Here is a 57671-nt window from a genome sequence, read left to right on the forward strand (position 1 = left end):
TAAATATTCGGGTTCCCATAACCATCCCCATCATTATCCCGATAATAAAGCGTGGTGCCGGGGGGACATTCATCGCCATCATCCGGTATACCAATCTGGGCTAACAATGTGTCCCCTATAAGACCTATAAGAAAAAAAACGGTAAGTGATATATATTTATTCATAACCTAGGGGGTTTATTCACCTTTATAATGATATTCATATTCCTCTACTAACTTACCTTCGTGGTCTTTGACCATTTCCAAACGGCCGAAATCATCATAGTGATAGGTTGTTGTCCTGCCACGGGGATCGGTCATAACGGTCATCCCTACCAAAGGTTCATATTCATAGGTTGTAATCATCGCATCTTTGAAAGCACTCTTGGAGCGGAGATTATTGATTGCTGATAAGTTGGCTTCATTAACATTTTTAAGTTCGCCAAGAACAGCCTGTAAAGCAGCTCCGGTCGTATTCTCTATCTTGGCTATGGGGTATTGTCCATGATAGCCCCATAGATAAAAGATATGCGGACCATCTGACTTTGAGACTTCTATAGGATTGCCATAATCATCATAAGAATGAAAGCTTAACATTTCAGGCATACTATCTAAAGAAGATTCTGCTTTATTCCATAAAACCCCACTTTTAAAGAGTTTTGAGTTAAATAATTCGAAAGTATTCAACTGATGCTCTATTAAAGCTTGATCAGAGAATTTTCGAATGTAAATAGGTTCTGCTATTCTATTGGTAGTCACCATAGTTGACATCCCCGTTTTCGTGTTAAGACTGAAAATGGTATCATAAGGATAATAATAATTTGAGCTTATAACTCCAGAAGATGTACTTTCAATTTCACGTTTTATTTGATTTTTTGAATTATATTCATATTCATTTGTTTTCTCTACGATCTCTCCCTCTTGATAAAGCTTTGTAGATTTAGTTTTTAATCGCTTCCTTCCAATTTCAATAATATAATTTTTGAAGTAATAAATTGGAATATTCCAATTTTCAGCCGCAAATTTTTCAACGAAATAATCAGGCCTATAACTATAACCTGAAGAACTAGATATATTAGTCAATTTCTCAACCATCATTCCTTCCAGGCTCTCCTCAATTATAGTCTCATATTTATAATTGACCCACTTTGCAATGTTATATAAAATGTTTCCATTATCGTCTAATCCATCATTCTTATAAACTGCTTCACTAATAAGTACTGGATTATCCCAATAATTATAATTATACATACAGCGTTGAATCAATTCACTATCTGTGTTAAATGTCCACAAATTCCCGCTGGGACTATTAAAAGATTTCATTGAAAATGAAGAGCCTGTTGATAAGTTCTTATGGTCATAATGATAAACAATCTTGCCATTATCTAATCCCGATGAATTCTCAATATATTTCGTAACATTACTATAAAATACAGGTTTTGAAGAGACAAAACTCATACTGGTATTATCTTCGGAAGAAATTTTCCGAAGTCTATAGCCAGTTTCCAATAAATGCTCTGTTGTATTTATGGTTAGGAAAAATTGTTGGCTATTGGGAGGTTTATATTTATAAAAATTGGTAAATTGGCCATTGTTATACTCAAAACGCTGAGTTTTCTTAACAACATCGTTATAATCTTTGTTAACAATTTTCTTTATACGTAAACCAGGACCAGTTTTAATCTGACCGGCTTCAAGAAATTTGTTTTTTTCATATTCAAATTCTGTTTTGCCTTTTGTGGGATAAGTGATGCTCTTTAATACACCATCTAAAACATAATCTGATGGGTTACGATTAGCGCCGTATCCATAATTGCGATAACTACCATAATCGGCGCCCATATTATTAGTTCTGGTATATATTGAATAGGTAGGTAACAAATGAATTTGATTTTGATTGTTTTTATATCCCCACCAATCTCTATTGGCTTTTCTATATGTTTTAACTACCTCTGAATTATAGTAATCAAATTTATATTCTTCTTGTACGATACCAGCTTCATCTTTAAATTTAATAGCATCTAGTTTTTTCATATATTCCGTACCAGGATAGTTAGGTAAATCTAAATTGGATCTTACGAATTCGATAGTTTTAATAATATTCCCAGAGTTATTTCTAATTTGGATGGCATTGATCATGTCAGTATTTGAACCCAATACAAAAACTAATTTTCCTTGTTTGAAATTAATTTCTTTGATCCTTGTAACATCATATTTAAACATCTGACTAAATAAAGGCTGGCTATTCCACATACTCTCATCTAAATAAGAGTTATATTTTTGATCCACAATGGTGTATTCTTCTATACTATTCACGAATTCTTTATAAACAGTATTGTAGGTGAAAGTGACTTCATCTAAATTATTCCATGATGAAATTTTAGATAATCTTAACGATGAAACGAAATTACTCTCAGGAGCCGATGGGTTTCCTTTGTAATATTCAACCTTTCCACTTCCTCCAAAAGTATATTTAATACCATCAGAATTAATTATTTCAATCATGTTTGTACCCTTTGCCCCAGATGATACTTTTCCTATTTTCAAAGGTTCTCCTTCTAGAAAAACAGGGTTAGAAGGAAAATTTTTAAACAAAAAATTACCTGATAATCCGGCAAAATTATAGCTGTAAACATCATATTGTTCGTCGTATAACGTACCTTGGAAATCATCATAAGAAGTTTTAAACAAGCTTGAAAGATAGTTGTAACGTTCTAAAGATGTACTACCAATTAAATCGTAATAAGATTTGCGGTTGCTAACAGGAACTCTTCCATACTTTGAATCGGCTTTCCCATAAATTGTTTTCCCAATAACCCCTCCAACGTTCAATATCCAATCCATTGCTATAGGACCGTTGTCCTGCAATACTTTTCTTCCGGAAGCATCATAACTAAGGGTTATGGGCACAGTTATATCTCCACTTTTAACATTAAAAAGAGGTATCTGAATAGCAGGAACTCCAGTCGAATGGTTAATTGTAAACTCTTGTGCATGGAAAAGTGAAGCAACTTCAGGTGAAGGTCCAATAACTTGCGGCAATTCAATATCCTTTTGAGAATACGAGGTAAACGCCGATAAAATAAATACTAAGGTAATTAATCGATATTTATTTGACATGTTGATAGTATAATTACAGCAAAGTTATATTTTATCATTCGATTTATGGTATACAAAAACATTACCTTTAGTAAGGTTTCGAGTAGACTTTTAAAAAACTTAAGAATAAGAAGTGGTGTTAAAAAAAGCGAGACCAAAACTTTTTTCTTTAAATTCTATACACCCCGAGCCTGGCCGGCCATTAGGTTTGTAGATTAATTAATTTAAAATATGTATAATAGATAGCTCAACTTTCCAAAAGCATAAATATCGTTTCAATAGGAGCACTACAAAAAGGCATAGAAGTAGTAGCAAGATGTATGTAACGCCTAATTAAAATTATGATGCTTTGATCTTAGCCGTGAATATTTGGCTAAATTTTTGAACATAACGCTCCCATTTATTACACCATCTTATTAATAAATATCTAATATCAAAGCACCAGTATTTGATCTTCTTCAATTTGAAACAAAATAAAACGCCTAATCTCAGGATTAGGCGTTTTATATGTTAAAATATTATCTTTCGAAAATTAAATCGTGGCAGAGGCAGTTTCCATCTTACGATCTACTTTTTTTACCAGTCCCTGTAATACTTTTCCCGGACCAACTTCAGTAAAACTTTTGGCACCATCTTTAATCATGTTTTGTACAGATTGTGTCCATTTTACGGGTGCAGTTAATTGAAATACCAGATTTTTCTGAATTTCTGTAGGGTCGGTTACCGCCGTGGTACTTACATTCTGATATATAGGACAAGAAGGAGTTTTAAAAGTTGTAGCTTCAATCGCGGCAGCTAATTCTTTTCTTGCAGGTTCCATAAGTGGGGAATGAAAGGCCCCTCCAACCGGAAGAAGTAAGGCTCGTTTGGCTCCTTTTTCTTTTAAAGTTTCACAAGCTTTTTCAACCGCAGCAATTTCACCGGAAATCACTAATTGCCCGGGGCAGTTGTAATTTGCAGCGACTACGATGCCTTCTGTATCGGCGCAAACAGCCTCAACTAATTCATCTTCTAATCCTAAAACCGCAGCCATGGTAGATGGAGTCATTTCACAGGCTTTTTGCATGGCTAAAGCACGTTGTGAAACTAACTTTAGAGCATCTTCAAATTCCAACGTATCATTGGCTACTAATGCCGAAAATTCTCCTAATGAATGCCCTGCAACCATATCTGGCTTAAAGTCTGCTCCCAGTACTTTACTTAAAATGACGCTGTGTAAAAATACGGCGGGCTGGGTAACTTTAGTTTGTTTTAGATCTTCAACCGATCCATTAAACATCGTATCGGTTATAGAGAAGCCTAAAATTTCGTTGGCTCTTTCAAAAAGTTCTTTTGCTTCAGCAGATTTCTCGTATAAATCTGCTCCCATTCCTGAAAATTGTGCTCCCTGTCCGGGAAAAACGTATGCTTTCATTTTCTAATTTTTATCCCTTGAAAAAGGGTTTAATAGCTGTTTCGATCATCATAAACTTAGCGCGAAACTCAAAATTATAAATTATCACATCAAATTTTCCGAAGAAAAAAAATGATGAAATTTTGGTAAAAATAGGAAGAATAAAAAAGACCTCACAACAAAAAATAGTGATGAGGTCTTTGATAAATACAATTTTTAAGTCTATAATTCTAATTTTCCTTTTTCTCCGATGTCTTTTTGTTTTCCGGTAATGGCAGATACGCCCATTTTAAATAAAGAAACATATTTATTAGATTTAGTGTCCCAGTAATACGCTTCCTCTGGATTTACCTTTATGGCACTTAGGTTTGGATCGTCTGTACCTTTAAACCAGGTGTCATCTACTCTACTGTATAAATCTTCCAGAATATCCTTTTCGGTTACAATCGCCGCTTTTCCGAAAATACTGATAAATTCAAAATCTTTAACGTCGCTATAGAGTAACTGAACATCGCTATCTTTTACGATATTGGTATTATGGTCACTATTTAACCCACTTAAAAACCAGATATTACCTTCGGTATCTATTTTTTTTGTAGTCATTGGTACGGCATCTACAGGTTTACTGCCAATGTTTGTCACGAACATGGCGGTTTTAATATCTTCGACAAGAGATTTTAATTTCTTTCTAGCTTCGCTATATTCTAAATTTTCTGTGCTCATAGTTTTTTTTAATTTGATATGAAGATACGATTCAACTTCAACCTTTGCCGCTAACAAACTGCTAAAAACAAATGTATTGCTGTTAAGAATTGTGAAATTAGATAAACTATCTTATAAGTCATTTATTAGAAAATTATCTTCTATTTCTATGCATTCTTGCCGATAGCTATGGGGGACGGAACGGGAGTATTTAATCTCGATTATCAAGTAAAGCGTGCGATAATATTTTGGCAGGAGCCTAAATAGCCAGTGCCAAATAGGTTAAGATGGACCAGTAAATAATAGAGTTGCCATATAGGTACGCGATCTTCAAAGCCTTTTTCTACAGGAAATTCTTCAAAATACGTATTGAATAATTCTTCGGAAAATCCGCCAAAAAGTTTCATCATCGAAAGATCCATTTCTCGCGGAGCGTAAGCTACCGCAGGATCAATAAGGCAGGGGTGACCGCTAGCATTCACCAAGTAATTGCCATTCCATAAATCTCCATGAATTAAAGCCGGTTTTTCCTGCGGAATAAGATGGGATAATACGGAACAGAATTTTTTAGTGTCCCCTAAACTATAGCCCTGCTCTTTGGCTGATTTAAATTGAGGTTGAAGACGTTCTTCAATATAAAAATCTACAATGTTGTCGTGTTCGTTATTATACTGAGGTAAACTACCAATATAATTATCTTCTGGGAAGCCGAATGTTGATTGCGAGTTTTTATGTAAACCAGCCATCTGTTTCCCAAAAACAGTCCAGAAATCTGATGATTTCGTTCCTGTTTCCCGATATTCCATTAAAAGACAGGAATAGTTCGCTTCCGTATACACAGCGATCATTTGGGGAACATCAATAGCTTCTGCTTTTTTTAAGGCTTTCATGCCGGCCATTTCGGCATCAAACATTCCCGGGAATTCAGTAGTGCTATTAATTTTTACCACTTTTTTACCTTCAGTAGTGTTCAGTAAAAAAACATCATTAATATCACCGCCAGATAATTCGCTGATATTGTTGATTTTTAAACTGTTTTTTTCTTCAATTATTTTAAAAAGTGGTTGGTACGCTTTATTTACGCTCATAAGTAAGGTAACTAAAAGAGTATTTATGCTTTTCGTCTTTTTCATGAAAAACCTCTTCAGTTAGCTTCCATTCTTCTTCATTGATTTCAGGAAAAAAAGTATCGGCATCGTCAAAGTTTTCATGAACACGGGTAAGTTCAATTTTATCGGTTCTGTCTAGTCCCATTTTATAGATCTCACCACCGCCAATTATAAAGGGATTTTCATCTAAATCCTGTGCGATCTTTAAGGCAAGGGATAAACTTTTCACGACATAAACCCCTTTGCCGGGATCGTAATTCTCGTTTCGGGTAATCACAAAATGAGTGCGGTTGGGCAATAATCCATCAAAACTTTCAAAGGTTTTACGCCCCATAATAATAGGGTGGTGGCTGGTTAACTTTTTAAAACGTTTAAAGTCGTCTGGCAGTCGCCATAAAAGGTCGTTATCTTTTCCTAAAGCATTATTTTCGGCCGCAGCCGCGATCATGGTTACCATAAATTAGTGATTGTAGTTTTGGTCTGATTTATCTGGAGAAATGGGCTTGAATTTGTCGTGAGTGTCTTTATTTTCAGGAAAGTTTTTTTGATTTTCTTTCTCTGGCAGCGGATGGTCTTGTTCTACCTGCTGCTGTAATTTTGCAATTTTCTCTTTTTGTTTGGCGACTAGTTTTTCAATTTGTTTAGCCTGCCATTCTTTTCCCATAAAGGTGTTGACCAAAAGCACATTGAAAAAATGAATTAAAAAGATAAAACCCCAAATAAGGACGATCCAAACAAACCAGTCGTAGCCTAAAGGTTTGTAAGTCTCTTTAAAACCAATAAGCACATTTAGAATAATAGCTAAAATCGAAGCGCCAAGAAATACAATAAAATGCTGAAATAGTCTTTTTTTCTGGAGTGTTCTTTTTCTGGCATTCTCGTACAACTCCCGTTGTTCGGCATCCATTTTCGAAGTATTTTTCTTTTTAGAGAACATAAATAAAGGTACTTTAGTGCTTTTAACAAATTTACATTTTTTAGAACTGAATTCTTTAAGGCTTATGAGTAATTTAAGAAAAGGCTTTCCCGTTTTAGAACGATATACTTACCTAAACACCGCGGCTTCCGGTTTATTACATGAAAAAGTTTTAGAATTCAGGCAAGAGCATGATCTGGATTTTTTGATCTCTGGGAGTGTTCTAAAAGAAAATCAGGGTAAACTTTTAGCGAAAGTACGGGAAGAAGTTGGCGAAACTTTTAATTGTGCGCCAAACCGGGTAGGGCTGGTGCCTAACTTTTCGTATGGCTTTAATACGTTTTTAGAGGGTATCGAAAAACCTAAAAAAGTATTGTTACTAAAGAATGATTATCCATCGATTAACTGGCCGGTAGCATCCAGGGATTTTGAAATTTGCTATGCCGAGATCAATGAGTTTTTAGAGGAAAATATTGTTGAAGTTTTAAAAAAGGAACAGCCTCATTTTTTTGCGTTTAGTATCGTTCAATATATCAACGGAATTAAACTAAGTGCCGCTTTTCTCACCCAGCTAAAAAAGGACTTTCCAGAAGTTATTTTTGTTGCCGATGGGACGCAGTTTTTGGGAACTGAAGCATTTGATTTTGATGCGAGTGGGATAGACGTCGTTATTTCGAGTACCTATAAATGGTTAAATGCCGGCTACGGAAATGGATTTATGCTGTTCAATAAAGATATGGAAGGTAAAGTATTTCCAAAACACTTAGGTTTTGGATCGTTGCAGGGAAAGTATAAAGCACATGAAGATAATTTTCTTGGAAAATTTGAGCCCGGCCATCAGGATACGCTTAACTATGGAAGTTTAGGTGAAGCCCTAAAATTGATAAAACAGTTTGGGATTTCAACCATTGAAAGTCAGGTAAATGTATTAAAATCACAAGCGAAGCAGATTTTTACTGAAATGAATTTATTGGAAGAAGCTGTTGCAAAAAGAGGCGATCATTCCTCGATTTTCAATATTAAAGGCGACGATAAATTATATCACTATTTACGGGAAAAGGATATCATTGTTTCCCAACGTGGAGAAGGATTGCGGGTAAGTTTCCACTATTTTAACACGGAAGAGGAATTGGAAGTTCTGGTAAAGGCTTTAGAAAATCATAAAGGCTAAGCCTCATCTCAACTACCGAAAATCCAATATGGCAAGATTCCAAAAAGCAATTCTCACTCCTTAATCTCTACGCCGTTTTTAAAGGCGACATGATTTTGGATAGGTTTTGCAGCATGGCTGGCTTGTGGATAGTACCATGCAGCATCTTCGGTTTTCTCACCCTCAACTTCTATAGTGAAATAGGAAGCTAATCCCTTCCATGCGCAGCGTGTTTGCTTTTTACTATTTTTAAAGTATTCTTTTTTAATACTTTCCATGGGAAAATAATGATTGTTTTCTACCGTTTTTGTTTCAGTACTTTCCGCAATAACCGTATTTTTCCAAATTGCTTTCATAATTTAGATTTATCAGGATTGTTGGTTTATAGGAAGTTTAGCATTTCCGTCAGATTTAAATAAAAAATAACTCCTAAAGTTATTTTCGGTTTCCTGTTCGCTATAGGTTTTAACTAACTCCCATCCTAAACTATCCATGTAATTTAAAGCTTGTACGATCGAATTGAAAGTTCTTTTACTTCCATCTTTATTTCTTATATAAGAATTTTTTAGCAAGGCTTGCTCTTGGCCGTAATCAATCTGGATTTCGATATATTTCGATAAAAATTTCCCAGATGGAATAATTAAACAGTATTTTATAGGAATATCCAAACTATCTCTAGCAGGGCTATTAAATTCTTCTACAGAAGTATTTTGAGAAGTCGCTGCTTGAGTAAACAAAAACAATAAAAGACAAATTGCTGAAAATCTCATATATTTATTTTTGTTCATTTTCGATAAAAACCTGAGGTGTTTTATTAGGAAGCTGAATCAAAATTCCGAAGCGATGATCTTTAAGTTTCGCTAAAACAACTTTAGATTTTCCGGTAGTATATACAAACCCCGTCCAGGCGCTGTTAAAAGCATTGTCTGAATGTTCAATACTCATTTTAGCAGAAAATGAATACGTTTTTTGATCAATTGAAATGCTATTGTCTTCAGTGTTTAGACTAAAATCGGGATGTGCTGTTGTAGTCGACCCAAATTCGATGCTTTTTGAAGTCTTTTTTATATCGTAAGCAAAATTTCCTTTCAGCTTAACAATTTTGAGATACTCATTTTGATTAAACGCGATGTCACTTTTTATTTTGGTCTTTTCTGAAAGGTATTTTATTACATTACCGTCTTGGATATCAACAAATGTCAGTTTTGGGTCAAAATCAGTATTTGTAGCAGATTGTTCAATCGATTCTATCTCAGAAATGCTGATTTTCCCCTGCGGAATGAATTCCTGCAAGCTTGTATTTTCTGAAATTTCAGAGTAATTCTGCACCGGGATAAATGCGAAACTTAAAAGAATCGCTGAAAAGAGGAAAAGTAGCTTTTTCATGGTGTAAGACTGTTTAATTAAAGATCTAAAAATCTTTCCTTCTAAATATATAATTTTTATAGCAGTTTTCCGAATCGCTGAATTCTTCGGTTACTTTAAGTCCGGCTTCTTTTGCCAGCCATTGTACAATATGATCGTCGTATTTCTGGGAAATTTCAGTATGAATAGTTTCCCAGGCATCAAAATGAATATTCAGGCCAAGTTTATTGATTTTTACCTGCTGTTCTTTTTTACTTACCAGATAACTGCTTGCTGTTCCGCTTTCAGGATTGTAGGTTTCCCAGTGTTTAAAATCATCAGTGTTAAAGTCGGCATCCAATTCGCTATTCATTCGCACCAAAAGATTTTTGTTGAAAGCTTCGGTAATGCCGTGCGGGTCGTTATAGGCATCAAGAATTTGTTGCGGACTTTTTTTCTGATCAAAGCCCATAAATAGCATATCTTCTTCACTCATCGCCTGGCAGATATTCTTTAAAAAATCGATAGCTTTTTCGTGCAAAAGATTACCAATATTAGAACCTAAGACCATAATCACCTTTTTACGGGAATTATAATCGGCAAGTTTTTCCAGGGTTTTAAAATAGGTGCCCTGCTGGGTTTTGATCTTTACACCGGGAATTTCAGTTTTTAGCGCTTCTTCCAATTCATCTAAAACATGCTGACTAATATCGACGGGCAGGTAATTAAAATCATAATTTTTTGCGACAAGATGCTTGAGTAAAACTTTTGTCTTTTTACCGTCACCGGCACCCAGTTCAATTAAATCGAATCCTTTTTCACTATTAAATGAATCTGCTATAGAAGCGGTGTGCTTTTTAAGGATACCAAGTTCACAATTGGTTAAATAATACTCTGGCATATTCATAATTTGCTGAAAAAGCTTATCGCCTTTTTCATCATAGATATATTTTGAAAGCAGGTATTTTGGAAAATTGGTTAGTCCTTTGGCAACATCTTCTTCAAAAGCGGTTTCGTATTTCGTGGTCGTTGGTGTGAATTTCATAATGTAAGTTGAGGATTATTTTGCAAGGCGTATTCCTGTGAATTGCCAGCGTAATGGGGCATGGAAAAAATTTCTATACGTGGGTCTGGTATGTTTGTTAGCAGTAGCTACAGAGCATCCTCTTAGCACTTTCTGGTTCACCATAAATTTGCCATTATATTCGCCTAAAGCGCCTGGCACTTTGGTGTAACCAGGATAAGGAGAATAAGCACTTTCTGTCCATTCCCAACGTGATCCCCAATTGAATTTGCTGTTAGCAACTTCCCATTCCTGTTCGGTTGGTAAGCGTAACCCTTTCCATTGGGCAAAAGCAAAAGCTTCGTAATAACTAATATGACTTAGCGGCGCATCGGGAATTAGTTTTTGTAAGCCCTGTAAAGTGAATTGATGCCATTCGCCATCGATGTTATGCCAGTAGGATGGTGCTGAAATCTGATTGGTATTTACCCAATCCCATCCTTCGGCATGCCAAAGGAGCACGTCCTCATAACATCCGGCGTCGATAAATTCGATATACTCTTTATTGGTTACCAGTTTATTTGAAATTTGGTAGTCGGTTAAGTAAACTGTGTGTCTGCCAAGTTCGTTATCATAACAAAAATCATTGCTGTTATGCCCAATTTCATAATTTCCTTTCGTTACAGAGATCCATTCCTGCGGAATGTCCTGAATCGGATTTTCTTTAAACTGGTCATTATATTTTGGGAAAAGCGGGTTGTTTCCTAAAATATATTTGATATCGGTATATAGTAATTCCTGATGTTGTTTTTCGTGATGGCAACCAATCTCAATTACTTCCAGGATTTTGCTACTTAAATCTTCAGATTCGATAAAATCTTTTAAGGCTTTAGAAACATAATTTCGATATTTATAAACCCATGCCACGGTTGGGCGCGAAAGATTTCCGCGATCGGTACGTATTACTTTTTCGCCTACGCTTTCGTAGTAACTATTAAAAACATAAGCCGAGTGATCATCAAAAAGCTGATAACCGCTTTTGTAAGGTTTTAGGACAAATTCTTCAAAAAACCAGGTGGTATGTCCCAGGTGCCATTTAGGTGGAGAAACATCTACAATAGGTTGAACCACGTAATCTTCTATTTCTAAAAAAGAACAAATAAGTTCAGATTGCGCCCGGGTTTCATTAAAGAAATCTAATAATTCAGATTGTAAAAGCATAAAATGAGGTCTGCGGTTAGTGCGTATCTCTCAAATTTACAATTTTTTAGAGGCGATAAGTTTTCGCTTGCGTTAATCCCAAGTTAAAAAAGGAATAGCGATAGTAGCGAGGTGAAAAACGTTATTTTGAGTTTAGACCGCTTCGCTTTTAGAATATAGAACTAAGAAATTTAGAAAAGAGAGAATAGAAAAATGCAATGTGAAAATGTGTTAATTCGATAATTTGAAAATAGAACCTCGAACTTATCAATGTTGAACTCTACCTGTAGCAGCGGCAGAGTGATGGTGACTAATGAGCAATGGTATCGCAGCCAGAGTGGAAATTGAAGCCAGAATTTAGAAGTGAGAAAAGAAATAGATAGAAGAGAGGTAATAATAATCAAAAATTGCTGAATGAATCTTTTTTGATTTCAGAATTTTGACCTTCAGGTTTTTAATTTCCTTTAACCTTTAATCAATTGCTGAAAGCTAAACGCTAATCACGTTAAAGCTGCACCGGTATCGTATATTTTATCGAGATAGATTTTCCCGCTCTTTTACCGGGGGTCATTTTAGGTAATTCCTTAAGCATTTTTTCTAATGCTACTTTTATTTTTGGTTCTTCGGTTTCGATAGTATCAATTTTAGCCACTCCTTCTTCATCAATATGCATTTTTATGGTGGCTTTTCCGCGCACAAAATCCCCGTTCTCTTTACGAGGGTATTTATAGGTGGTTTTTACAAGTTCCAGAAATTTTTTACTGAAGCAATCTTCATGGTCGGTAGCAGACTCACATCCGGGCCAGAGGGGAGCTATTTCTTTAACGGTAACAGTATTACCTTCAGTTTTTACATGCTCCTGGCCACAGCTTATAAAACTAACCAACAGACAAATACTAAGTAGTAGATTTTTCATAAAAACTGAAGATAATTTAGTTAAGTTTTAATTTAGAATTTAAATGGAACGGTAAATTCCCGTGCATCAGGTTCTCCCTGAAGTGTTCCTGGTTCCATTTTTGGCATTTTTTCGATCATTTTTTTAGCGGCTTCATTTACTAAAGGTTCGTCACCTTCAATATTTAAAACATTTACTTTGCCTTCTTCATCGACCTCAAATTTGATGGTCACTTCACCCCGAACATATTCGCCGGCGTCATTTTTCGGGTATTCGTAATTTTCTCTAACGTGTTCACTAAGTTTCTTGTTAAAGCAGGTTTTTACATTTTCGCTATCCTCACATCCCGGCCAAACTGGTGAAGTTTGTTGTGCGGCAACAGTGGTGATACTTCCAATGACAAAACTAGCTATAAGCAATAAGCTTCTCATAATAATTAAAAATTTAAATTAAAGATTATTTAAATCGCAACCTTAGCTTTAATAGCCGGATGCGGATCATATCCCTCTAATTTAAAATCTTCAAACGAAAAATCAAAAATATTGTTGATTTCAGGATTAATTTTCATCGTAGGAAGTGCTTTAGGTGTACGACTTAACTGAAGTTTTACCTGCTCCATGTGATTACTGTAAATATGTACATCACCAAAAGTATGAATAAAATCTCCCGGCTGGTAACCACAAACCTGTGCCATCATCATCGTAAACAATGCATAAGATGCGATGTTAAACGGAACGCCTAAAAATACATCGGCGCTACGCTGATATAACTGGCAGCTTAATTTGCCATTGGCCACATAAAACTGGAAAAAGGCATGGCAGGGCGGTAGCGCGGCTTTGCCATTTGCTACATTTTCTGAAAAAGAAACTGATGTATCTGGCATTACAGAAGGGTTCCAGGCAGAAACCAACATTCTACGACTATTAGGATTGGTCTTTAGAGTTTCAATAATTTCTGAAATCTGATCGATTTCTTCGCTATTCCAGTTTCTCCACTGGTGGCCATAAATTGGTCCCAGATCGCCATTTTCATCGGCCCATTCGTTCCAGATCCTTACACCGTTTTCTTGTAGATATTTGATGTTAGTGTCTCCTTTTAAAAACCAAAGTAGCTCGTAAATGATCGATTTTAAATGGACCTTTTTAGTGGTGACCATCGGGAACCCATCACTTAAATCAAATCGCATTTGGTAGCCAAAAACACTTTTAGTCCCTGTCCCGGTACGATCTCCTTTTTCTGCTCCGTGTTCTAAAATATGCTGTAGTAAGTCGTGATATTGCTTCATAATTCTGCTACCCTTTTTATCAAAAGTAGAAATAAGTTTTAAAGTAGAAATGTAAAAAGTATTAAAGTTAGACCGAATTTAGAATCTTGAAAGAGATTATGATAAATTGGATTTTAAAAGTCTTGAAATATTCGGTTTCTGCTAAGAATAATAAGGCTTCCGCTTTCTAGTTGTTGGTTGACTTCTTTTTCTTTAAAAGTAATTTTAAGACAGTCTATAATTTTGTTTATTTCGTTCTTTTTTTTAACTAGAATGTATCTTAAATCTTCTAATTCAAATTTTAAAGAATATTTGTCTTGGCTAAAATGAGGTTTGTTAGTTTCTCTTGAAGAATATTTTTCAAATAAATCTTGTATGATTTCATCATTTGAATTAATTATTCTTAAGAAGGTTTAAAACACTTACTTTTTAATATTTTTTCAATTGTTTCTAATTCTTGAGTGTACTGTAGAAGATGAGGAATTTTTTTGTAGTTAAAGATTTGTTCAGATATTGATATTTCCAAAGCCATATCAAAAAAATATTATATTTACCCAATAATCATTCCTGCGATTGTTGCAGATAGTAAAGAAGCCAGCGTTCCACCAATTACCGCTTTAATCCCAAATTCAGATAGGTTTTTACGTTGTCTCGGTGCTAAAGAACCAATCCCACCAAGCTGAATGCCTATTGAAGCAAAATTCGCGAATCCGCATAGCATATACGTCGCCATGATAATCGATTTTTGATAGGTGAAACTTAAAGCTGTAGCCGGATTTTTTAGTTCTGCTAATTGAATGTACCCCACAAATTCACTTGCCGCAAGTTTAATCCCAAGTAGTTGCCCCATAAGCATCATATCTTCTTTGGCTACACCAATAAGCCACATTAGCGGAGCGAAAATTGTTCCCAGAACTGCTTCTATAGAAAAGGTCTGGTAAGGGGTGTTAGCGGCTAAGAAATCGTTGAGGTGAGTAAACTCCCCCACTTTTGCAAAACCATAGTTAATCATCGCAATTAATGCTACAAAAACTAATAGCATCGCACCCACATTTGCGGCAAGCTTTAAACCTTCTGTAGTACCAATGGCGATCGCATCTAATACATTAGATCCTATTTTTTCTGAAGAGACCTCGACATCGGTATTAATTTTTTCCTGTTGAGGATATAATATTTTTGAAACGACAATGGCTCCTGGTGCCGCCATTACCGATGCGGCTAATAAATGCTTGGCGAATTCTAAACGGGCAGCAGGATCATCTCCACCTAAAAAGCCTATGTATGCCGCTAAAACTCCACCGGCTACGGTAGCCATGCCACCAATCATTACCAGTAAAATTTCAGAACGCGTCATGCGCTCTAAATAGGCTTTAATCATTAAAGGAGCTTCTGTTTGACCTAAGAAAATGTTTCCGGCCACATTTAGGCTCTCAGCGCCAGAAATCCCTAATAGCTTGGTAAGTACCAGCGCAAATCCCTTAACAACTACCTGTATGATTCCGTAGTAAAAAAGAATAGAAGTTAATGCTGAAAAGAAAATAATGGTTGGCAATACCTGAAATAAAAAGATATATCCAAAACTGGTAGTATCCATAAGTCCGCCCAAAAGAAATTCACTTCCTGCCGCGGTAAATTCGAGAATTTTTACAAAGATTTTTCCCACAAACTCGAAAGTTGATTTCACCCAATCAATTTTTAAAACTCCGTAGGCCAGTAATAATTGCATTCCCAAACCTATTCCAACGGTTTTCCAGTTAATGGCTTTACGGTTACTGCTGAATAAAAAAGCCAGGAGGAGAAGCGAAAACATTCCCAGAATTCCGCGTAAAATTCCGGTAGTGGTAATTCCCTGATTCGGGATAATTTTTTTTGCTGTAGCGGCCGGTATAACTTCGGCTATTTTAGGCTGATAAGCTTTAAGAGAAATACCATTTTTTCCACTTTTAAGGATCATGGAAGAGTCTGATAATTTGGTGACCCGATAGTTTTCCATTTCCCTGTTAGGTTTGCCATAAAAGAAAACTAGAATGTCATTTTGATACATGTAGTCACCACGAGCTATCGTATCGTTCTCTTTAGAGAAACTAAACCTACCTTTGTTTATGGTGAGTATGTTTCCTGTTTTAAAGATTTCGGCAGCGAGGCTATCCACATTTTTATCGATCTTCCAGCTTTTTGTAATACTTTGAGCCTGCGATGCAGGTACACTCAATACCATAAAGAAAAGAAGGTATAATAATCTCTTCATATTTAAATTAAATAGGGGGTATTAATGTCTTTTAGAGATTTCGTCTCTTAACCTTGCTGCTTTTTCATAATCTTCGTTTTGAACAGCCTGCGATAATAAACGCTCTAATTCACTTAAAGATAATTTTTTATAATTATTATCTTCTTTTGAGATCTCTATATCGTCTGGAAGAAGTTCTTCGGAAATGATTTCTTCCTGATCTTCTTCTTTTTCTTTTTTCTGTTGTTCTTCGCCCTGAAGGTAAATTCCGGCTTTTTCCAGAATATTTTTGTAGGTAAAGATTGGGGCGTCAAACCTTAAGGCCAACGCAATAGCATCACTGGTACGGGCGTCTATAATTTCCTCTATTTTATCTCTTTCACAGATAAGGCTTGAGTAAAAAACGCCATCTACCAGTTTGTGAATAATTACCTGTTTAACGGTAATATCGAATCGGTCAGAAAAGTTTTTGAATAAATCGTGAGTAAGTGGTCTTGGCGGTCTAATTTCTTTTTCGAGCGCAATAGCTATCGATTGGGCCTCGAATGCACCAATTACAATGGGTAATTTTCTATCCCCACCAACTTCACTTAATATAAGAGCGTATGCTCCGTTTTGGGTTTGACTGTAAGATATTCCTTTGATATTCAGACGCACTAAACTCATATTCCATAAATTAAAAAAGGCTGTCTAAATAGAGCATTTTACTAAATTTAGACAGCCCTTTTAAGGGGTGCAAGTTATAAAATTTATGCATTTTTAGCCTTAAATTCCTTCAATTTTTCATTTAGCTTGGGAACAACTTCAAAAGCATCACCAACAACCCCATAATCTGCGGCTTTAAAGAAAGGTGCTTCTGGATCGTTGTTAATCACGACTTTGGTTTTTGCTGCATTGATTCCGGCTAAATGCTGAATAGCTCCTGAAATCCCTACCGCAATATAAAGGTTTGAGGCTACTGGTTTTCCTGTTTGGCCTACGTGTTCACTGTGTGGTCTCCATCCCATATCACTTACCGGCTTAGAGCAGGCAGTGGCGGCACCAAGGATATCGGCCATTTCTTCAATCATTCCCCAGTTTTCAGGGCCTTTAAGTCCGCGACCACCAGAAACTACAATTTCGGCATCGGCGATAGTTACTTTGTCTTTTGCTTTATCTACAGAGTCTACGTTTACCGTAAAATCTTCAGCTGAAAGTTGTGGTTCAAATGCTTCAACTGTTGCAGCACTTTCACTTTCTTTTAATCCGAAGGCGTTTTTTGAAAGTCCTATAACTTTTACATCGGTGGTGATTTCAGTAAAGTTGAAAGCTTTATTGGTAAAAGCTGTTCTTTTTACCTGAAATGGAGAAGTGCTTTCTGGTAGTGCTACAACATTAGAAGCATAACCGGCTTCTAAATTAAAGGCAACAAGGGGTGCTATATATTTTCCGTTAGCAGATTGGTCCAAAACCACCACTTTAGAAGCTTCTTTTTCTGCAGCCTGTTTAATAGCATCTGCATAAGCTTCTGCATTAAAATTTTTTAATTTATCGTTGCTTACACTAAGTACTTTATCCACGCCATATGTACCAAGTTCACTGGTATCCTGCGCATTAAAAGTAATGGCGGTAAGACTTGTACTCATTGCTTCCGCGATGCCTTTGGCATACGATGCAGCTTCCAGAGCTCCCTTTTTAAATTTTCCGTCTTCTGATTCTGTATATACTAAAACTGACATTTTTTTAATTTTAATTAGTTTAAAAAACCTTTGTTGAAAATCGATAATATCGGCTTAACCTTTAAATTACTTTAGCTTCATTATGCAGCAAATCGATTAGTTGGTCCAGGTTTTCAGGATCTACTAATTTTACTTCACCTTTTGGTGCTGGTTTTTCAAATTTTACGGCATTAGTAGCTGCTTCAGCTCCGGTAGGTTCAACAACATTTAAGGGTTTTTTACGAGCCTGCATGATACCTCTCATATTGGGTATTTTAAGATCGCTTTCTTCAACTAATCCTTTTTGTCCTCCAATCACTAGGGGTAAACTAGCGGTTAACGTTTCTTTACCACCATCGATTTCGCGGATAGCCGTAGCTTTATCACCTTCGATTTCAAGACCAATACAGGTGTTTATAAAATTAGCTTTAAGCATTCCGGCTAATATTCCAGGAACCATTCCTCCGTTATAATCGATGGATTCCCTACCACATATAATAAGATCATAATTTCCTTCGCTGGCCACTTTGGCTAATTCTTTAGCTACCTGAAAACCGTCTTTAGGTGCTGTATTAATACGTATCGCCGTATCTGCTCCAATGGCAAGTGCTTTTCGCAAGGTAGGTTCGGTTTCTGGCCCACCTACATTTATAATATCTACAGTTGCGCCCTGCTTTTCTTTAAACCACATGGCACGGGTTAAACCAAACTCATCATTTGGGTTGATTACAAATTGAACTCCGTTGGTGTCAAATTTACTATCACCATCGGTAAAGTTAATTTTTGAGGTTGTATCAGGTACATGGCTAATACACACTAATATTTTCATATTTAAAGTTCTTTTTCTATTAAACGATATGGTTACGAAGTTACATAAATAAATTAGAAAATGCTATGCATGCATAATAAAAAAATCATAAAAAGATGCTTAGTATTTGATTTAAGCTTAAAATATCTTGTTTTTATCGCAGTTTTGATAATAAAACACTTGGTTTTTTAATGATATAGCTATAGTGTTAAGATGTAAAATAAGGAAGTTTTTTTCAGTGGTAAATTTTTAGTGGTTTATGTGGTAAAAACTTTATCGAATTACTATTTTTGTTGTCCTATAAGTTATAAAAATTAATATCAAGAACTATAATGAAGACTATTCAATTTAGGGAAGCCGTTCAACAGGCTATGAGCGAAGAAATGCGCAAAGATGAGTCCATTTATTTAATGGGTGAAGAAGTAGCCGAATATAACGGTGCATATAAAGCTTCTAAAGGAATGTTGGACGAGTTTGGACCAGATCGAGTAATCGATACCCCAATCTCTGAGCTTGGATTCTCAGGAATCGGTATTGGTAGCGCTATGAACGGAAACCGTCCTATTATAGAGTTCATGACCTTTAACTTTTCCCTTGTTGGAATCGATCAAATAATAAACAACGCCGCTAAAATTCGCCAAATGAGTGGAGGACAATTTAATTGTCCTATCGTATTTAGAGGGCCAACAGCTTCTGCTGGTCAGCTTGGTGCTACGCACTCACAGGCATTTGAGAGCTGGTATGCAAACTGTCCTGGTTTAAAAGTAATTGTACCTTCTAATCCTTATGATGCAAAAGGACTTTTAAAAGCTGCAATTAGAGATGACGATCCTGTAATCTTTATGGAAAGTGAGCAAATGTATGGTGATAAAGGTGAAGTGCCAGAGGAAGAGTATGTAATTGAAATTGGTAAAGCCGATGTTAAACGTGAAGGTACAGATGTTACTATCGTTTCTTTTGGTAAAATTATCAAAGAAGCCTATAAAGCTGCAGACGAGTTAGAAAAAGAAGGAATTTTTGCGGAAGTTATCGATCTTAGAACTATTCGTCCTATGGATCACGCTACAATTATTGAGTCTGTTAAGAAGACTAATCGTTTGGTTATTCTTGAAGAAGCATGGCCATTTGGAAATATTTCAACAGAAATTACTTACCAGGTGCAAGCTCAGGCTTTCGATTATTTAGATGCGCCAATTATCAAGATCAATACAGCAGATACACCTGCACCTTATTCTCCTGTTCTTCTTAAAGAATGGTTGCCTAATAGTGAAGATGTTGTTAAAGCTGTAAAAAAGGTGATGTACAAGTAAAAGAGATAAACTATATTTGACCCCTCTTCCCATCTAAGGTTGAGGGGTTTTTTGTATGTTTTTATGAAGAATATTCTTTTGTCTACCCTTTTTATTCTCTGTTCCTTTCAGGTTTTTTCGCAAACCGAAGTCAGCGGCATCGTTGTAGATGAAAGTGGCGTGGGGATTCCCTTTGCCAATGTGATTTTTACCGATTCTAAGGAAGGAACTACAACAGATGGAGATGGGAACTTTTCAATCTCTTCATCTAAAGATTATACGTCGATCACTTTTTCTTTTTTGGGCTACCAAACAAAGGAGGTTAGTCTTAAGAATAAGAATTTAAATAACTTAAAAGTGACGTTATATGCGTCATCTGAGTCCCTTTCAGAAGTTAAAATATATAAAGGGAAAACTTCAAAAAAGAACAATCCTGCTATTGATATTCTACGGAAGATCTGGGCGAACAGGCGAGATAATGGAGTAAAGAAATTCGATCAATACGCCTACCGCCGATACGAGAAATTAGAATTTGATCTTAATACTATTGATAGTGCGCTAATCAATAGCCGTATTTTTAACGGAATGGAGTTTATCTTTGAAGATCTTGATACGAACCGAATTACGGGTAAAACCTATTTGCCTATTTTTCTAAACGAATCCGTTAGTATGGTTTACGGAGATAATACTACCGGCCAGGAGCTTACCGAGTTAAAAGGAAATAAAAACTCTGGTTTTAGTGATAACCAGGTTTTAATTTCTACGGTACGTGATATTTACGATGAGATCGATGTTTATGATAATTATCTGAAGTTTTTTGATAAAAATTTTGTAAGTCCGCTGTCCAAAACCGGAATCAATGTTTACAATTATGTTTTAGCAGATACCGCTTATATAGATGGTAAATATTGTTACAATATTTTTTATTATCCCAGACGGGAAAATGAGCTCACTTTTAGTGGAGACTTTTGGGTAAACGATACTACCTGGGCTATAAAAGACATTAATTTAGAAATGTCTGAAGGTGCAAATCTTAACTGGGTTAAAGGCGTTTATATAGAACAGGAATATGATGTGTTAAGCGATTCGGTTTTCTTATTAAAAAGAGACTTTTTTCAGGCAGATTTTGCTTTACGGGATAAAGAGGATGCTCGTGGGGTATACGGAAAAAGAACCGTGCTTTATGACCAATATGAATTTGATAACGAGCGGCCATCATCTTTTTATAACAAACAGGTGAACAGGTTTAGGGAAGAAGTTTATAATCGTGAAGATGATTTTTGGAAAGAAAATAGACTTGAAGAATTAAATGGAGACGAACGCGGAGTGTATGAGATGCTGGATACGCTTAAAACCGTAAAACAGTTTAAACGTTTATACAATATTTCTACAGCACTTGCCACGGGATATATAGATTTTGATGGCTGGGATTATGGGCCTATTTTTTCTACCGTAGGATTTAATGATGTAGAAGGGATTAGGTTAAGAGGTGGTGGACGAACCTATTTTTCGCAACATGATAAATGGCGTATTGAAGGCTACGGTGCCTATGGTTTTAAGGATAACAAATTTAAATACGGTATTCAGGGGAAAATATTACTGGATCCCGATAATCGGTTAATAGTTTCAGCTGGGAATAGGCGAGACGTAGAGCAATTAGGAACTAATTTAACCAATACAACCGATGTTTTAGGGCGAAGTTTAGCTTCTTCCGCATTAATTAGTACAAGTTCTAATAATAGTTTAAGTTCGATTAATCTATCTGTTTTGGCTGTAGAAGTAGAGCCTTTTGAAAATCTAACGTTTAGAGTAAGTGGCTCTTATCGTGAAATTGAGGCAGCTTCAGAAGGTTTTAGTTTGGATTTTTATACGGATGAAACAAGAACCCAGGTATCGTCGGAATTGCAACAAACCGAAATTTCTAATCTTATCATGTATACGCCAGGAAGAAAGACGGCTGGATATGGTGTAGAGCGAGAAGAGCTGGAAGACGATCATCCTACTATTTTTCTAAATTATACATTAGGGGTAAAGAATATTTTTGAAAGTGATTTTGATTATAAAAAGCTTCAGTTTTTTTATAATCAACCACTAATGATCGGTGGTTTTGGGCGGGCAAATGTTAGTATAGAAGCTGGTAAAACCTATGGGGAAGTACCTTTAGCTTTGCTTAGTGTAGTACCGGGAAACCAAACCTATTTTCAGCTCTATAACACCTTCTCGCAGTTAGATTATTACGAGTTTGTGACCGATACGTATGTAGCCGCTCATTTTGAACATAATTTTAATGGTCGTTTATTTTCCCGAATTCCACTTTTACGCGATTTAAACTTGCGTGAAATTATTGGAATAAAAGGAGTGTGGGGTGAAATTTCAGAAGACAATATTCGGTTAAATGCTTCAGATATTCCTTTAGTAGCCCCTAACGACGAGCCTTATTGGGAGTATAGCTTAGGGGTAGGAAATATTTTTAAGATCATAAGAATAGATGCTCATTTCCGCGGGAATTATTTGGATAACCCTGAGGCAAGGCAATTTGGAGTGACTATAAATTTTGGTTTTCACTTCTAAATCAACCATGTTAAGCATAGAATTCACTATATTTGATAATCTAATAAAGTTCAAAAAAAAAATAAAATGTCAGAAACTTTTGATGTACTAATTGAAATTCCAAAAGGAAGCAGAAATAAATACGAATACGATTTTCAGTTAAAAAAAGTACGTTACGACAGGATGATTTTTTCTTCAATGATGTATCCTGCAGATTATGGTTTTATTCCAGAGACTTTAGCTTTAGACGACGATCCCCTAGATGTGCTGGTACTTGTAAGTGAGCCAACTTTCCCAGGTATTGTTATGGAAGTAAAGCCTATTGGTGTATTTCACATGGCAGATGAAAAAGGTCCAGATGAAAAAATTATTTGTGTGCCTGTTTCAGATCCAATCTGGAATAGACTAAATGATCTTAAAGAATTAAATGGTCACTTAATTAAAGAGATCGAACATTTCTTTAAAGTTTATAAAGACCTTGAAAAGAAAAAAGTAGATGTTGGTGATTGGGGTGATGCTGAAGAAGCAAAACAAATTATCAAGGAATGTGTTAAGCGATATAAAAATTACGAAGGTGATCAAAATCGCCTTAAGCTATAATACATTTTAAAATATTTTAGTCCTAAAGAGGTAACGAAGCAATAACTAAATGTGGTTATTGCTTTTTTATTTTATTCCTTTTTTTCTTCAGAAGTGCACTAAGAGGCAACGATTTTTCAATTCATCTATTTTAACTTCTTTACAACGTAGGGTAGCTAATATTTCTTTTATTTTAGATGAAATCTATATACTGAAGGTCTCACAAAAGCATCCAACTTATCAACTATTAATGATAAAAATTAATGCTGAAATTATCGAAAATCGGCTATGGAAAATAGCAATTGATTTTATCGAATATTGATGAGTTGAACTGAAATAAAAAATTATAGAAGGAAAAGTACATTAATGTTTAAACGAATAAAGAAGTTATTAGGGCGGTATAAGAATATGGATCAGGTACTTATAACCCCTTATCGCAGTTATGGAACCTATTCCAGATTATTTGTAAAAGGGCGGGTTTTGGATAACGCGCCACTTAAAATTCATCAGGATCAAAACAAGTGGAAAACTTTTGTAAATACCTACAAGCAATTTGATAGTTTTGAAATTCCCGATGCTGAAGTTGAGCTTGAAATCCCCGGTAAAATAACCCTGAAAACCACCACCAACGATGAAGGTTATTTTCTATTCAATCAAACTTTAGAAAATAATATAGCTGAAGTAGCAGACGAGCAGGGTTGGGTAGATTATCATTTGTATTACCGGGAAAAGCTAGAGCCAAAAACCGAACTTTTAGGCGATCCTTTTAAAGGACGTTTTTTAATCCCTTCCGTAGATGCGGAATACGGAGTAATTAGCGATATAGACGATACGATTTTACATACCGGAGTCACTTCATTTTTAAAGTGGCGATTGCTTAAAAATTCGTTGCTTACCAATGCTTATAAAAGAATGCCATTAAAAGGCGCCCCAAATTTATATAAGCTTTTGCATAAAGGTAGGGCTGAAGGTAATCGAAATCCTGTGTTTTATTTAAGTAATAGTCCGTGGAATATGTACGAATACCTAAAGTTGTTCCTGGATTATAATGGATTCCCAAAAGGGCCAATCTTACTTAGAGATATGAGGCATCCCTTCGAGAAAAGCATAAAACCTGAAAAACCACACAAGCAGCGGGAGATTTTTAACATTCTTAAAACCTATCCCGATTTAAAATTTATTCTGATAGGGGATAGCGGAGAGCATGATGCGACAATTTATACAGATATTGCAGCACAACATTCCGATCGAATATTGGCCATTTATCTACGAAGTGTTAATCATAAAAAGCAGATGAAACGTGTGCAAAGTATTATCGACAATTTTGATAGTACCCCGGTGTTAATGGTACATAGCTCGGCTGAAGCCATTGCCCATGCTCGTGAAAACGGATTTATAAAATAGATTTGTGGGTACTAAAGATAGTTTAGTAATATTGTTATAAGTAGAAGCAGTAATTCATTCCTTAGCATACGCATCGCTCTAGAGACGTGGTCTTCTACCGTTTTTTCAGATATTTCAAGATAAGCGGCAATTTCTTTCTGCCTCAAGTTCTCTTTATGTTTTAATAAAAACACCTCTTTGCATTTTTTTGGTAATTTTTCTATAGCCTGCTCTAAAAGTTGCTTTTTATAAAGCATTTTTTCTTCGCTTTCTGCTTCAGCATCTAAAACACTTTCAAGGTAAATTTTGTCGGTAAGTAGTACTTTTTTTTGATCCTGTCTGTATTTATCAATAAAGTTATTTCGGCAAACCGTAAACATATACGCTGGGATGATGGTATTCTCTGCTAAATCTTTTCTCTTCTCCCATAGTTTGATAAAGCTTTGTTGAACAAGATCTTTAGCGATCGCTTTGTCCCTGGTATATCCCATAGCAAATGCTAAAAGTTTATCGTGTAAAGTGTCAAAAATATATTCAAAAGCTTTTTCGTCGCCATTTTTTAGCGAGCTAAGAAGTTCTTCATTTTTAGAATATTTACCGGTAGCCACTTTATTTCTAGTTTCCTGAAATGATTTCAAATGTAAACAACTCTAAGAAATTCTTTATGACTAGGGAGTGATTTTTACAGAATGTTGGTTGGGATACAGGAGAAATTATCTATTTCAGTTAAGGATATTGTAGTTGATGGGGTTATTTTACAATGTAAATTGATTATTATGCATTGTTTAGGGTGTCTTAACTGTAATTTAATATTTATTTAAATAATATGAAAAAAAACAATAATAGAGCAGGGGATTTGATAATTCGAAACGTTTTTAAGGAAAACAGTGAATAGTTGTAGTTGAAATGAAAGAATTGGAATATTTAATTGAAAAATATATTAATGGAGAGATTACCGATAAGGATTTAGAGGAACTGAACCATTTACTAAAAAGCGAAGAGAATAGGGCTTATTTTAAAAAAGCAGTTGGGTTAAATTATAAACTGAATTTAAAGTATGTAAATAGTCATACAGAAGATAAAAAGGCAGTATTTAAGGGGATAAAAACCAGGGGAAGTAATGTACGGGATTTAAAACCAAGGAGAAGATATTTAAGGATCGCTGCGATAATGATCGTTGCAATGGGAACTATCTTTTTTTATTTCTTTCAAAAACACAATACACTTACCAATGAAAGTAAATATGTGACTATAGAGACAGAGAGTGGAGCTACCGAAGTTTTAAAAGATAATAGTTTTGAAATCAAGACTAAAACTAATGAAATTTTGGTACAACAAAAAGGAGATACCATAACTTATTCTTCGCTTTCAAATAAAGTAGCTATAAGTAAAAATGTACTAAGTGTTCCTAAAGGCAAAAAAGTAGTTATAGCCTTGGCAGATGGTAGTGTGGTGCATCTAAATTCTGGAAGTAAGCTCACCTATCCAAGCGGTTTTAAGGAGAATGAAACCAGGGAAGTTCTCTTAGAAGGAGAAGGATATTTTAAGGTTTATCATGATGAGAAGAGGCCTTTTATTGTACATTCAGCACAACTAGATGTAGAGGTGTTAGGTACCAGTTTTAATTTTAGTGCCTATAAAAATAACTCTTATGCAACTGCAGTTTTAGTGCAGGGAAAAGTTGCTGTTAAAAGACCAGACAAACCTACTGTTTATTTACAGCCTGGGATGATGGCAAAATATTCAAAGTCTTCAGATACCTTTAAAACGGCCGAGGTTGATACCAATATTTATACAGCCTGGATGAATGGAATCTTGGTTTTTGAAGAGCAAAGCTTAGGGGATATTGCAAACACCCTGGAAAGGAAATTTAATAAACGGATAATTTTTGAAGATGAAAGTTTAAAAAGAGAACGTTTTACCGCAAAATTTGAAAATCAAAGTATCAGCAAAATTTTGGAATCATTTAAACAAAGCTATGATTTTGAATATCATATAAATGATAACGAAGTGATTATACGTTAAAAAACAGGACATGCTGGCACATATCCTGTTGAAATAGCGTGATTTATTAAACCACAATTATCTACAATTTAAAAGTATGAAAAAAAACTCTAATGCAGAAGGGGTAAAGTCACTATGGCCCAAATTTAACGACAGTTTAAAAATAGGTTTCATTACCTTATTGTTTGCACTATTTAGTATGCAAACATACGCAACTTCACAATCAACGATTAAAATTTCTTTGGACGAACAGCAAATAAGCTTAAAAAAGCTCTTTAATAAGATTGAAAGCATTACCGACTACTCTTTTCTGTACCATGTAGGCGATATTGATCTATCTAAAAAAGTAGACGTAAAAGCTAAAGAAAAACCATTAGAAGAAGTTTTGAAGGATGTGTTATCAAAAGAAAATATTGATTTTCGGATGGATGATAACCAAATCATTTTAAAACTCCAAAAAAGGATTGAAGCTTCTTCAGATAAAAGAAACGCTTCAGCAAATATGCAGAATCTGGTTCATGGGACTATTACTAGCATTGATGGAGAACCCTTAATGGGAATCACAGTTCGCATAAAAGATAAGAACAGAGGAGTTTTTACCGATGAAAATGGAAAGTATGCTATCGCAGCCAAAATTGGGGAGACATTAGAATATACTTCTATTGGTTTCGAAAAAGTTTCAGTAACGATTAGTGATACAGCACCTTTGGATATTGTGATGGAAGAATCTATAAGCGGTCTGGATGCGGTACAAATAACCGCTTATGGTAAAACATCAAAAAGGCTTAGTACGGGTAATATTGTTACGATAACTGGCGAAGAAATCCAGAAAAGTCCCGTGACTAACGTTTTAGAAGCTGTTCAGGGGAAAGTTCCTGGAGTTTATATTCGGCAAACCAATGGGCAGCCAGGTTCCCCTATTAGTATTCAGATGAGGGGACAGAACTCCATTAGTTCAGTAAGCAATAGAGACCCTTTAATAGTTATCGATGGAGTAAGGTATCCCTATGGTAATTTGCCAACTGCTTCAGAAACAGGTAGTTTGACTGGAGGGAATGCCCTAAATTTTATTGATCCTAATAATATAGAAAGTATCAACTTCTTAAAAGATGCTGATGCCACGGCTATTTATGGATCTAAAGCATCTAATGGGGCTATAATCATTACCACTAAAAAAGGACGTGTAGGGAAACCCCAAATTTCATTTTCTTCTAGAAATGGAGTGTCTTTTAGAGGGAAAACTCCAGAGTTGTTAAATACTGAGGAATACTTGAATTTTAGGCGTGAAGCCATAGAAAATGCAGGGCTAATAATTGACTATGGAGATTGGGACTTAAATGGAAATTGGGATACGAATCGTGAAACCGACTGGATCGATTATTTTTTAGAGGATGCTGCTTTTACAACAGTTAATAATTTAAGCTATTCTGGTGGAACCGAAAATGTATCGTATTTAATACGCGCTAATTATAACGCCCAGGAAAATATTCAAAATGCGAACGGAAATAATAAGACAGGAGGGGTTCACTTTAATTTTAATGTGAATAGTGATGATCGAAAATTTAATCTAGGCTTAACCGGGACTTACAATACCACTAAAAATACAGTTATTCCTTTTAATAATAGCTATTTATTGTATGCGCCCAATGCACCTGAATTATATAACGAAGATGGAACTTTAAACTGGACCGATTATGATGATTCTTATTTAGCCAGAAATCCAGCATCCATATATGAACTTATACATGAAAATAAAACAGATAATTTAATCTCAAACCTAAACTTTACATATATCCCAGTTAAAGGACTTGAAATTAGTACAATGGCAGGGATTAATATTTTATCATCGAATGAGGTTTTTGCAAAACCCGATACTTATTTTCATCCCAATAGTTGGCAAGTAAGCACTAGTGAATTAAGTGTTTCTAAAATTAGAACGTTAACGGTGGAACCTAATATTAGCTACACGACAAGTTTAGGGGATTTTGGAGAACTAACGGCAAAAGTAGGAGCCACCATTATGGATGAATTGACTGAAAAAAATGACACGTATGGGACTAACCTTTTAAATAAGGAAGTGATTAAAAACCCAACGATGGCAGATCCAGAAAATGTAAATACCAACTATAGAAGTTTGACCAATCGTTACATAGGAGGTTTTGGGATTTTAAATTATAATCTGGTCAATAAATATCTTTTGAATTTTAACATAAGAAGAGACGGCTCTACCAAATTTGGGACAGGAAATCGCTTTGGGACGTTTTGGTCTATTGGCGCGGGTTGGATTATGAGTGAAGAAAACTGGTTTAAAAAGACTATAGACTTTATAAGTTTTGCAAAACTACGAGGAAGTTACGGTACCAGTGGTATTGATGGGATAAACAATTACCAATATAAAACCATATACAGCTCTGCTTTTTCATATAATGGAAACCGAGGGTTCTTAGCTAGTGGACCGGCCAATCCCTTCTTACATTGGGAAAAAACGAAAAAAGCAGAGATAGCAATAAACTTAGAGCTTTTAAAAGGTCGTATTGCAGTCACAGAAAGTTATTACGATAATACCTCTAATGATCAGTTAGTAGCTTTCCCTTTATCTATAGTGACCGGAGTAAATTATTTAACTATGAATTCTCCGGCAGAAGTGAGAAACTGGGGGCACGAAATTACCTTAGATACCAAAAATATAGTCACCGATAATTTTAGCTGGTCTACCAGTTTTAATGTGACTTTGCCAAAAAATAAATTAGTGTCATACCCTAATAGCGAAGCCGCTTTGCCTTCATTACAATATGAAATTGGGAAATCTGTAAATGGTATGAAATTATATAGTTACCAAGGCGTAAATCCCGAAACCGGAAATTATAATTTCTGGAAAGATGTAAATAATGACGGCCAGATGACCGATGATGAAATTGGCGAATGGGAGAATGGTGAAATCTTAGATTATAATAGGGACCGTACTGAATTTATAGATTTAAACCCTAAATTTTTTGGAGGTTTTCAAAATACCTTTAACTATAAAAACTTTAATTTAAGTGTGCTGTTTTCATTTACCAAAAAGAAGGCACTTAATTTTATTGGTTCACAAAGCGATCAACCAGGTACTTTTAATATGAATATCGCAAAAGATATTTATAATGCCCGTTGGCAACAACCAGGTGATGTTACCAATGTAGCCAAACCAAGAGCAGGCTATCTTGGGTATACAAATTTTGCTTATTTTAAAAACAGTACGGGGGCCTATACTAATGCCACTTATGCCCGCTTACAAAATGTGAATTTTAGTTACGACTTTCCTTCAGAATTTACCGATAGAATCAATTTTAAAAGTATTAGGATGTATGTGCAAGGGCAAAATTTATTAACCATTTCAAAATATAAAGGTTACGATCCAGAGACACTTGAGGCTGGTACTGCACCCTTACGAACCATAGTTTTCGGGATTAATTTCACTTTATAGTTTTCAATATAAAATTCGTAAAACATGAAAATCAATATAAAAAATATACAATTATTATTGTGTTTAGTTGTCGCTTTATCTATAGCTAGTTGCGACGATTACCTGGATATTCCGGCTCCATCTGATGCCTTTTATGCAGAAAATACTTTTGTAAACGATGCAACAACGGCCACTACGATTAATGGTGTGTTAGCCGATCTTTCGGTTAATGCCTATATCTCAGAATTAGCATTAAATACCGGTCTTTATACCGATGAGTTTATGTTGAATAATAGCAATTCCATCACTTATCAGCGTTTTTATAATGATGATTTAAATAGTAATAATGCACCTTCTGTATGGTCTGATTTTTATCCATTAGTGTATCGGGTAAATGCCATAATAGAGGGCATTAATAATACAACAGCGACCCTGGTGAATAAAGATCAATACTTGGGAGAAGCTTTTTTTATAAGGGCCTTAAGTTTCTATTATCTAACCAATGTCTATGGAGATATAGCATTGCCTACAACTTCAGATTATAAGGTGAATAATAAGTTGTCTCGCCAACCCCAGGAAGAAGCATTTCAGCAGATCATTGCTGATTTAGAAATGGCAGAATCTTTGTTACCCGAAAATTACGCAGCTAGTGACGGAAGTGAAACAATCTCTCAGGCACGGCCTAATAAAACTGCGGCAAAAGCTTTATTAGCAAGAGTGTTCCTTCATACCGAAAATTGGCAAAAAGCGCAGGAAATTTCATCCGGCATATTAAATAGTGGCCAGCAAAGTTTAGTACCTCTAGAAGATGTTTTTAAAACAGATAGCCAGGCTATGATCTGGGAACTGATGCCCAATAATAATCCTGATTCTTATATGAAGTATGTACCCGATTATAATATTTATTTTAGTTGGAATTCTGGTTTTCTTCCTATAGAAATGGAGTTTAGCTATGCGCCTGCGTATTTAAGTGCTAGCCAATTAGCTGCTTTTGAGGAAGGTGATCTTCGTTTTCAAAATTGGGTTTTTCCATTGGAGATAAACGATATAACCTATTATTTGCCATATAAATATCAAAGTGATGTAGCTGGAGAAGAAGCTTCTGCTATGTTACGTATCGCCGAGCAGTATTTAATTAATGCAAGAGCTAATGCTGAATTGGGGAATTTGGGTGATGCCAATGCGAGAATTAATGAAATTCGTAATCGTGCGGGATTGCCTGCTATTAATCCAACTTCTAAAGAAGAAGTTCTAACAGCAATAGCCAAAGAGCGCAGGGTTGAATTTTTTGCTGAAAACGGATATCGATTTTTTGACCTAAAAAGAACAAATGCCATTGATGCCGTAATGAATGAAGTTGTAAAAAACAAGACCGCTTTTGGAGAAGCCACATGGGGAAGTCACAAGCAATACTGGCCAATATCGTATGGCGAAATTAATGCTAACCCTAATTTAGAACAAACTGAAGGATATTAATTGATGATATCAATAATTTCAATGAAAAGTAAAAAGAAGCAGTATCTGGTATTTTTTATTATGATTGCGGGAATTCTTTCCTGTAATCATAATAAAAAGCAGGACGAATTTACAGCGAAAAGTAATTCTAAGATAAAGAAAGAACTCGATTCTTTAGCCGGATTGCAAACAGAAGAAGCTCAAAAAAGATTAGAACAACGGCTAAAACAGTTAAGTGAAAGTAGTGACGAAAGTAAAGTGCTACTTACTTTCGATTATTTCTACACACTAGGTAAGGGTGAGAAGGCCGATTCTCTTTCGGTGGTTATGAAGGAAAAATTTCCTAACGGAATTAGTGCGCGTTTTGCCGCTTATCAAGACATTTTTTCAGGAGAAGGACCCGACAAAAAATATGAGCTTTACAAAAGCTGGAAACAAAAATATCCACCCGAGAATTACGATTTAGAGAATCAGGATATTTATAATTCGGGTCTGTATTTTATCATCGAAGAATATGCTGAAGCAGGAGATTTTAGCAGAATAGAAGAATTGGTAAATCAACTTATTGATCATCCAAAAATTGCAATCACTTATTTCAATATAGCGAATTTGTTTTATCAAAGCGGTCAATACGATAAGGCGCTTGGTTATTTGCAAAAAACAATGGATAGCTCTAAAAAGTGGATTGAAAATAAAAACATTTCCACTAGTTTAAAACAGACTGTTCACAACATACAAAACGATACCTACTTGTTTTATGCAAATATTTTAGCTAAAAAGGAAAACTGTGAAGAGGCTATCACTTATTACCAAAATTATAAGGATGCCGTAGATTATTTAGATATCCAGGCTAATTTAAATTATGCCGATTGTTTAGAAACGATTGGTAATAACAAAAAAGCTTTTCAGCAGTTAGATGAAATTATCAAGATGCATGGCGAAGCTTATGAAGAAAATTATGATCGTTTTAAACGCTTATTTTTAGAAACCCAGGGAAATCAAAAAGATTTTAAAGACTACGAAAAACAATTAGCCTCCCAGTTTCAGAAGCAGTTAGAAGAGGAGTTGGAAAAAGAGATGATTTCTGAAAAAGCTCCAAATGTAACTTTGGTAGATTTTGATGGGAATGAACAGCAATTGGCCGACTTAAAAGGAAAAATGTTGATTCTAGATTTTTGGGCCACCTGGTGCCACCCATGCAAAGCATCTTTTCCGGCGATGCAAAACATTAAAAAGCGTTATGAAAATGATGAAAATGTAAAATTTCTTTTTATCAATACCATGCAAAACCAATCTGAAGCTATTGTGAAAAAGGATGTGAATGATTTCTTATCAAAGCATAATTATCAATTCGATGTTTATAAAGATTCTAAAACAAAAGCTAATAGCTATCCTATAGCAGATGCCTTTAAAGTACAAGCCATCCCCTTTAAATTTATAATCGATGAAAAAGGTTTTATTCGATATAAAATAAAAGGTTATGAAGGTAATTTAGATTCCGAAGAGGCAAAACTCATAGCGATGATCAAAATGGTAAAACAAAAATGATAAAAAGGTGCATGTAGCTATAGCATTTTAATCAATTTATAAAAAATTTAATAGCCTGAGGTTTGTCTTAGAAATAGAAAAATGTTTTTAAATGCTATCTCAAGGTTTATCATTGGTAAAGCTCTCAGGTTAATTAAAAACGGGAGCTTTGCCAGTATTTATAATTAAGAAGTAAATGCAGAACGAGAACAAAATCTATCATATTTCGAGACGCTATGCTTTGAGTATCTAGGCTAGAGAGCACTCAAATTTACCATTCTTTTTAGCATTTATATTCTTAAACGATTCCACTAGGCAGATCGATGCTACCAGGATTAGTTTTGAAGATGATTAAATGTTCAAAAAACCGCTTACTATCCAGCTATAGCGATTCACCATATTATTTAAATAACAGATCTAAAATCAATAAAATAAATTACAAAGCAAAAATTAATAAAATGAATATAAAAAAGAGTATTTTTTTACTATTTGTATTCCTAACTAGTTTTGGTTATGGGCAACAGCAACAAATAAAACCTGCTAATATTGTTAGAGGAAAGCTTAGCAACGGAATGCATTATTATATCATGCATAACGAAGAACCTGAAGATAGAGCTTCCTTTTATTTTGCGCAGAATGTAGGTTCTATTCTAGAAAATGATACCCAGCAGGGATTAGCCCATTTTTTAGAGCATATGGCTTTTAATGGCTCAGAAAATTTTCAGGATAAAGGAATGTTAGAGTATCTTGAAAAAAACGGAATTAAATTCGGAACAGAGATTAATGCTTTTACCAGTTTCGATGAAACGGTTTATAATATCAATCAGGTACCTGTTCAGAATGAAAAATTAATAGATTCTGTTCTATTGGTATTGCACGATTGGTCTGGATATTTATCGTTAACAGATGACGAGATTGACAATGAAAGAGGTGTCGTAAATGAAGAATGGAGAACTAGAAATACTCCCAATTATCGGGCTTCTGCTAAAATATGGTTACAGGGATATTTAAAAGACTCTAAATATGCTAACCGAATGGCTATCGGTAAAATGGAGATCATCAATAATTTTAAATACGATACACTTCGATCTTATTACCATAGATGGTATAGACCCGATGAGCAGGCGGTGATTATCGTAGGTGACATCGATACCCAAAAAATGGAAGAAAAGGTAAAATCTATTTTTTCTGAAATCCCATTAAAAGAGAATTTACCAGAAAGACCCAATTTCGATGTTCCGTTGAATAAGGAATTAATTTATCTAACAGCAACCGATGATGAATTAGGAGAGCCATCGATAAGTTATTTTGTAAAACGTCATCCAAAAGAATTGTCGGTTTTAGAACAGCAAAAAGAAGATTTAATTAATGGGTACGTTACCTATATTTTGAACAATCGTTTTTCAGAATTAATCTTATCAGAAGATAGCCCGGTGTTAAACGCAGGTATCGGTATTCAAGAATTTGTGAGACCTTTAGAAGTATTAACTCTAAATATCATCCCTAAAAAAGATAGTTTAGCATCCGCTTTAAATTTCACCCTTACTGAATATAACCGCTTTGCTGAATACGGGGCTACTGAAGCCGAATTAGATAGAGCTAAAGCAGACTTTAAAGTGAGTTTTGAATCTGCTAAAAAGAATAGCAATAAACGTAGTAACGATTCGTATGCGTCCGAGATTTATGACGCCTATTTTAAAGAACGTGAAATTCCAGATTACAAATGGTCTTTAGATTATAAACTTTCCTTATTAGAAAAGATCACCAACCAAGATATTATCGATTTTTTAGCCAATTACCAGGGAGAAATCGGTCAGGGGGTAGCTGCTATGGGAGCTAATGAATATACTTACCCAACAAAGGCTGAAGTTTTGGCAATTATAGAAAATGTGACCGCTAAAAAACTAGTGCCATATATAGAAAAAGAATCTGATGAAACACTAATCAATAAAGAACTGAAGGGGGCTAAAGTAGTTTCTAAAGAAAAAATAGAAGGGATTGAAGGTCATGTATACACGTTATCGAACGGAGTGAAACTTGCTTTTTATAAAACCGATTTCGAGAAAGATAAAGTTTATTTAGAAGGTTTTAGTCCCGGCGGACAGTCATTAATTGCAACTCAGGATCTGCCAAATGCAATAGTGGCACCTTATTTAGTTTCAGAATCTGGTTTAGGGACTTTAAATAAAATTCAATTACAAAAATCATTGGCAGGTAAAGATGTGTTTGTAAATACTTCTATTAATGAGTTTAGCGATGATGTTTCAGGAATGTCCAGTACACAGGATGCAGAAACCATGCTCCAAGAAATTTATATGTATTTTACAGCTCCTCGTTTTGATAAAAACGCTTTTAATATTTTAAAGCAAAACTTAGAGAGTAACTTAATAGCGAAAGAGAATAACGTACAGAGTGTATTTCAGGATTCCCTTTCATTAGCGAGTACCAACTATAGCGACCGTACCCTAATTTTCGATCAGTCACTTATTGATGCAATTAAATTCGATAAAATATCAAAAATTTATACTGAACGAATTGCGAAGGCCAGCGATTTCACTTTTGTTTTCGTAGGAGATTTTGAGGAAGAAAGTTTATTGAAATTAAGCCAGAAATATTTAGGAAGTATTCCTGAAGGAAAAAAGGAGTCGATTGTAGATCACCACATGCGTCCTCAAAAAGGAATTACCACAGTACATATTTCAGAAGAAATGCAAACTCCGCAAACCACTATAAGTGTGTCTTATAATGGCGAAATAAACTATACTCCAGAAAATGATATGGCAATGTATATGATCGCAGAATTGCTGAATAAAAAGTATATGGAAAGTATTCGCGAAGAAGAAGGCGGAAGCTATGGAGTTAGCGTTAGTGGAAACATAGCAATTAAACCAATAAACAACTTTAATCTTAGCGTTAGTTTTAACTGTAATCCTGATAAAAAGGATACATTGTTAGAAATTGTTTACGATGAAATTAAAAAAATAGCCATGACAGTTGATGAGGAGCAATTGCAGCAAGTAAAAAATAACATTAAGAAGAATAGAAAAGAAGCCCTAAAAGATAACGGTTTTTGGTTGTCGCAAATAGTAGCTAGTTTAGATAAAGAAATTCCGGTGAGAACACAAGAAAGCTTCGAAAAACTTGTAGATCATATCTCTGCGGCCGATATAAAAGAAATTGCCAAAACTATAAATGCAGAGCCTGGAATTGTAGAAGGTGTTTTAAGTCCGGTGAAAGAAAGTGATGCTAATCACTCTAATGTTGAGGATTAATTTTAGTCCCTTAAAACAAGTTAATTTCTTGAAATTACAATAAAAAAGAGGCTGTTTTTCTTTAAAAACAGCCTCTTTTTTATTGTATGAAAAAATAGGAAAAGATACTTAGTGCGTATGTGCTTTTCCTTGATTGTCATCATCTATACTTTTTCCTACCGCAGTTTTGGCACTGGCAGGTGTTTCTCTGGGCATTGTTCTAAAAACATGATCCCAAAACGGCGAAGAAACTCCAAAAGCACGATCTGGTTCACGATAATGGTGAATACTGTGATGGTGCCATAAGATTTTTAAAAAGTTGTTAGGCACTTTAAAAGCATGTACCGAATAGTGTACCGCAAGATAACTAGCATACCCCACTAAGAACCCCGCTAAAAAACCAAATACATAATCGCCCAATATCGCTCTGTAAATTATAAACAATACAGAAGCAACAATTAAACTGAGTACTGGCGGCATGGCCAATCTCGATTTATCTTTTGGGTAATCATGGTGTACCCCGTGCATGGTGTACGAAATTTTTTGCCTTCTTGGTGTAGTGGCCGGGATATGGTATAAATAGCGATGTGCTAAATATTCAATTAAAGTAAAAAATAATAGTCCACCAGCAAACCAGGCTAATATTTCAGGGGTTCTAAACCCTTTTTCAAAAATTCCGTAGTAAATAAGTGCCGCAGATGTACCAAAGAAAATAATTAACGGTGCAGAAATGTGCGTATGTGTTAATTTTTCTAAAATAGGATTTTCAAAAAGCTTTGGGGAGCCCTTATGTTTTGGTCGTTTTAGTTTAGTAGATTCCATAATCTAAAGTTTAAAATAGTCCGTTTATTTCTCCGTCAATTTTGTTAATAATGTCGCCAAGATCTTCGGGATTATCTACAAAGTTAATGTTATCTACATCAACGATTAATAAATTTCCTTTGTCGTAATTGTGAACCCAGGCTTCATAGCGTTCGTTAAGCCGACTTAAATAGTCGATGGAAATCGAGTTTTCATACTCTCTTCCCCGTTTTTGTATTTGGGCAACCAAATTAGGGATACTGCTTCGTAAATAAATAAGCAAATCTGGGCCTTGTACTACACTTTCCATTAGTTCGAACAAGGATCTGTAATTCTCAAAATCCCTATTGGTCATCAAACCCATGGCATGTAGGTTAGGAGCAAAAATATGGGCGTCCTCATAAATGGTACGATCCTGAATGATTTTTTTACCACTTTCCCTAATCTGCAATATTTGTCTAAACCTGCTGTTTAGAAAATAGATTTGCAGATTAAAAGACCAACGTTCCATCTTGTTGTAGAAATCTTCAAGATAAGGGTTTTCCAGAACGTCTTCATAATGGGGTTCCCATCTATAGTGTTTGGCGAGTAATCTTGTTAGTGTGGTTTTACCAGCACCAATATTCCCTGCAATCGCTACATGCATAATCGTTATTCTTCGCTTAGTTTGTTTGGATAAATTTTTAGGGTGTAAAGATACAAGATTTACTTCAGCATACTTTTTACAAACGCCACTAATTCTTACAAAATACAAAAATCCTGAAACTTAAATCACTTTCATCGAAATTTAAGTAACTGAGGCCTAAGGTATAGAATCTTAACTTTCTTATGTAAGAATACGATGATTTTATGTTTTTTTTAAACTTTATTCGATAGCCGAGATTAAATGTTCCCAGACTTGTCGCGTTTTAAAAATGTATTATGCAAATTAAATGTTTTGTGGCTTTGTCCCGAAGATAGTTAAGAAGCATACGTGTTAGCCCGCACACTTTTTCGGTATTGGTTAGGGGTAATACGTTCCAGTTTTTTAAACTGGCGGTTAAAATAGCTAACATTATTAAATCCAGCCTGAAATGCAATATCGGCCAGTTTATCTGAAGTTTGCTGAATTAACTTCTTTGCAAACTTTATACGTTCACCGTTTAAATAATCGATAGGGCTTTCACCAAGCGTATTCCTAAAGGTTTTATAGAAGTTAGAGCTACTCATACAGGCTTTTGCGGCCAATTCGTCTACAGAAATGTTTTTGGACAAATTTTCACGCATATATTTTACAATAAAAGCCATACGATTATTATCAAAAAGGGAAGAATTATCCAGCAATATTAATTTTGCTTTGGTTTGAAGAAGCCTAATGACCAGTTCTTTTACCATAAGATCCAGCAAAACATCTTTAGCTTTTTCGTCACTTAAAAAAGTTTTAAAAATACGATTTAAAACATATTGTACCTGTACGTTATTTTCCAGATGGGCTGAAGTTACCTGAAGGTCGTAATTGTCGTTTTCAAACTCTACCCTTGTATTCTCATTAAAGTAATTTACGGTCTCCTGAATTTTATCGGGATCTATACCAAGCGCCAGGCAGCGGGTAGGCGAGGCTGTTGTCGCCATAGGGAAATCGATAATCATTTTTTCGTGAGAAGGGAGAACTACACTTTCACCGGGAAAAAAATCGAAAGGTTCATGGTTTTTTAAATGCATAATCTTTTTACCAGAAAGCATGCTGGCTATAATGGGATAAGAAAATTGTAAGTCCACTTTCTCTACCACCTGTTGCGTTTCAAAAACATTGAGCTCGGCATAATCTGCACTGTAAATCGTACGGTTCTCAATAAAGGTTTGCAGCTTTCTGCAACTCTCATATTTTAAAAGATTATCATTCAAAATTCGCTAAATTATTAAATCGATAGAAATGTAGTAATTAAAAATAGGAAAGTTCAATTTTTAAAACAAATAATTATAGAATTTTAAGTTTAAATATTAAAAACATAGTTATTATGAGTTATTCTAAACCAAAATTCCAAGAAAAATATGGCAATTATATTAACGGAGCATTTGTAGATCCTATCGATGGCGAGTATTTTGATAATTATTCTCCGGTAGATAATTCGCTTATTGCAAAGTTTCCAAGATCTAAAGAAGCCGATGTAAAAAAGGCGATCGAAGCTGCTAATGCCGCTAAAGAAGAGTGGGGGGATACCTCGGTTACCGAGCGTTCGGCCATACTTAATAAGATCGCAGATATTCTAGAAGAAAACCTGGAGCATTTTGCGCAAATTGAAACTTCAGATAATGGTAAAGCCATTCGTGAAACCTTGAATGCCGATCTTCCCCTGGCAGTAGATCATTTTAGATATTTTGCTTCAGTAATTAGAGCTGAAGAAGGCAGTGCTTCAGAATTAAATAAAAATACCCTCTCATTAATCATTCAGGAACCATTAGGAGTGGTGGCACAAATTATTCCGTGGAACTTTCCGTTGTTAATGATGGCCTGGAAAGTAGCGCCCGCCTTAGCTGCCGGAAACTGTATCGTGTTAAAACCGGCAGAACAAACTCCGGCTTCAGCAACGATATTTGCTGAAAAAGTAGGGCATTTATTACCAAAAGGCGTATTAAACGTGATTCATGGTTTTGGTCCAGAAGCTGGGAAACCTTTGGCTTCCAGCCCAGATGTAGATAAAGTGGCTTTTACGGGAGAAACTACAACCGGGCAGTTGATTATGCAATATGCTTCTAAAAACCTGCATCCGGTAACGATGGAACTTGGAGGGAAATCGCCTAATGTTTTCTTTAATAGCGTGATGGATCATGATGATGAGTTTTTAGATAAATGTATTGAAGGCGCGGTTTTATTTGCCTTAAATCAGGGGGAAGTGTGTACCTGTCCTTCCCGGTTATTAATTCAGGAAGATATTTATGAAGCTTTTATCGAAAAGGTTATCGCCAGGACAGAGGCTATAAAAATGGGCGATCCGTTTAATCCCGATACCATGATGGGAGCACAGGCTTCTAACGATCAGCATGAGAAAATTCTATCATATATAAATATTGGTAAAGAAGAAGGTGCTGAAATTTTAACAGGTGGGGAGGCTGCAAAACTGGACGGCGATTTAGGTAATGGATTTTATGTAAAACCAACAATTTTAAAAGGACACAATAAAATGCGCGTTTTTCAGGAAGAGATTTTTGGCCCGGTAGTTTCGGTCTGTACTTTTAAGGATGAAGCTGAAGCTATAGAAATTGCCAATGATACCCTTTATGGATTAGGCGCAGGAGTATGGACAAGGGATGCGCATCAATTATATCAAATTCCGCGAGCGATAAAAGCAGGTCGTGTTTGGGTAAATTGCTATCACGATTATCCTGCACACGCGCCGTTTGGGGGGTATAAAAAATCTGGTTTTGGTCGCGAAAATCACTTAATGATGCTTAATCATTATCGCCAATCTAAGAATATGCTTATTTCTTACGACAAGAATAAACTGGGATTCTTTTAGAATATGACTTATAAACGAGTGGATATAACCAAACAGGCTGCAATGTTGTTAAAAGAGCTTAAAGCAGAACACGGTGAGGTGATTTTTCACCAAAGCGGTGGCTGTTGCGATGGTTCGTCGCCAATGCTGCTGCCAAAAGAAGATTTCTATCTGGACGATAATGATATTTATTTAGGTGAAGTGGGACAGGTATCTTTTTATATGAGCCACGATCAATTTGAATATTGGAAACATACGCATCTTACTGTAGATGTCACCCCGGGTAGAGGAGCGAGCTTTTCTTTGGAAATCCCTAAGGGTAAAAGGTTTATTATAAGATCCCGAATGCTTACCAAAGAAGAGCATGAGCATTTTAATTCTTTATAGAGTTATAAAAAAAAAATTGCTCTATATCGATCATATTGATGCTGAAAATACGAATTTTAAAAAGTCGAAATTCGATAAAAAGCAATAAACTTTTTGCAATGAAGAACATAGAATTTAAAGTTGGTTAGGTTTAGGTTGTTATTTCCATTTGCACAAGCCGTTTTTAATTAAACGGCTTGTATTTTTTATAAACTGTTTGAGATAAGTTGTTTTAAGGCTGAATTTTCATAACATTCACCGCATTTTGAGAATGTCCATAGGCAATCTGAAAAATCGGTAAGCATGTGGAAACACAAGCCTATAAAAATCAGTTTAAAAATGCCTTTTTTCAGGAAAACAGCCCCTAGAATATAGCAGATAATGGCAATTTGCGAATGTAACGGATGAAAACCAATTCCGCAGCGATGTGGATCAAAAACAGGACTGGCAAAAACATGATCTAAATCTACCAGCATTGTTGCTGCCAAGATGATCCAATTTTGTTTCCAGTTTTTTTTGTCAAAAAAATAGGCGATAAATCCTATCGCCAAAAAATGCATGGAGTAATGAAAAATAGACTGTAGCAAAATAGAACTTAAGATTCGTTATTTTCTGAAGGTGTTTCGGGACGTAATAATTTGATTAATTTTCTATTAAGGTGAATATACCTTACAATCCCAACCGACAAAAATATAATACTCACTGAAAATGCACCGTATCCTAGCCAATGTAATTCTGGATACTCTTTAATTTGAAGCAAAGCAAGCCCGCCAATAAGTAAATACAGGGACGCTCTAATATAGGCAAGTAACGTGCGCTCGTTGGCAAGTTTTGTTCTTTCCAACGCAAGATGTTCCCTGATGAGTTTCTCATCGATGATCCTTGTTTTAAATGGGTTACTCAGTTTTACTTTTCTCATAATTAAAAGCTTCAAAAATTAAACTTCAAATGGGAAAAACATTGGGATGATAAACGATGCTGCAATCCAAATAATGAAATTTAATGGTGTTCCAAACTTTAAAAAATCATTAAACTTATAGTTTCCGGCGCCATAAACCATGGTGTTCGTTGGGTAGCTCACCGGTGTCATAAAAGTTAAGGAGCAGGCAAACATCACCCCAATCAAAAATGGTTTCTCACTTAATTGTAAAGTACCGGCAAGGCTTATCACGATAGGAGCCATTAATGCTGCTGCGGCTTTACTGCTTAAAATATTTGTAGATAGAAAGGTAATAAGAAATATTAAACTTAATATAATACGTGGATCAAGATCGCCAATTTGCTCAAAGATAAATTGAGAAATCACTTCAGATCCGCCTGTTTTTTCTAGCGCTTTTCCCATAGAAAGTACCCCGGCCATCATAAAAATAACTTTCCATTCTATAGCATCGTAGGCTTCTTTAGGTTTTAAAATAGAAGTGGTAACCAGCAATAAACTACCAATCATTGCGCTTATTAGTATCGAGGTTAGGTTTAAGGCTGCCGATAAAACGACCCCCAGCGTGATGAGTAAAGCCGGGATCGCTTTTTTATAATTTACTTTTTTAGCCTGATAATTCGATAAAACCACCATTAATTTTCTTGAAGTTAACGCCTGAATATCTTTTTGTGCGGCATACAATAATAGCATATCGCCTTCTTTTAAAACCACATTCGAGAAATCCTGAGTAATAATTTCTTTACGGTGCCTAAGTGCCAGTACTGAAGCATAATAAATATTCCTAAAGTTTAACTGTCGTAAAGAACGCTCGGCTAAAGGAGAGCCGTAAGGGATCATTACTTCGTAGATCGTTTTTTCCTCTTTATTCTCGTTTTTCTTTTCAGCTTCAAGAAGATCTGTTTTATCCCCAATTAAGGCATAACCGCCTTTATCCATCAATTCTGAAAGATGTTGAGGATCGATTAAAATTTTCATCGAATCTTCAGCTCTTAGCACCGTATCACCATTAATTTCGTACATACGATGATGCTTTCTTTTAATCGAAAGAATTTGTGCCCCATACTGGCTTACCAGTTTCGATTTCACGATAGAATGGTCTACATCTGTACTATCCTTACTTAAAACTACTTCGGCTAAATAATTTTGCGCTTCCTTGGTTAAACCACTTTCGTGAGCCTCTACGCGTTTAGGTAACAACCACGGACTTACAAAAATAAGGTAGGTTAAACCAATGGCCAGTAAACATAAAGCCGGTAAAGTAAACTCGAACATATTAAACGGCTCCAGTCCGCTTTTTTTTGCAATTCCACTCACCAAAATGTTTGTTGAGGTCCCTATTAAAGTACAGGTGCCCCCAAATAAAGCCGAAAAAGAAATTGGGATTAGTAATCGTGCCGGGCTTATACCGGTTTCTCTACAAACCAGTAAGGCCATGGGGATTAAAATAGCGACTACAGCGGTATCATTTATAAATGCTGAAAATAAGGCAGCAGAAAAGCAGAAAATCATGAGGGCAAAAACATAATTGATTTTTGCGATCCTAATAATCTTATCGCTAAAACTATCGATAATCCCACTTTTAAAAATAGCGGCGCTAACCACAAACATACAGCCCAGCGTGATGGTAGCAGGATGATTAAATCCTGAAAAGCCTTCTTCAGGACTAAGAACCCCGCTTACAATAAAAAGCGCCATGATAAGGATCGATGTGGTATCGATCGAGAAATAATCCTTAATAAAGAGGAATATTCCTATAAAAATAATCGCCGTAGTAATGTAAAGTTCCATGGTTAAAAAGTAAACCACCTCAGGGCAAACCCGTGAGGCATTGGTTAAGACATTATTTTTATTCCAAGGTCTTCCGATCCCATCAGGATCATAGCATTTAATCTCGATTATCGAGTAAACCTAGGTTGACCGATTTAATTTTAATACTTGTAATTAAGCATTGGTTAATCTGATAAATAACGTATATTTTTTAAGCATTTAATTTTAAAGAAATCATAAACTATTTATAGCTGATGCAAAATAGTTGGTATTCCAGATTGGATTTGAATATCAGTCAACTAAAAGATGATGATCAAATTTACACTTATTAAAAATAGAATAGAGACAGTAGGCTAGAAGTTAAAATTGCCTATTTTGTCGTAAAAAATAATGATGAAAAATAACCAACCTGAAGTCTGGTTAAGAGGAGCATTACCAGATATCCCAAAATTATTGCAACCGGCTGCACATGCGCTTTTACAATCTAAAGAAGAGGTTTTTAAATATACCGAAGATTTTCCTGAAGCGTTACTTTGGGAGAAACCTGCCGGAAGAGCCAGTGTTGGCTTTCATCTACAACATATTACCGGAGTTTTAGACAGGATGTTAACTTATGCCGAAGAAAAACCGCTCTCTAAAAAACAATTTGAATACCTGCGCAATGAAGGTGTAGAAAATCCAGAAGTGAAAATGGATGATTTGACTCATGCTTTTTCTGAAAAAGTAGATGAGGCGTTGAAAATTTTTAAAAACACTCCTGAAGCGATCCTGACTGAACAAAGAGGTGTGGGCCGAAAACAATTACCTTCTAGTGTTATTGGATTGTACTTTCATGCCGCAGAACACAGCCAACGGCATATTGGGCAAATGCTGGTAACGATTAGTGTGTTGAAACCGTGAATTTTAAAAATTCGAAACATTATAAAATCAATAGCAACTTGTTTTTAGCCTAAAAATCGATTATTTTTAATGCTCATCTTTTGAAGTCATTGTTACTGCCATTTCTAAAAAAAAATCAATAAATGATCCATAATGCCAATAATAGTACTCCGGTTAAAAGTGTTTTTATGTTGAGAAAATTCTTAACCTAAAACAATTCCGATAATTTCCCTAAATCTACGTTTCCGCCTGAAATGATTAAGCCTATTTGCTTGTTTTTAAATTTGGCGGGTTCTTTTAAAATGGCAGCTAATGCAACAGCGCTGGAAGGTTCTACGACAATTTTCATGCGTTCCCAGATTAATTTTAGCGCATTTTTAATTTCGTCTTCAGTAACCCGAATAATTTCTTCAACGTGTTTTTGAATGATCGGGAAGTTTTTGTCGCCAAGTTGCGTTTTTAGTCCGTCAGCAATGGTATTAATGCTTTCGTTGGTCTCAATCTTTCCTGAAATTAGGGAGCGATACGCATCGTCTACTTCAAAAGGTTCCGCGCCTATTGTTTTTGTGCTTTGAGCAAATAAATTTACAGCCAGGGCAGTACCACCAATAAGTCCGCCACCACCAACGGGCGTTATCACGATATCAAGATTGGGCTTTTTTTGAAGCAATTCTAGAGCAGCTGTTCCCTGTCCTAAAATCACCTCGATGTCATTAGAAGGATGTACAAAAGTAGCTCCTTTTTCATTTACGATTTTTAGAGCTGTTTCTTCACGATCTTTTAGGGTAGCAGGGCATTCGGTAATATTTCCGCCGTAGGTTTTTACTGCATCTTTTTTAACCTGCGGAGCATTCGAGGGCATCACAATATAAGCAGGAACACCTAAACTTTTTGCGGCCAGCGATAAAGCCTGCGCGAAATTCCCCGAAGAATGGGTTACGACTCCCTTTTGCTGATCCTCCCGGCTAAGCTGTAAAATGGCATTGGTGGCGCCACGCATCTTAAAAGCACCCATTTTTTGAAAATTCTCACATTTAAAAAAGATAGCGCATCCCGCAATTTCGTTGATTAAGGTTGAACTTAAAATTGGCGTTTTATGAATATAAGGAGCGATACGCTCGTGTACTTGTAATAATCTTTCTTGGTTGAAAACTTCCATAAAAATAACTGCTGAAATTGAGTGCAAAAGTAACCAATTTCAGCAGTAGTAAAAAGATCTTTTAAGACTTAAATTGAATTTAACCGGATAGTTTTAATCGGTTATTTTATGATGTATTTTGTGTTATTTTTTTCTCCTATTTTTTTAATCTTTATGCGCTTTGAGAAAGAAAATTTCGTCATCTGCGTGGCGAATTTAGTTTTTAATGGGGATCGATAACATTTAATGTTTCGATTTCATCCTTTGGTAGTGTTATATGATACTATCAAGGATAAGGAGTAAAGCTTAAAACTTAAACCTTCAATAATTTTTTTTTCAAAATTTATGTGGCAAACCTGCCAGATTAAGTTATCACTGGCAGGTTTGCATTTTTCATCGTAGTATTATTACTCTTCAATAGGAACCGTAAACACCGGAATTTTCGATTGCTTTAGGATTTCCATAGCAACACTTTCAGCAAAAAGATGATAAAAGAATCCGTGTTTATGGGTGCCCACTATCATCATGTCTGTTTTAAGCTTTTTCGCTTCTTCCAAAATAGTCTCAACAGTAGATCCCTGAATAAGCAGGGCTTCAGACGCTATATTTTTTTCGATAAAAGAATCGCAAAGCTGTTGTAACATGCGGTGTTCCTGCCTAAACTCTTCGGCTTTGGTATTACGAATATATTGTGGGCCAACGTTGTATCCTATAAAATCGGGATCGGGCTCAGCGACATGAACCAACCATACTTTAGCTTCAAATTTTTCAGCGAAGCTTTCGGCATACGTAAGCATTTCGCCTACGGTTTCATTAAAGTCTACGGCAACTAAGATGTTTTTGATGAGCATAATTTATCGATTAATAGCCGCGATCTTGTTCTACCAGATTTTTAAGTTCTTCACCCTCCTGGAAACGTTCGTAATTTTCTACAATCTGGGGAACAACAGATTCGGCTTGTGTTAAACTTGCTGTATGCGGAGTAATACTGATTCTTTCGTGAGTCCAAAAGGCATGGTCTTCAGGTAAAGGTTCTTCTTTAAAAACGTCTAATGCGGCACCGGCAAGATGCCCGCTATCGATCATTTCTATAAGGTCGTTTTCTTCTAAATGCTCACCACGACCAACATTGATCACGTAAGCACCTTTTGGAAGTTTTTCGAACAATACTTTGTTTAAGATTCCGCTAGTTTCATCGGTTAGCGGTAAAAGGCATATCAGGATCTCAGATTCTTTTAAAAACTCATCCAGACTATTGTCACCGTAATAAGAGGTAATATCTTCACAATCTTTTTCTGAACGGGACCATCCTGAAACTTTAAATTTATTTTTGGCTAAAAGTTGAGCGGTGGCTGTACCAATAACGCCCATTCCCATTACCCCAACTTTCATATCACTATTATGACAATATTTTAAAACATTCCAATTGCTGTCTTTTTCCTGATGTTTATAAGCTGAAAGATGACGAGTATGATTCATTACTAACGCCAGAACAAATTCACTAAGATCACTGGTTAACTGCTTATCGACCACTCTTGTGATTTTTACGCCTTCGGGAAATTCAGGGTCCGAGGTAATGTGATCTACCCCCGCGCCCATCGATGCTACCACTTTTAAATTGGGGTAATTTTTAAAGAGTCCGCGGGGATGTTTCCAGCTAATAGCAAATTCAACTTCTTCTTTGTCGTGATCTTCAGGGTATACATAAACATTCATTCCCGGATGCTGACTTTTAAGGGTTTCTACCCAATGGGATACATCTCTTCCGGGAGATACAACTAATACAGACATTTAATTCTAATTTTTTGCCCTCATCGAGGGTTTTGATTTTTAATTTGATTTTTTGTTAGCTAACAAAAGCACTATAGCCGGTAATTGCCCTACCAACAATGAGCGAGTTTATTTCTTTGGTACCCTCGTAACTGTAGATCGCTTCAGCATCGGCAACAAAACGGGCAACATCGTGTTCCAGTAAGATTCCATTACCTCCCATTACTTCACGCGCACGGCTCACTACATCACGCATTCGCATACTACAATATACTTTGGCTAAAGAAGCATGCTCATCGGTAAGCATATCCTGATCCTGCATTTCAGATAACCTAAAACATAAGGTTTGCATGGCAGTAAGGTTAGAAACCATTTCTACCAAATGATTTTGGATTAGCTGATAAGAAGCAATAGGACGCCCAAATTGTTCTCTTTTACGAGTATATTTAAGCGCACTTTCGTAAGCACCACGAGCACAACCTACGGCCTGCCAGGCAACACCGGCACGTGTCATTCGTAATACATTGGCGGTATCTTTAAACGAATTGGCATTTTGCAATCGATCATTTTCGGCTACTTTACAATCGGTAAGCGTGATAAGGGCATTTTGGACTATACGAAGCGCCATTTTATCTTCCATTTTTTCCGCTTTAAAGCCGGGATTGTCTTTTTCTACCAAAAATCCTTTAACCTGATTGCTTTCTTCATCGCGAGCCCAAATAATAATCACATCGGCAAAAGTGGCATTACCAATCCATTTTTTTTGTCCGTTTAAGATCCAGTTTTCACCATCAAATTTACAGGTCGTTTCTAAGCCACCTGCAACGCCAGATCCTACGTTTGGCTCGGTTAATCCAAAAGCACCGATTTTCTCCAGTTTTTGCATCTGCGGAAGCCATTTTTGCTTTTGTTCCTCGCTACCACATAAATAAATAGATCCCATGGCCAGGCCGCTGTGCACACCAAAAAAGGTTGAGGTAGAAACATCTACCCTTGCAATTTCCTGTGCAATAATCCCTTCCATTAAGAACGGAAGATTTGGGCAGCCATATCCTTCGTAAGGTATCCCGGCAATATTCAGCTTTTTGAATTTTTCGATGATCTCGAATGGGAATTTTGCCCTATTCCAATGATCATTGATTAAAGGTCTGATCTCATCTTCCATAAGAGTACGTACTTCCATCTGAAGTTTGCGCTGTTCTTCGGTAAGCTTATAATCCAGATTATAAAAATCACCATCGATAGGAGGGAGGTCACTTTGCGATTTATGTCGCTTGGTTTTTAACATTTTCATGAGCCCCGCAAGCTGGCGCTCATCTAATTTACCTAAAGTCTTCATGGCTTCAGATAAATCGATTTGTTTATTGATTTTTGCCAGCTGATCCATATCAACCGACTTTAACAGGTCTACGGTATTTCTTACTTTCTTGAAAAATGACATGGGATTACTTTTGTTATGATTTTCAATTTAAGGATTAAAAAGCCCCGCCGCTGTTAAAGGTTTCCGAAGAAAAGGATAAAATCGAGATCGATTTAGTTGGAGATATTTTTCCACTAAAAAACTGTCTGGAAAGTATCCAAATATGTCATTCTGAACCTGCCTTTCGGCAGACAGGTTTATTTCAGAATCTCATCATGCTAATTGATAGTTATGTAAGATGCGCAATAATTTTAGGTTGACGAAAATTGTTTTTTATATAGCTTGTTTTTTCGCTTTAAGAACCTGAGTTCGATTTAAGATGATCCCGGATACGGATTGAAACCTATGCGAAAGAATTTATATCGAAGCTTCCATTTTTTGGTTGTATTTCGATACAAATAAATTTTCTTTGAAAATTCACTCAATGTCCTAAAATCCTGAAATAATCGACCTCGGGTTAAGAATATGTTTTTAAGAATTCACCGAACCTTGATTTTCTTGTAGATTCATGTTCTCGATATCTGTCGTTTCAATATTTTGCTTTTTATATCTATTTACAAAAGTGTCTTTAACCCTTTCAGAAATAGCGAAATAAGGGATCCAGATTAAACAGGCAATTAGTGATTTAAATAACTCCCTATATAGATCGGGTTCGGGAGTTATAGAATTTACGGCGGGAATGATTGCGGCCACAAAAGTATCTAAACTTACCCCTATAAAATTGAAAACATAAAAAGCAATTATGAGTTTTGGCGCTATTGTTCTTCTTTTAAAGAAAATAATCAATATAAAAATATTGAAAGCAAGAGAAGCAGCATTGAAAATGATTTCAAAAAATACAAGTCCTACTAAAGCTTTATTCCCTGTAGACCAAAGTAATAAATAATTGGAGGTGAAATACTCATTATAAATCATTGGAGATAACGTGAGTAAAGGGGAAATGCAAAGGCCTATTGCTATTAAAATTAACCAGCCACCAATGGGGCGATGATCGTTTGGATGCGATTTAGATGGGATATCGTAGTTTACGTAAATTAAGTAACATATAAAACCCGCCCCGGTAAATACAACTAAAAATAAGATAACCGCAAACCACGAAATGTTAGAGTTATCGGTAGTAGCAACACTATTGGCAAAGCCTGGATTATAAGTGAGGTAATACGAAATATTTTCTGCCGCTTTTTCATGGGCTTTTAGAAATTCAGAATAATCCTCGGCGGGGACATTGTCGCTTAAAGTTTTGTACTTATGGATAAGGTCTATCCTGGCATTCGAGTATTTGGTTTGGTACGTATATTCAAAGTAAGGGTTGTCTGATTTATAATACTCGGTTTCAACATTCCATTTTTCAGGAGTGAAAATGACGATATTATAATCGATATTGGTACCTTCATTGATGTAATATGGCGATTTTCGCTTTGCTGTTTTTTGTGGAAACATAAAATTATCGATGGCCAAAGCATAGTATTGTGAATAAATCTGGCTGGAGTCCTCTGGCATCGGCTTCCAATGACCAGGAATCACATATTCCTCGTTCACCGTAAAAGCGTTTTTTTCGTTACGCTCATCATTAAAATACAAATCCTGAGCGACTTCGATGTCGGGATAGGCAAGACTGTAAAAATCGAGATAGCTTTTTTGAATGCTGCTTAAACCATTGGCATTAAACTCAGCTCTCGTATTATCTGCTTTCGAGCCCGTATAGACGGTTTCCACTTTAAGTCGGGTTGGCCCGCCAATAGAATCGATAATAAAAGTTTCGGTGATGTTTGCCTTTCCATAATCGGGTTTTTCAAACTTTGTAAGTTTTTTAGTGTCATCATCCAAAATGAGTCCGTATCCGTAATCCGGGGTGAAAATTTGTTCAGCATCACCCCCCTGATTGCCTATAGTTGGATCTATAAAATAGTCCTTATTAAACCGGTGATATTGAACGATGCAGTGATCAAAAGAATTTGGTGATGGTAAATCTTCATTGATAGTATTTCCAGAAGAGGAGTTTACCAGAATAGGATGGGCATCGATTTGATAGGCCTTTAAAAGTTCACAGAGTAAAAAGGATTTGTCTTTACAATCGCCATATCTGCGATTAAAAATATCTTTTGGGTTGCTGGGTTTATGGGAACTTAAACCATTTTCAAAACCTAAGTATCTTATTTTATCCTGAACAAACCTTGTGAGCGGAACAACAGGATCGTCGAAAATAGTATCAGTTTCTACAATTTCTTTGGCCTTTTTGTGTAACCATTCTCTATCTGAAGCGGATATTTTATAATACTGATGATAATTTTTAGCAACATCATTCCACGACTGAAACTGGGAAACCTGATAGGATTGCGAGGCATCATACCAAATGGGTGAATTGGTGTCGTAAACGGTGGTTTCAGGATTGGTGCTTTCTATAACATATTCTGTATGGGTAGGATGCTCTGTAATTTGAGGTGTAGACGACCCATTAAAAAATTTGATCTCAAAATTTTCATTTTTAGGAACAAGATACCTTCCGTAGATGTTTACCACCGGAAGCGCATATTCCAAATACTCTTCTGTAGAAAACTTTCCATGATGTACCGGGTTAAAGCCATTGCGCGTGTAGCTGTATTCAATAATATCACCTACTCTTACGTCTGTTAGATTAAAAAGGGCAGAGAGGGAGCCATCATATAAATAACGTTCTAAATTGGTTTCCCGCTGTACGGTTTTAATTCGGTTTAAATCTAATTGATCGATTACTTCAGCATTACGATAGATGTTTATTTTATGTAAAAAAAGCTGTTGATAATCGGGATCATATTCTATAGTGAAATCGCTCATTTCCTGTACCCCTTCACTGTTAAGAACTTTAAAGGCTAAATGATAAAATGCTTTTTCTTCTATTAAATTGTATTGTGAATCTATCAAAAGGTAAAGAAAAGGAGCATTGTCGAGTTCTTTTTTTTCTGAAGAGAGTTCAGCTTCTACTGGAGTAACCCATTCTGGTGTTTTTGATTGAAAAACCTGATTATTTTGTGCTGAAATTGCACAAATCCAAAGACACGCGATAAACGTGCAGATTGATTTTAAGCGTTTCATGAGAATGTTAATGATTTATCAAAGAAACGTTAATATTTTAAAATATGGAAATATGATCCATAAAAAAATCCCCTTAAAAACAGGGGATTTTTCTCGAAAATCGAGATTTTTATATGCGTTTTGGGCTTTAAATTCTAAAAGCCTCTTTTACTTTATCTACATAGTCTAATTTTTCCCAGGTAAATAATTCAACCTCTTTCTTGATTTCTCCGTTATACGGACTTTTAAAGATCTTGGTTACCTTTTTAGGTTCTTTACCCATGTGGCCGTACGCAGCCGTTTCACGGTAAATAGGATTTCTTAGGTTTAAGCGCTCTTCAATAGCAAAAGGACGCATATCGAAAATTTCACCTACTTTTTTAGCAATCTCGCCATTGCTCAACTCAACCTTAGAAGTTCCATAAGTGTCTACAGAGATCGACGTAGGCTCTACTACACCAATAGCATAAGAAACCTGAACCAAAACTTCGTCTGCAACACCGGCAGCAACAAGGTTTTTGGCAATATGTCTTGAAGCATACGCTGCAGAGCGGTCTACTTTACTTGGATCTTTTCCAGAAAAAGCCCCACCACCGTGAGCACCTTTACCACCATAGGTATCTACAATAATCTTTCTACCAGTCAGCCCGGCATCACCGTGCGGCCCGCCAATAACAAATTTTCCAGTAGGATTTATATGGTATTTAATATTGTTGTTGAATAATTTCTGAACATATTCAGGGAGCTGAGTAATGACACGTGGCATTAAGATCTCAATAATATCTTTCTTGATTTTAGCCAGCATTTCTTCATCATCTTCCATAAACTGGTCATGCTGTGTAGAAAGTACAATGGCTACGATGCGTTGCGGAATATTATCATCGCTATACTCAATAGTCACCTGGCTTTTCGCATCTGGACGTAAATAAGGAATTTCCTTTCCTTCACGTCTCAGTTCAGCAAGCTCGTACACCATTTTGTGGGAAATATCTAAAGCCAGAGGCATAAAGTTAGCAGTTTCTGTGGTAGCATAACCAAACATCATTCCTTGATCACCGGCACCCTGTTCTTCCTTGGTAGCACGATCTACCCCCTGATTAATATCTGGTGACTGCTCATGGATTAAAGAAATCACGCCACAGGAATCCCCACTAAATTGATAAGCACCTTTAGTGTATCCTATATCGTTAATAACATCACGGGCAATTTGTTGTACGTCCAGATAGGTGTTAGAACGAACTTCGCCGGCTAATACTACCTGTCCTGTAGTGACTAATGTTTCGCAGGCTACTTTCGATTCTTCATCAAAAGCCAGAAAGTTATCCAATAAAGTATCACTAATCTGATCTGCAATCTTATCTGGGTGTCCTTCAGAAACACTTTCTGAAGTAAATAAATAAGCCATAAACTTCTATTTACATTATAAAAGACGGGCTAAATTTGACGTGAAGGCAGACTATAAAAAGTATCACTGCTTTAGCATTTTAACCAAATTTTTTATTTGGCATACTTCTAAAATTATAAGAAGTATTAGGGTTGCAATCAGTCAAATCTTTCCCCGTTATTAAATTGGATACAAATGTATGAAAATTGTTTTTACTCCAACTTGCTTTAACTTCTTTTTAGTCTGAAATATTTTTTGAATAGGCATTATTAGAAGTTTTAATATTTTTAATTCTGATAGAAAGTTGCGTATTTTACTGATGCTTACGCATGAAATTAGATGTATTGTTGTAGAATTCTTAGATGGGTAACTATAAATAATTGAATTTTTTATTCTAAAAATTTTGGTTAAGAAATATTTTCGCATTTATCTTTGTAGCAACAAAAAGAGAAAAAATGAATTTTATCAATATGATGCGCTTTATGATGATGTGGAGAATTTCCGCAGTGCGCACTATTGCTTAAAATTAGAAAATATAATTTGCAAAAGAGCCGCTGTAAAAAACAGCGGCTTTTTTTTGCGATAAATTGTAATAGTGCAAATTATGATATGTAAAAGCATGATTTGCTATTGTCTAAAACGTAAAGGTTAATCGAATAAGATCTCCCAGGCAATAGCAAGATAAAAGGGGATCGATCGAATATTAACTATAAAAAGTAAAAAAATGAGTTCAAATAAATTTGCAACAAACGCTTTACACTTTGGTCACGATGTCGCCAATAATGCAGGTACCCGTGCAGTGCCTATCTACCAGACAACGTCTTATGTTTTTAAGGATTCTGATGAGGCCGCCGGCAGATTTTCTCTGGCGCAACCGGGATACATTTATACACGATTAAATAATCCTACTAACGATATTTTAGAGCAACGGCTAGCTGCTTTAGAAGGAGGAATTGGCGCGGTAGTCACCGCGTCTGGAACAGCTGCTATCAATACCACCTTGTTAACGCTTTTAAAAGCCGGAGATCATATTGTCGCTTCAAATAGTTTGTATGGTGGTACTTACAACCTTTTAAGCGTTACACTGCCAAGACTTGGGATTACCACTACTTTTGTGGACCCGTCGAAACCAGAAAATTTTGGGGAAGCTGTCCGGGAAAATACCAGAGCTATTTTTGCAGAGTCTCTAGGAAACCCCAAATTAGATGTTTTAGACTTAAAAAATATCGCTAAACAAGCCCAGGCGCATAAAATCCCTTTTATTGTAGACAATACGGTAGCCACTCCTTACTTGTTAAAACCAATTGAATTTGGTGCCAATATCGTCATAGAATCGTTAACCAAATATATTAGTGGTAACGGAACCTCTTTAGGAGGTGCTATAATCGATGCAGGGACTTTTGACTGGTCGAGTGGAAATTTCCCTGAATTTACCGAACCTTCACCAGGATATCATGGCCTAGTATATCATGAGGCCTTAGGCAATGCGGCTTTTATTGCTAAAGTGAGGGTAGAAGGCTTGCGTGATCACGGTGCAGCCTTGAGTCCGTTTAATGCTTTTCAGATCATACAGGGGCTGGAAACTTTAAAAATAAGAATTAAACAGCATAGTGAAAACGCTTTGGCATTGGCGCAATGGTTGCAACAACAGGAAGTAGTAACCTGGGTGAATTATCCGGGATTAAGCGATAGTACCTATTACGAGCTGGCAAAAGAGTATTTGCCCGAAGGCCAGAGTGGTATCGTTACTTTTGGGGTTAAAGGAGGATATGATGCCGCTAAGATTATAGCAGACGAAACAAAATTATTCTCCTTACTGGCCAATATTGGTGATACCAAATCTTTAATTATCCATCCTGCCAGTACCACCCATCAGCAACTTGATGACGAAGCTCAAAAATCGACCGGTGTTTCTAAAGATTTAATACGTTTGTCTGTAGGTCTGGAAGATATCGAGGATTTAAAAGAAGATCTGAAATTGGTATTTTTAAAAATAAAATGAGAATAATATATTGAGTACTTTTGGATAGTTACTCAATAGAATTACTAGTAATTAAAAGATATAAAACCCTTACAGTATGTCTACTCCACATTTCGAAACCGAAGCTATACGTACGCAGATAGAACGTTCACAGTTTTTAGAACATTCGTCCCCGTTGTACCTAACCTCAAGTTATATCTTTGAAGATGCCGAAGATATGCGGGCTTCCTTTTCCGAAGAAAAAGAACGGAATATTTATAGCAGGTTCTCGAATCCTAATACTTCAGAATTTGTTGAAAAAATAGCCAAAATGGAGGGAGCAGAAGCAGGATTTGCTTTTGCTACCGGAATGAGTGCCGTGTTTTCTTCACTGGCAGCTTTATTAAATGCCGGTGATCATATAATTTCAGCACGATCTGTTTTTGGGAGTACGCATTCTTTGTTTACCAAATTTTTTCCGAAGTGGAATATTTCGCATAGCTATTTTAAGGTGAATGAAGTAGATTCGATTGAAAGCTTAATTAAGCCTGAAACAAAAATCATATTTGCGGAAACGCCAACCAATCCTGGGGTAGACATTATCGATTTAGAACTTTTAGGTAAGATTGCTAAAAAGCATAACTTAATTTTGGTGATCGATAACTGCTTTGCCACACCTTACATTCAAAATCCTATTAAATACGGGGCAGATTTGGTGATCCACTCGGCTACAAAAATGATCGATGGGCAGGGAAGGGTTTTAGGCGGAGTTACGGTTGGAAACGCCGATCTTATTCGGGAGATTTATTTATTTTCCAGAAATACCGGTCCGGCGCTGAGTCCGTTTAACGCCTGGGTACTTTCAAAGAGTTTGGAAACTTTAGCCGTACGTTTAGAAAAACATTCTGAAAATGCACTAAAATTAGCCGAATTCTTAGAAAGCCACCCCAATGTGCAGCATGTTAAATATCCATTCCTAAAATCACATCCACAGTATGAGATTGCAAAAAAGCAAATGCGTTTAGGAGGAAATATTATTTCTTTTGAAATTAAAGGCGGGATCGATGCCGGTAGGAAATTTGTGAATTCAGTAAAAATGTGTTCCAGAAGTGCCAATTTAGGGGATACCAGAAGTATTGTAACGCATCCGGCAAGTACAACCCATAGCAAGCTAAGTGAAGAAGATCGGTTAGAAGTGGGGATTACTGACGGGTTAATCAGGACATCGGTTGGTTTAGAACATATCGATGATATTATTGAAGATATAAAACAAGCTTTATCTTAAACGCTGTTAGTTAATATAAAGCTTTGCGACTATCCAATTATACGTTCTTTAAAATTGAATGAATTTTGAGAAAGTTTATGGCGAAGTTGAAATATTAAAATTATTTATCTTCGCCATATGCTTTCAAAGAAAACAAAATACGGAATTAAAGCCTTAACCTTTATAGCAAGGCAGCCAGAGAGAAATCCTGTGCAAACTTCAGAAATTGCCAAGAGTGAAAATATCTCGCAAAAGTTTCTGGAAAGTATTCTATTAATACTTAGGAAATCTGGTTTTTTAGGCTCGAAAAAAGGAAAGGGCGGAGGTTATTATCTTATTAAGGAACCCGAAGATATTAAAATGACAGCGATCATTAGAGTCTTAGAAGGTCCTATAGCAATGGTACCCTGCGTAAGTCTTAATTATTACGAGAAGTGTGAAGATTGCCCAGAAGAGAAAACCTGCTCTGTCCACAAATTAATGATCCAGGTTCGTGATAGTACTTTAAACGTCCTTGGGGAAAATACCCTGGCCGATTTGACCTAGGTGTATTTTTTAGAAAATATAAAAATGTTAAAAATCGAAAAATAATCAACAATTTGTTGGTGTATAACAAAATGAAGATTACTTTTGTGTTAATAACCTACTAAGTCGATAGGTTAATAGGTTTTAAGAAATTAGAAGAGAAAAGTGGACTTCAGGAAAGATAAGATTATGAAAAGGTATACAGAGAAAGAACTAAAAATCCTTAATCAGCAATTAAAAGGCATAAGCCCTGAAGAAATTATCCAGTGGGTAATTTTAAACAGTAAGCGACCCGTAGTAACTACTAATTTTAGACCGTACGAGGTAGCCATTTTACATGCAGTTTCAAAAATAAAATCTGATGTTCAGGTGGTTTGGTGTGATACGGGTTACAATACTCCGCAAACCTATAAGCATGCTAAAGAAGTGATCGATATCTTAGACCTAAATGTGAAAATTTACATTCCTAAACAAACAGCAGCCTATCGTGATGCAATGTTTGGGGGCATTCCACAGGTAGATAGTTTAGATCATGATGAGTTTACACGCCAGGTAAAATTAGAGCCTTTTCAAAGAGCCATGAGAGAACAGCAGCCAGATATCTGGTTTACCAATCTTCGTAAAGGGCAAACTGCTTTTCGCGATAGTATAGATATTCTTAGCTA

48 protein-coding genes (1 of these 48 running past the window's edge) are annotated in these 57671 nt (G+C 35.8%); 17 read left to right on the forward strand and 31 right to left on the reverse strand.

Translation table 11 applies throughout. From position 1 onward, the window contains the following. Positions 1 to 176: 176 nt before the first annotated feature. The 6 genes from L1967_RS16080 to L1967_RS16105 all read right to left on the reverse strand — a co-directional run bounded on the left by L1967_RS16080 (position 177) and on the right by L1967_RS16105 (position 7218). On the reverse strand, positions 177 to 3098 hold the full coding sequence (locus L1967_RS16080) for an RHS repeat domain-containing protein (protein WP_249602527.1): 2922 nt from the start codon (positions 3096 to 3098) through the stop codon (positions 177 to 179). A gap of 511 nt (positions 3099 to 3609) precedes the next feature. Then, the gene (fabD, locus tag L1967_RS16085) at positions 3610 to 4491 is read right to left on the reverse strand and encodes an ACP S-malonyltransferase (RefSeq protein ID WP_249602528.1); all 882 of its coding nucleotides are present in this window, start codon (positions 4489 to 4491) and stop codon (positions 3610 to 3612) included. A 201-nt stretch (positions 4492 to 4692) separates the two neighbouring features. Then, positions 4693 to 5193 carry a pyridoxamine 5'-phosphate oxidase family protein gene (locus L1967_RS16090; RefSeq protein ID WP_249602529.1) on the reverse strand — a complete coding sequence of 167 codons (501 nt, stop codon included), beginning with the start codon at positions 5191 to 5193 and terminating at the stop codon, positions 4693 to 4695. Between the two features lie 203 nt (positions 5194 to 5396). Continuing rightward, positions 5397 to 6260, reverse strand: a complete 864-nt coding sequence (locus L1967_RS16095) for a fructosamine kinase family protein (protein ID WP_249602530.1) — start codon at positions 6258 to 6260, stop codon at positions 5397 to 5399. After that, on the reverse strand, positions 6247 to 6738 hold the full coding sequence (locus L1967_RS16100; RefSeq protein WP_249602531.1) for a dihydrofolate reductase: 492 nt from the start codon (positions 6736 to 6738) through the stop codon (positions 6247 to 6249). Before L1967_RS16100 ends, L1967_RS16095 begins: the two co-directional genes overlap by 14 nt. A 3-nt stretch (positions 6739 to 6741) precedes the next feature. After that, on the reverse strand, positions 6742 to 7218 hold the full coding sequence (locus L1967_RS16105) for a 2TM domain-containing protein (RefSeq protein WP_249602532.1): 477 nt from the start codon (positions 7216 to 7218) through the stop codon (positions 6742 to 6744). A gap of 64 nt (positions 7219 to 7282) precedes the next feature. On the opposite strand from L1967_RS16105, the gene L1967_RS16110 reads away from it, so the two are divergent. After that, positions 7283 to 8368, forward strand: coding sequence for an aminotransferase class V-fold PLP-dependent enzyme (locus tag L1967_RS16110; protein WP_249602533.1), 1086 nt, complete (start codon positions 7283 to 7285; stop codon positions 8366 to 8368). A gap of 53 nt (positions 8369 to 8421) precedes the next feature. On the opposite strand, the gene L1967_RS16115 is transcribed toward L1967_RS16110, so the two are convergent. The 12 genes from L1967_RS16115 to L1967_RS16170 all read right to left on the reverse strand — a co-directional run bounded on the left by L1967_RS16115 (position 8422) and on the right by L1967_RS16170 (position 18806). Beyond that, positions 8422 to 8703, reverse strand: a complete 282-nt coding sequence (locus tag L1967_RS16115; RefSeq protein WP_249602534.1) for a DUF427 domain-containing protein — start codon at positions 8701 to 8703, stop codon at positions 8422 to 8424. Between the two features lie 12 nt (positions 8704 to 8715). Beyond that, positions 8716 to 9135 carry a hypothetical protein gene (locus tag L1967_RS16120; RefSeq protein WP_249602535.1) on the reverse strand — a complete coding sequence of 140 codons (420 nt, stop codon included), beginning with the start codon at positions 9133 to 9135 and terminating at the stop codon, positions 8716 to 8718. Further along, the gene (locus L1967_RS16125; RefSeq protein WP_249602536.1) at positions 9122 to 9733 is read right to left on the reverse strand and encodes a hypothetical protein; all 612 of its coding nucleotides are present in this window, start codon (positions 9731 to 9733) and stop codon (positions 9122 to 9124) included. The genes L1967_RS16120 and L1967_RS16125 overlap by 14 nt, the downstream gene beginning before the upstream one ends. Before the next feature lie 25 nt (positions 9734 to 9758). Further along, on the reverse strand, positions 9759 to 10736 hold the full coding sequence (locus tag L1967_RS16130; RefSeq protein WP_249602537.1) for an L-histidine N(alpha)-methyltransferase: 978 nt from the start codon (positions 10734 to 10736) through the stop codon (positions 9759 to 9761). Between the two features lie 15 nt (positions 10737 to 10751). Then, complete coding sequence (gene egtB / locus L1967_RS16135; RefSeq protein ID WP_249602538.1) at positions 10752 to 11915, reverse strand: ergothioneine biosynthesis protein EgtB; 1164 nt, start codon at positions 11913 to 11915, stop codon at positions 10752 to 10754. A gap of 484 nt (positions 11916 to 12399) precedes the next feature. Next, the gene (locus L1967_RS16140) at positions 12400 to 12810 is read right to left on the reverse strand and encodes an energy transducer TonB (protein WP_249602539.1); all 411 of its coding nucleotides are present in this window, start codon (positions 12808 to 12810) and stop codon (positions 12400 to 12402) included. Between the two features lie 32 nt (positions 12811 to 12842). Continuing rightward, a complete protein-coding gene (locus tag L1967_RS16145; protein WP_249602540.1) occupies positions 12843 to 13220 on the reverse strand; it encodes an energy transducer TonB family protein in 378 nt (125 codons plus the stop codon). A gap of 29 nt (positions 13221 to 13249) precedes the next feature. Then, complete coding sequence (locus L1967_RS16150; RefSeq protein ID WP_249602541.1) at positions 13250 to 14074, reverse strand: thymidylate synthase; 825 nt, start codon at positions 14072 to 14074, stop codon at positions 13250 to 13252. Between the two features lie 529 nt (positions 14075 to 14603). Further along, complete coding sequence (locus L1967_RS16155) at positions 14604 to 16301, reverse strand: NupC/NupG family nucleoside CNT transporter (RefSeq protein ID WP_249602542.1); 1698 nt, start codon at positions 16299 to 16301, stop codon at positions 14604 to 14606. A gap of 21 nt (positions 16302 to 16322) precedes the next feature. Further along, a complete protein-coding gene (locus tag L1967_RS16160; RefSeq protein ID WP_249602543.1) occupies positions 16323 to 16946 on the reverse strand; it encodes a bifunctional nuclease family protein in 624 nt (207 codons plus the stop codon). Between the two features lie 83 nt (positions 16947 to 17029). Then, positions 17030 to 17998: an electron transfer flavoprotein subunit alpha/FixB family protein gene (locus tag L1967_RS16165; RefSeq protein ID WP_249602544.1), complete on the reverse strand. Its 969-nt coding sequence runs from the start codon at positions 17996 to 17998 to the stop codon at positions 17030 to 17032. Positions 17999 to 18059: 61 nt separating this feature from the next. Beyond that, complete coding sequence (locus L1967_RS16170; RefSeq protein WP_249602545.1) at positions 18060 to 18806, reverse strand: electron transfer flavoprotein subunit beta/FixA family protein; 747 nt, start codon at positions 18804 to 18806, stop codon at positions 18060 to 18062. Between the two features lie 311 nt (positions 18807 to 19117). Between L1967_RS16170 and L1967_RS16175 the strand changes: the two genes are divergently transcribed. The 4 genes from L1967_RS16175 (at position 19118) to L1967_RS16190 (ending at position 24607) form a co-directional block, all read left to right on the forward strand. Further along, the gene (locus L1967_RS16175) at positions 19118 to 20095 is read left to right on the forward strand and encodes a pyruvate dehydrogenase complex E1 component subunit beta (RefSeq protein WP_249602546.1); all 978 of its coding nucleotides are present in this window, start codon (positions 19118 to 19120) and stop codon (positions 20093 to 20095) included. A 63-nt stretch (positions 20096 to 20158) separates the two neighbouring features. After that, a complete protein-coding gene (locus L1967_RS16180; RefSeq protein ID WP_249602547.1) occupies positions 20159 to 22645 on the forward strand; it encodes a DUF5686 and carboxypeptidase-like regulatory domain-containing protein in 2487 nt (828 codons plus the stop codon). Between the two features lie 66 nt (positions 22646 to 22711). Beyond that, the gene (locus tag L1967_RS16185) at positions 22712 to 23224 is read left to right on the forward strand and encodes an inorganic diphosphatase (RefSeq protein WP_249602548.1); all 513 of its coding nucleotides are present in this window, start codon (positions 22712 to 22714) and stop codon (positions 23222 to 23224) included. Positions 23225 to 23569: 345 nt separating this feature from the next. Continuing rightward, a complete protein-coding gene (locus L1967_RS16190; protein ID WP_249602549.1) occupies positions 23570 to 24607 on the forward strand; it encodes an App1 family protein in 1038 nt (345 codons plus the stop codon). A gap of 11 nt (positions 24608 to 24618) precedes the next feature. On the opposite strand, the gene L1967_RS16195 is transcribed toward L1967_RS16190, so the two are convergent. Continuing rightward, on the reverse strand, positions 24619 to 25224 hold the full coding sequence (locus L1967_RS16195; RefSeq protein WP_249602550.1) for an RNA polymerase sigma factor: 606 nt from the start codon (positions 25222 to 25224) through the stop codon (positions 24619 to 24621). 268 nt (positions 25225 to 25492) lie between these two features. Here L1967_RS16195 and L1967_RS16200 point away from each other — a divergent pair, with 268 nt between their 5' ends. The 5 genes from L1967_RS16200 to L1967_RS16220 all read left to right on the forward strand — a co-directional run bounded on the left by L1967_RS16200 (position 25493) and on the right by L1967_RS16220 (position 36286). Next, complete coding sequence (locus L1967_RS16200; protein ID WP_249602551.1) at positions 25493 to 26611, forward strand: FecR family protein; 1119 nt, start codon at positions 25493 to 25495, stop codon at positions 26609 to 26611. A gap of 76 nt (positions 26612 to 26687) precedes the next feature. After that, positions 26688 to 30053 (forward strand): SusC/RagA family TonB-linked outer membrane protein, encoded by a 3366-nt coding sequence (locus L1967_RS16205; RefSeq protein WP_249602552.1) that lies wholly within the window; start codon positions 26688 to 26690, stop codon positions 30051 to 30053. Between the two features lie 24 nt (positions 30054 to 30077). After that, positions 30078 to 31508 (forward strand): RagB/SusD family nutrient uptake outer membrane protein, encoded by a 1431-nt coding sequence (locus tag L1967_RS16210; RefSeq protein ID WP_249602553.1) that lies wholly within the window; start codon positions 30078 to 30080, stop codon positions 31506 to 31508. A gap of 21 nt (positions 31509 to 31529) precedes the next feature. Then, a complete protein-coding gene (locus tag L1967_RS16215; RefSeq protein WP_249602554.1) occupies positions 31530 to 33035 on the forward strand; it encodes a redoxin domain-containing protein in 1506 nt (501 codons plus the stop codon). A gap of 437 nt (positions 33036 to 33472) precedes the next feature. After that, complete coding sequence (locus tag L1967_RS16220; protein ID WP_249602555.1) at positions 33473 to 36286, forward strand: M16 family metallopeptidase; 2814 nt, start codon at positions 33473 to 33475, stop codon at positions 36284 to 36286. A gap of 108 nt (positions 36287 to 36394) precedes the next feature. On the opposite strand, the gene L1967_RS16225 is transcribed toward L1967_RS16220, so the two are convergent. The 3 genes from L1967_RS16225 to L1967_RS16235 form a co-directional block, all read right to left on the reverse strand. Next, positions 36395 to 37087, reverse strand: coding sequence for a sterol desaturase family protein (locus L1967_RS16225; protein ID WP_249602556.1), 693 nt, complete (start codon positions 37085 to 37087; stop codon positions 36395 to 36397). Between the two features lie 10 nt (positions 37088 to 37097). Beyond that, positions 37098 to 37712, reverse strand: a complete 615-nt coding sequence (locus L1967_RS16230; RefSeq protein WP_249602577.1) for a deoxynucleoside kinase — start codon at positions 37710 to 37712, stop codon at positions 37098 to 37100. 314 nt (positions 37713 to 38026) lie between these two features. Further along, positions 38027 to 38950: an AraC family transcriptional regulator gene (locus L1967_RS16235; protein WP_249602557.1), complete on the reverse strand. Its 924-nt coding sequence runs from the start codon at positions 38948 to 38950 to the stop codon at positions 38027 to 38029. 113 nt (positions 38951 to 39063) lie between these two features. Here L1967_RS16235 and L1967_RS16240 point away from each other — a divergent pair, with 113 nt between their 5' ends. Beyond that, positions 39064 to 40563, forward strand: coding sequence for an aldehyde dehydrogenase family protein (locus L1967_RS16240; RefSeq protein WP_249602558.1), 1500 nt, complete (start codon positions 39064 to 39066; stop codon positions 40561 to 40563). A 3-nt stretch (positions 40564 to 40566) separates the two neighbouring features. After that, a complete protein-coding gene (locus tag L1967_RS16245) occupies positions 40567 to 40929 on the forward strand; it encodes a DUF779 domain-containing protein (RefSeq protein ID WP_249602559.1) in 363 nt (120 codons plus the stop codon). A 185-nt stretch (positions 40930 to 41114) separates the two neighbouring features. Here the strand turns inward: L1967_RS16245 and L1967_RS16250 are convergent, their stop codons facing one another. Genes L1967_RS16250 through L1967_RS16260 form a run of 3 tightly spaced genes read right to left on the reverse strand, consistent with a single transcriptional unit; the run spans position 41115 to position 43636 of the window. Continuing rightward, entirely contained in the window at positions 41115 to 41495 is a 381-nt protein-coding gene (locus L1967_RS16250; RefSeq protein WP_262917456.1) for a DUF6122 family protein, read from the reverse strand. Between the two features lie 8 nt (positions 41496 to 41503). Then, positions 41504 to 41827, reverse strand: a complete 324-nt coding sequence (locus L1967_RS16255) for a DUF202 domain-containing protein (RefSeq protein WP_249602560.1) — start codon at positions 41825 to 41827, stop codon at positions 41504 to 41506. 18 nt (positions 41828 to 41845) lie between these two features. Then, positions 41846 to 43636 (reverse strand): SLC13 family permease, encoded by a 1791-nt coding sequence (locus tag L1967_RS16260; protein WP_249602561.1) that lies wholly within the window; start codon positions 43634 to 43636, stop codon positions 41846 to 41848. A gap of 369 nt (positions 43637 to 44005) precedes the next feature. Here L1967_RS16260 and L1967_RS16265 point away from each other — a divergent pair, with 369 nt between their 5' ends. After that, positions 44006 to 44515, forward strand: coding sequence for a DinB family protein (locus tag L1967_RS16265; protein ID WP_249602562.1), 510 nt, complete (start codon positions 44006 to 44008; stop codon positions 44513 to 44515). Between the two features lie 187 nt (positions 44516 to 44702). On the opposite strand, the gene L1967_RS16270 is transcribed toward L1967_RS16265, so the two are convergent. From L1967_RS16270 to metK, 6 genes are all read right to left on the reverse strand, one after another. Further along, positions 44703 to 45653 carry a pyridoxal-phosphate dependent enzyme gene (locus tag L1967_RS16270; protein ID WP_249602563.1) on the reverse strand — a complete coding sequence of 317 codons (951 nt, stop codon included), beginning with the start codon at positions 45651 to 45653 and terminating at the stop codon, positions 44703 to 44705. A 386-nt stretch (positions 45654 to 46039) separates the two neighbouring features. Continuing rightward, positions 46040 to 46483, reverse strand: a complete 444-nt coding sequence (locus tag L1967_RS16275) for a universal stress protein (protein ID WP_249602564.1) — start codon at positions 46481 to 46483, stop codon at positions 46040 to 46042. A 10-nt stretch (positions 46484 to 46493) separates the two neighbouring features. After that, positions 46494 to 47423, reverse strand: coding sequence for a 2-hydroxyacid dehydrogenase (locus L1967_RS16280; protein ID WP_249602565.1), 930 nt, complete (start codon positions 47421 to 47423; stop codon positions 46494 to 46496). Between the two features lie 55 nt (positions 47424 to 47478). Continuing rightward, a complete protein-coding gene (locus tag L1967_RS16285; protein ID WP_249602566.1) occupies positions 47479 to 48843 on the reverse strand; it encodes an acyl-CoA dehydrogenase family protein in 1365 nt (454 codons plus the stop codon). 450 nt (positions 48844 to 49293) lie between these two features. Then, positions 49294 to 51894 (reverse strand): DUF3857 domain-containing protein, encoded by a 2601-nt coding sequence (locus L1967_RS16290; protein WP_249602567.1) that lies wholly within the window; start codon positions 51892 to 51894, stop codon positions 49294 to 49296. Positions 51895 to 52021: 127 nt separating this feature from the next. Beyond that, a complete protein-coding gene (gene metK / locus L1967_RS16295) occupies positions 52022 to 53278 on the reverse strand; it encodes a methionine adenosyltransferase (RefSeq protein ID WP_249602568.1) in 1257 nt (418 codons plus the stop codon). Between the two features lie 703 nt (positions 53279 to 53981). Between metK and L1967_RS16300 the strand changes: the two genes are divergently transcribed. From L1967_RS16300 to L1967_RS16315, 4 genes are all read left to right on the forward strand, one after another. Then, positions 53982 to 55259 (forward strand): O-acetylhomoserine aminocarboxypropyltransferase/cysteine synthase family protein, encoded by a 1278-nt coding sequence (locus tag L1967_RS16300; RefSeq protein ID WP_249602569.1) that lies wholly within the window; start codon positions 53982 to 53984, stop codon positions 55257 to 55259. A 76-nt stretch (positions 55260 to 55335) separates the two neighbouring features. Next, positions 55336 to 56502, forward strand: coding sequence for a trans-sulfuration enzyme family protein (locus L1967_RS16305; RefSeq protein ID WP_249602570.1), 1167 nt, complete (start codon positions 55336 to 55338; stop codon positions 56500 to 56502). A gap of 117 nt (positions 56503 to 56619) precedes the next feature. Next, complete coding sequence (locus L1967_RS16310; protein WP_249602571.1) at positions 56620 to 57027, forward strand: RrF2 family transcriptional regulator; 408 nt, start codon at positions 56620 to 56622, stop codon at positions 57025 to 57027. 168 nt (positions 57028 to 57195) lie between these two features. Next, positions 57196 to 57671 carry the 5' portion of a phosphoadenosine phosphosulfate reductase domain-containing protein gene (locus L1967_RS16315; protein ID WP_249602572.1) on the forward strand. It continues 154 nt past the right edge of the window, so the window shows 476 of its 630 coding nt (coding positions 1-476); its start codon is at positions 57196 to 57198; the stop codon falls past the right edge of the window.

The sequence above is a fragment of the Zunongwangia pacifica genome, assembly GCF_023499215.1.
Classification (GTDB): Bacteria; Bacteroidota; Bacteroidia; order Flavobacteriales; family Flavobacteriaceae; genus Zunongwangia; species Zunongwangia pacifica.

Bases quoted from the DNA above. Each gene is read 5' to 3' on its own strand.
- L1967_RS16095 (WP_249602530.1), bottom strand. From the start codon at position 6,260: ATGAGCGTAAATAAAGCGTACCAACCACTTTTTAAAATAATTGAAGAA.
- L1967_RS16140 (WP_249602539.1), bottom strand. From the start codon at position 12,810: ATGAAAAATCTACTACTTAGTATTTGTCTGTTGGTTAGTTTTATAAGC.
- L1967_RS16160 (WP_249602543.1), bottom strand. From the start codon at position 16,946: ATGAGTTTAGTGCGTCTGAATATCAAAGGAATATCTTACAGTCAAACC.
- L1967_RS16310 (WP_249602571.1), top strand. From the start codon at position 56,620: ATGCTTTCAAAGAAAACAAAATACGGAATTAAAGCCTTAACCTTTATA.
- L1967_RS16120 (WP_249602535.1), bottom strand. From the start codon at position 9,135: ATGAACAAAAATAAATATATGAGATTTTCAGCAATTTGTCTTTTATTG.
- L1967_RS16215 (WP_249602554.1), top strand. From the start codon at position 31,530: ATGAAAAGTAAAAAGAAGCAGTATCTGGTATTTTTTATTATGATTGCG.
- L1967_RS16180 (WP_249602547.1), top strand. From the start codon at position 20,159: ATGAAGAATATTCTTTTGTCTACCCTTTTTATTCTCTGTTCCTTTCAG.
- L1967_RS16190 (WP_249602549.1), top strand. From the start codon at position 23,570: ATGTTTAAACGAATAAAGAAGTTATTAGGGCGGTATAAGAATATGGAT.
- L1967_RS16170 (WP_249602545.1), bottom strand. From the start codon at position 18,806: ATGAAAATATTAGTGTGTATTAGCCATGTACCTGATACAACCTCAAAA.
- L1967_RS16125 (WP_249602536.1), bottom strand. From the start codon at position 9,733: ATGAAAAAGCTACTTTTCCTCTTTTCAGCGATTCTTTTAAGTTTCGCA.
- L1967_RS16210 (WP_249602553.1), top strand. From the start codon at position 30,078: ATGAAAATCAATATAAAAAATATACAATTATTATTGTGTTTAGTTGTC.
- L1967_RS16090 (WP_249602529.1), bottom strand. From the start codon at position 5,193: ATGAGCACAGAAAATTTAGAATATAGCGAAGCTAGAAAGAAATTAAAA.
- L1967_RS16260 (WP_249602561.1), bottom strand. From the start codon at position 43,636: ATGGAACTTTACATTACTACGGCGATTATTTTTATAGGAATATTCCTC.
- L1967_RS16290 (WP_249602567.1), bottom strand. From the start codon at position 51,894: ATGAAACGCTTAAAATCAATCTGCACGTTTATCGCGTGTCTTTGGATT.
- L1967_RS16230 (WP_249602577.1), bottom strand. From the start codon at position 37,712: ATGCATGTAGCGATTGCAGGGAATATTGGTGCTGGTAAAACCACACTA.
- L1967_RS16165 (WP_249602544.1), bottom strand. From the start codon at position 17,998: ATGTCAGTTTTAGTATATACAGAATCAGAAGACGGAAAATTTAAAAAG.
- L1967_RS16225 (WP_249602556.1), bottom strand. From the start codon at position 37,087: ATGGAATCTACTAAACTAAAACGACCAAAACATAAGGGCTCCCCAAAG.
- L1967_RS16300 (WP_249602569.1), top strand. From the start codon at position 53,982: ATGAGTTCAAATAAATTTGCAACAAACGCTTTACACTTTGGTCACGAT.
- L1967_RS16100 (WP_249602531.1), bottom strand. From the start codon at position 6,738: ATGGTAACCATGATCGCGGCTGCGGCCGAAAATAATGCTTTAGGAAAA.
- L1967_RS16265 (WP_249602562.1), top strand. From the start codon at position 44,006: ATGATGAAAAATAACCAACCTGAAGTCTGGTTAAGAGGAGCATTACCA.
- L1967_RS16155 (WP_249602542.1), bottom strand. From the start codon at position 16,301: ATGAAGAGATTATTATACCTTCTTTTCTTTATGGTATTGAGTGTACCT.
- L1967_RS16200 (WP_249602551.1), top strand. From the start codon at position 25,493: ATGAAAGAATTGGAATATTTAATTGAAAAATATATTAATGGAGAGATT.
- L1967_RS16130 (WP_249602537.1), bottom strand. From the start codon at position 10,736: ATGAAATTCACACCAACGACCACGAAATACGAAACCGCTTTTGAAGAA.
- L1967_RS16255 (WP_249602560.1), bottom strand. From the start codon at position 41,827: ATGAGAAAAGTAAAACTGAGTAACCCATTTAAAACAAGGATCATCGAT.
- L1967_RS16285 (WP_249602566.1), bottom strand. From the start codon at position 48,843: ATGTCATTTTTCAAGAAAGTAAGAAATACCGTAGACCTGTTAAAGTCG.
- L1967_RS16205 (WP_249602552.1), top strand. From the start codon at position 26,688: ATGAAAAAAAACTCTAATGCAGAAGGGGTAAAGTCACTATGGCCCAAA.
- L1967_RS16270 (WP_249602563.1), bottom strand. From the start codon at position 45,653: ATGGAAGTTTTCAACCAAGAAAGATTATTACAAGTACACGAGCGTATC.
- L1967_RS16145 (WP_249602540.1), bottom strand. From the start codon at position 13,220: ATGAGAAGCTTATTGCTTATAGCTAGTTTTGTCATTGGAAGTATCACC.
- metK (WP_249602568.1), bottom strand. From the start codon at position 53,278: ATGGCTTATTTATTTACTTCAGAAAGTGTTTCTGAAGGACACCCAGAT.
- L1967_RS16110 (WP_249602533.1), top strand. From the start codon at position 7,283: ATGAGTAATTTAAGAAAAGGCTTTCCCGTTTTAGAACGATATACTTAC.
- L1967_RS16185 (WP_249602548.1), top strand. From the start codon at position 22,712: ATGTCAGAAACTTTTGATGTACTAATTGAAATTCCAAAAGGAAGCAGA.
- L1967_RS16245 (WP_249602559.1), top strand. From the start codon at position 40,567: ATGACTTATAAACGAGTGGATATAACCAAACAGGCTGCAATGTTGTTA.
- L1967_RS16305 (WP_249602570.1), top strand. From the start codon at position 55,336: ATGTCTACTCCACATTTCGAAACCGAAGCTATACGTACGCAGATAGAA.
- L1967_RS16105 (WP_249602532.1), bottom strand. From the start codon at position 7,218: ATGTTCTCTAAAAAGAAAAATACTTCGAAAATGGATGCCGAACAACGG.
- L1967_RS16240 (WP_249602558.1), top strand. From the start codon at position 39,064: ATGAGTTATTCTAAACCAAAATTCCAAGAAAAATATGGCAATTATATT.
- L1967_RS16115 (WP_249602534.1), bottom strand. From the start codon at position 8,703: ATGAAAGCAATTTGGAAAAATACGGTTATTGCGGAAAGTACTGAAACA.
- fabD (WP_249602528.1), bottom strand. From the start codon at position 4,491: ATGAAAGCATACGTTTTTCCCGGACAGGGAGCACAATTTTCAGGAATG.
- L1967_RS16175 (WP_249602546.1), top strand. From the start codon at position 19,118: ATGAAGACTATTCAATTTAGGGAAGCCGTTCAACAGGCTATGAGCGAA.
- L1967_RS16220 (WP_249602555.1), top strand. From the start codon at position 33,473: ATGAATATAAAAAAGAGTATTTTTTTACTATTTGTATTCCTAACTAGT.
- L1967_RS16150 (WP_249602541.1), bottom strand. From the start codon at position 14,074: ATGAAGCAATATCACGACTTACTACAGCATATTTTAGAACACGGAGCA.
- L1967_RS16280 (WP_249602565.1), bottom strand. From the start codon at position 47,423: ATGTCTGTATTAGTTGTATCTCCCGGAAGAGATGTATCCCATTGGGTA.
- L1967_RS16275 (WP_249602564.1), bottom strand. From the start codon at position 46,483: ATGCTCATCAAAAACATCTTAGTTGCCGTAGACTTTAATGAAACCGTA.
- egtB (WP_249602538.1), bottom strand. From the start codon at position 11,915: ATGCTTTTACAATCTGAATTATTAGATTTCTTTAATGAAACCCGGGCG.
- L1967_RS16080 (WP_249602527.1), bottom strand. From the start codon at position 3,098: ATGTCAAATAAATATCGATTAATTACCTTAGTATTTATTTTATCGGCG.